The 55,799-nt window shown below is 70.6% G+C and carries 50 protein-coding genes (1 of these 50 running past the window's edge); 17 read left to right on the plus strand and 33 right to left on the minus strand.

The annotated features are described in order from the left end of the window. Positions 1 to 380 precede the first annotated feature (380 nt). The gene (locus AB0J64_RS22870; RefSeq protein ID WP_364029933.1) at positions 381 to 893 is read right to left on the minus strand and encodes a PH domain-containing protein; all 513 of its coding nucleotides are present in this window, start codon (positions 891 to 893) and stop codon (positions 381 to 383) included. 39 nt (positions 894 to 932) lie between these two features. Further along, positions 933 to 1,754, minus strand: coding sequence for a biotin--[acetyl-CoA-carboxylase] ligase (locus AB0J64_RS22875; RefSeq protein WP_364029936.1), 822 nt, complete (start codon positions 1,752 to 1,754; stop codon positions 933 to 935). 35 nt (positions 1,755 to 1,789) lie between these two features. Here AB0J64_RS22875 and AB0J64_RS22880 point away from each other — a divergent pair, with 35 nt between their 5' ends. From AB0J64_RS22880 to AB0J64_RS22890, 3 genes are all read left to right on the plus strand, one after another. Continuing rightward, positions 1,790 to 3,994, plus strand: coding sequence for an FdhF/YdeP family oxidoreductase (locus AB0J64_RS22880; protein ID WP_364029939.1), 2,205 nt, complete (start codon positions 1,790 to 1,792; stop codon positions 3,992 to 3,994). Beyond that, complete coding sequence (fdhD, locus tag AB0J64_RS22885) at positions 3,991 to 4,833, plus strand: formate dehydrogenase accessory sulfurtransferase FdhD (RefSeq protein WP_364029942.1); 843 nt, start codon at positions 3,991 to 3,993, stop codon at positions 4,831 to 4,833. The genes AB0J64_RS22880 and fdhD overlap by 4 nt, the downstream gene beginning before the upstream one ends. Before the next feature lie 66 nt (positions 4,834 to 4,899). Beyond that, on the plus strand, positions 4,900 to 5,979 hold the full coding sequence (locus tag AB0J64_RS22890) for an epoxide hydrolase family protein (protein ID WP_364029945.1): 1,080 nt from the start codon (positions 4,900 to 4,902) through the stop codon (positions 5,977 to 5,979). Positions 5,980 to 6,092: 113 nt separating this feature from the next. Here the strand turns inward: AB0J64_RS22890 and AB0J64_RS22895 are convergent, their stop codons facing one another. The 3 genes from AB0J64_RS22895 to AB0J64_RS22905 form a co-directional block, all read right to left on the minus strand. Beyond that, positions 6,093 to 8,714 carry a phosphoenolpyruvate carboxylase gene (locus tag AB0J64_RS22895; RefSeq protein WP_364029948.1) on the minus strand — a complete coding sequence of 874 codons (2,622 nt, stop codon included), beginning with the start codon at positions 8,712 to 8,714 and terminating at the stop codon, positions 6,093 to 6,095. 68 nt (positions 8,715 to 8,782) lie between these two features. Next, a complete protein-coding gene (locus tag AB0J64_RS22900) occupies positions 8,783 to 10,342 on the minus strand; it encodes a hypothetical protein (RefSeq protein ID WP_364029951.1) in 1,560 nt (519 codons plus the stop codon). Further along, entirely contained in the window at positions 10,342 to 11,115 is a 774-nt protein-coding gene (locus AB0J64_RS22905) for an ABC transporter ATP-binding protein (protein ID WP_364029954.1), read from the minus strand. Before AB0J64_RS22905 ends, AB0J64_RS22900 begins: the two co-directional genes overlap by 1 nt. A gap of 36 nt (positions 11,116 to 11,151) precedes the next feature. Here AB0J64_RS22905 and AB0J64_RS22910 point away from each other — a divergent pair, with 36 nt between their 5' ends. From AB0J64_RS22910 to AB0J64_RS22935, 6 genes are all read left to right on the plus strand, one after another. Continuing rightward, positions 11,152 to 12,741, plus strand: coding sequence for an acyl-CoA carboxylase subunit beta (locus AB0J64_RS22910; protein ID WP_364029957.1), 1,590 nt, complete (start codon positions 11,152 to 11,154; stop codon positions 12,739 to 12,741). Beyond that, a complete protein-coding gene (locus tag AB0J64_RS22915) occupies positions 12,738 to 12,947 on the plus strand; it encodes an acyl-CoA carboxylase subunit epsilon (RefSeq protein ID WP_364029960.1) in 210 nt (69 codons plus the stop codon). The genes AB0J64_RS22910 and AB0J64_RS22915 overlap by 4 nt, the downstream gene beginning before the upstream one ends. Positions 12,948 to 13,054: 107 nt before the next feature. Then, positions 13,055 to 13,996: an NYN domain-containing protein gene (locus AB0J64_RS22920; protein WP_364029963.1), complete on the plus strand. Its 942-nt coding sequence runs from the start codon at positions 13,055 to 13,057 to the stop codon at positions 13,994 to 13,996. Between the two features lie 63 nt (positions 13,997 to 14,059). Beyond that, positions 14,060 to 15,439: an Ada metal-binding domain-containing protein gene (locus tag AB0J64_RS22925; RefSeq protein ID WP_344996911.1), complete on the plus strand. Its 1,380-nt coding sequence runs from the start codon at positions 14,060 to 14,062 to the stop codon at positions 15,437 to 15,439. After that, entirely contained in the window at positions 15,436 to 15,948 is a 513-nt protein-coding gene (locus AB0J64_RS22930) for a methylated-DNA--[protein]-cysteine S-methyltransferase (protein WP_364029966.1), read from the plus strand. Before AB0J64_RS22925 ends, AB0J64_RS22930 begins: the two co-directional genes overlap by 4 nt. A 31-nt stretch (positions 15,949 to 15,979) precedes the next feature. Further along, positions 15,980 to 16,831, plus strand: coding sequence for a hypothetical protein (locus AB0J64_RS22935; RefSeq protein WP_364029969.1), 852 nt, complete (start codon positions 15,980 to 15,982; stop codon positions 16,829 to 16,831). Between the two features lie 51 nt (positions 16,832 to 16,882). Here AB0J64_RS22935 and AB0J64_RS22940 read toward each other — a convergent pair whose 3' ends face one another. Continuing rightward, entirely contained in the window at positions 16,883 to 18,034 is a 1,152-nt protein-coding gene (locus AB0J64_RS22940) for an MFS transporter (protein ID WP_364029972.1), read from the minus strand. Between the two features lie 90 nt (positions 18,035 to 18,124). Here AB0J64_RS22940 and AB0J64_RS22945 point away from each other — a divergent pair, with 90 nt between their 5' ends. Next, positions 18,125 to 18,559, plus strand: a complete 435-nt coding sequence (locus tag AB0J64_RS22945) for a MarR family transcriptional regulator (protein ID WP_364029975.1) — start codon at positions 18,125 to 18,127, stop codon at positions 18,557 to 18,559. Here the strand turns inward: AB0J64_RS22945 and AB0J64_RS22950 are convergent. From AB0J64_RS22950 to AB0J64_RS23005, 12 genes are all read right to left on the minus strand, one after another. After that, positions 18,549 to 19,472 carry a hypothetical protein gene (locus tag AB0J64_RS22950; RefSeq protein WP_364029978.1) on the minus strand — a complete coding sequence of 308 codons (924 nt, stop codon included), beginning with the start codon at positions 19,470 to 19,472 and terminating at the stop codon, positions 18,549 to 18,551. The two genes, AB0J64_RS22945 and AB0J64_RS22950, sit on opposite strands and share 11 nt — an antisense overlap. Next, positions 19,469 to 20,068 carry a hypothetical protein gene (locus AB0J64_RS22955; protein WP_364029981.1) on the minus strand — a complete coding sequence of 200 codons (600 nt, stop codon included), beginning with the start codon at positions 20,066 to 20,068 and terminating at the stop codon, positions 19,469 to 19,471. Before AB0J64_RS22955 ends, AB0J64_RS22950 begins: the two co-directional genes overlap by 4 nt. Further along, on the minus strand, positions 20,065 to 22,782 hold the full coding sequence (locus AB0J64_RS22960; protein WP_364029984.1) for a BTAD domain-containing putative transcriptional regulator: 2,718 nt from the start codon (positions 22,780 to 22,782) through the stop codon (positions 20,065 to 20,067). The genes AB0J64_RS22955 and AB0J64_RS22960 overlap by 4 nt, the downstream gene beginning before the upstream one ends. Before the next feature lie 70 nt (positions 22,783 to 22,852). Further along, on the minus strand, positions 22,853 to 23,257 hold the full coding sequence (locus AB0J64_RS22965; protein WP_364029987.1) for a flp pilus-assembly TadE/G-like family protein: 405 nt from the start codon (positions 23,255 to 23,257) through the stop codon (positions 22,853 to 22,855). Then, a complete protein-coding gene (locus tag AB0J64_RS22970; RefSeq protein WP_364029990.1) occupies positions 23,250 to 23,645 on the minus strand; it encodes a TadE/TadG family type IV pilus assembly protein in 396 nt (131 codons plus the stop codon). The genes AB0J64_RS22965 and AB0J64_RS22970 overlap by 8 nt, the downstream gene beginning before the upstream one ends. Beyond that, positions 23,642 to 24,070 (minus strand): TadE/TadG family type IV pilus assembly protein, encoded by a 429-nt coding sequence (locus AB0J64_RS22975; RefSeq protein WP_364029993.1) that lies wholly within the window; start codon positions 24,068 to 24,070, stop codon positions 23,642 to 23,644. The genes AB0J64_RS22970 and AB0J64_RS22975 overlap by 4 nt, the downstream gene beginning before the upstream one ends. After that, complete coding sequence (locus AB0J64_RS22980) at positions 24,057 to 24,287, minus strand: hypothetical protein (protein WP_364029996.1); 231 nt, start codon at positions 24,285 to 24,287, stop codon at positions 24,057 to 24,059. The genes AB0J64_RS22975 and AB0J64_RS22980 overlap by 14 nt, the downstream gene beginning before the upstream one ends. Continuing rightward, positions 24,287 to 25,207: a type II secretion system protein gene (locus AB0J64_RS22985; RefSeq protein WP_364029999.1), complete on the minus strand. Its 921-nt coding sequence runs from the start codon at positions 25,205 to 25,207 to the stop codon at positions 24,287 to 24,289. The genes AB0J64_RS22980 and AB0J64_RS22985 overlap by 1 nt, the downstream gene beginning before the upstream one ends. Continuing rightward, on the minus strand, positions 25,200 to 26,042 hold the full coding sequence (locus AB0J64_RS22990) for a type II secretion system F family protein (RefSeq protein WP_364030002.1): 843 nt from the start codon (positions 26,040 to 26,042) through the stop codon (positions 25,200 to 25,202). Before AB0J64_RS22990 ends, AB0J64_RS22985 begins: the two co-directional genes overlap by 8 nt. Before the next feature lie 3 nt (positions 26,043 to 26,045). After that, entirely contained in the window at positions 26,046 to 27,341 is a 1,296-nt protein-coding gene (locus tag AB0J64_RS22995) for an ATPase, T2SS/T4P/T4SS family (RefSeq protein WP_364030005.1), read from the minus strand. Next, the gene (locus tag AB0J64_RS23000; protein WP_364030008.1) at positions 27,338 to 28,054 is read right to left on the minus strand and encodes a hypothetical protein; all 717 of its coding nucleotides are present in this window, start codon (positions 28,052 to 28,054) and stop codon (positions 27,338 to 27,340) included. Before AB0J64_RS23000 ends, AB0J64_RS22995 begins: the two co-directional genes overlap by 4 nt. 1 nt (position 28,055) lies before the next feature. Further along, positions 28,056 to 28,727 carry a hypothetical protein gene (locus AB0J64_RS23005; protein WP_364030011.1) on the minus strand — a complete coding sequence of 224 codons (672 nt, stop codon included), beginning with the start codon at positions 28,725 to 28,727 and terminating at the stop codon, positions 28,056 to 28,058. Positions 28,728 to 29,038: 311 nt separating this feature from the next. On the opposite strand from AB0J64_RS23005, the gene AB0J64_RS23010 reads away from it, so the two are divergent. Further along, positions 29,039 to 33,661 (plus strand): FtsK/SpoIIIE domain-containing protein, encoded by a 4,623-nt coding sequence (locus tag AB0J64_RS23010; protein ID WP_364030014.1) that lies wholly within the window; start codon positions 29,039 to 29,041, stop codon positions 33,659 to 33,661. A gap of 9 nt (positions 33,662 to 33,670) precedes the next feature. On the opposite strand, the gene AB0J64_RS23015 is transcribed toward AB0J64_RS23010, so the two are convergent. Further along, positions 33,671 to 34,255 (minus strand): helix-turn-helix domain-containing protein, encoded by a 585-nt coding sequence (locus tag AB0J64_RS23015; protein ID WP_364030017.1) that lies wholly within the window; start codon positions 34,253 to 34,255, stop codon positions 33,671 to 33,673. Positions 34,256 to 34,334: 79 nt separating this feature from the next. On the opposite strand from AB0J64_RS23015, the gene AB0J64_RS23020 reads away from it, so the two are divergent. After that, positions 34,335 to 35,759 (plus strand): alpha/beta hydrolase, encoded by a 1,425-nt coding sequence (locus tag AB0J64_RS23020; protein WP_364030020.1) that lies wholly within the window; start codon positions 34,335 to 34,337, stop codon positions 35,757 to 35,759. A 44-nt stretch (positions 35,760 to 35,803) separates the two neighbouring features. Beyond that, positions 35,804 to 37,210 carry a type VII secretion protein EccB gene (gene eccB, locus AB0J64_RS23025; RefSeq protein ID WP_364030023.1) on the plus strand — a complete coding sequence of 469 codons (1,407 nt, stop codon included), beginning with the start codon at positions 35,804 to 35,806 and terminating at the stop codon, positions 37,208 to 37,210. A gap of 3 nt (positions 37,211 to 37,213) precedes the next feature. Here the strand turns inward: eccB and AB0J64_RS23030 are convergent, their stop codons facing one another. From AB0J64_RS23030 to AB0J64_RS23080, 11 genes are all read right to left on the minus strand, one after another. After that, positions 37,214 to 37,990 (minus strand): hypothetical protein, encoded by a 777-nt coding sequence (locus tag AB0J64_RS23030; protein ID WP_364030026.1) that lies wholly within the window; start codon positions 37,988 to 37,990, stop codon positions 37,214 to 37,216. After that, positions 37,987 to 39,048 (minus strand): hypothetical protein, encoded by a 1,062-nt coding sequence (locus tag AB0J64_RS23035; RefSeq protein WP_364030029.1) that lies wholly within the window; start codon positions 39,046 to 39,048, stop codon positions 37,987 to 37,989. The genes AB0J64_RS23030 and AB0J64_RS23035 overlap by 4 nt, the downstream gene beginning before the upstream one ends. 86 nt (positions 39,049 to 39,134) lie before the next feature. Continuing rightward, the gene (locus tag AB0J64_RS23040) at positions 39,135 to 40,430 is read right to left on the minus strand and encodes a hypothetical protein (RefSeq protein WP_364030032.1); all 1,296 of its coding nucleotides are present in this window, start codon (positions 40,428 to 40,430) and stop codon (positions 39,135 to 39,137) included. Between the two features lie 13 nt (positions 40,431 to 40,443). Beyond that, positions 40,444 to 40,911 (minus strand): hypothetical protein, encoded by a 468-nt coding sequence (locus AB0J64_RS23045; RefSeq protein WP_364030035.1) that lies wholly within the window; start codon positions 40,909 to 40,911, stop codon positions 40,444 to 40,446. A 10-nt stretch (positions 40,912 to 40,921) separates the two neighbouring features. Then, on the minus strand, positions 40,922 to 42,349 hold the full coding sequence (locus AB0J64_RS23050; RefSeq protein ID WP_364030038.1) for a hypothetical protein: 1,428 nt from the start codon (positions 42,347 to 42,349) through the stop codon (positions 40,922 to 40,924). Positions 42,350 to 42,376: 27 nt separating this feature from the next. After that, positions 42,377 to 42,778 (minus strand): hypothetical protein, encoded by a 402-nt coding sequence (locus AB0J64_RS23055; protein WP_364030041.1) that lies wholly within the window; start codon positions 42,776 to 42,778, stop codon positions 42,377 to 42,379. Between the two features lie 64 nt (positions 42,779 to 42,842). Next, a complete protein-coding gene (locus AB0J64_RS23060; protein ID WP_364030044.1) occupies positions 42,843 to 43,151 on the minus strand; it encodes a WXG100 family type VII secretion target in 309 nt (102 codons plus the stop codon). Positions 43,152 to 43,162: 11 nt separating this feature from the next. Continuing rightward, a complete protein-coding gene (locus AB0J64_RS23065; RefSeq protein ID WP_364030047.1) occupies positions 43,163 to 43,489 on the minus strand; it encodes a WXG100 family type VII secretion target in 327 nt (108 codons plus the stop codon). A gap of 117 nt (positions 43,490 to 43,606) precedes the next feature. Beyond that, positions 43,607 to 44,047, minus strand: coding sequence for a YbaB/EbfC family DNA-binding protein (locus tag AB0J64_RS23070; protein WP_364030050.1), 441 nt, complete (start codon positions 44,045 to 44,047; stop codon positions 43,607 to 43,609). A 28-nt stretch (positions 44,048 to 44,075) separates the two neighbouring features. Then, the gene (locus AB0J64_RS23075; protein ID WP_364030053.1) at positions 44,076 to 44,918 is read right to left on the minus strand and encodes a hypothetical protein; all 843 of its coding nucleotides are present in this window, start codon (positions 44,916 to 44,918) and stop codon (positions 44,076 to 44,078) included. Beyond that, positions 44,915 to 45,229 (minus strand): hypothetical protein, encoded by a 315-nt coding sequence (locus tag AB0J64_RS23080; RefSeq protein ID WP_364030056.1) that lies wholly within the window; start codon positions 45,227 to 45,229, stop codon positions 44,915 to 44,917. The genes AB0J64_RS23075 and AB0J64_RS23080 overlap by 4 nt, the downstream gene beginning before the upstream one ends. Before the next feature lie 124 nt (positions 45,230 to 45,353). Between AB0J64_RS23080 and AB0J64_RS23085 the strand changes: the two genes are divergently transcribed. Further along, complete coding sequence (locus tag AB0J64_RS23085; RefSeq protein ID WP_364030059.1) at positions 45,354 to 45,785, plus strand: YbaB/EbfC family nucleoid-associated protein; 432 nt, start codon at positions 45,354 to 45,356, stop codon at positions 45,783 to 45,785. Between the two features lie 4 nt (positions 45,786 to 45,789). Here AB0J64_RS23085 and eccD read toward each other — a convergent pair whose 3' ends face one another. Further along, on the minus strand, positions 45,790 to 47,175 hold the full coding sequence (gene eccD / locus AB0J64_RS23090; RefSeq protein WP_364030062.1) for a type VII secretion integral membrane protein EccD: 1,386 nt from the start codon (positions 47,173 to 47,175) through the stop codon (positions 45,790 to 45,792). A gap of 154 nt (positions 47,176 to 47,329) precedes the next feature. On the opposite strand from eccD, the gene eccCa reads away from it, so the two are divergent. The 3 genes from eccCa to AB0J64_RS23105 are packed head-to-tail and all read left to right on the plus strand — an operon-like array spanning position 47,330 to position 52,688. Further along, positions 47,330 to 51,313 carry a type VII secretion protein EccCa gene (gene eccCa / locus AB0J64_RS23095; protein ID WP_364030065.1) on the plus strand — a complete coding sequence of 1,328 codons (3,984 nt, stop codon included), beginning with the start codon at positions 47,330 to 47,332 and terminating at the stop codon, positions 51,311 to 51,313. A gap of 8 nt (positions 51,314 to 51,321) precedes the next feature. Next, positions 51,322 to 51,606: a hypothetical protein gene (locus AB0J64_RS23100; RefSeq protein WP_364030068.1), complete on the plus strand. Its 285-nt coding sequence runs from the start codon at positions 51,322 to 51,324 to the stop codon at positions 51,604 to 51,606. After that, the gene (locus AB0J64_RS23105; RefSeq protein WP_364030071.1) at positions 51,603 to 52,688 is read left to right on the plus strand and encodes a transglycosylase SLT domain-containing protein; all 1,086 of its coding nucleotides are present in this window, start codon (positions 51,603 to 51,605) and stop codon (positions 52,686 to 52,688) included. Before AB0J64_RS23100 ends, AB0J64_RS23105 begins: the two co-directional genes overlap by 4 nt. Positions 52,689 to 52,697: 9 nt before the next feature. Here the strand turns inward: AB0J64_RS23105 and AB0J64_RS23110 are convergent, their stop codons facing one another. Together AB0J64_RS23110 and AB0J64_RS23115 are read right to left on the minus strand one after the other, a co-directional pair. Further along, complete coding sequence (locus AB0J64_RS23110; protein WP_364030074.1) at positions 52,698 to 55,007, minus strand: protein kinase; 2,310 nt, start codon at positions 55,005 to 55,007, stop codon at positions 52,698 to 52,700. Positions 55,008 to 55,105: 98 nt separating this feature from the next. Further along, positions 55,106 to 55,799: the 3' portion of a S8 family serine peptidase gene (locus tag AB0J64_RS23115; RefSeq protein WP_364030077.1), read on the minus strand. 473 nt of this gene lie beyond the right edge of the window; the window shows 694 of its 1,167 coding nt (coding positions 474-1,167); its start codon lies beyond the right edge, outside the window; it ends in the stop codon at positions 55,106 to 55,108.

The following is a 55,799-nucleotide window of genomic DNA, read 5'->3' on the forward strand; positions in this document are numbered from 1 at the left end:
ACGTCCCGGCCGTGCTTGCGGCCCATCTCGATGAGGGCGCGCTTGGTGGCGCCGATGGCCGCGTCGGCAGCCTTGCGCGCCATGGTCGACTTGGCCAGGAACTTCGGTTTGAAGTCTTCCACCGCGAGCGCGTCATGATCGCGCACGACCCGTTTGGCCCACTTACGGCCGGTGTCCTCCCGTTCATCGCAAGGTTGAAGCCCGATCGCCTTGGCGGCGATCCGGCTGTCCCCGTCCTGCTTCGCAGGAGGCCCAGATTCCTCCCGGCCCTAAGGACCCGAGCTTCTGCCGGAGGTTGTGGTGAAGCGGGGCGACGCGCCGACGAGCAACCGCTCGATCTCCTCGGCGGTCGGCCTGCCGCGGCTCGGGCTGCTCACCTGTCAGCGGCCGTCGATGTCGCCGTCGGAGGCGTCCTCGACGAGCCTGAACAGGTCGGTACGGACGTCCTGGATCCTCGGGATGTCACGCAGCACGATCTCGCCCCGGTCGCCCGCGGACTCGACGGTCAGCGTGCCGCAGCCGAGCAGGCGTTCGGGGAACGTCTGGTCGGAGCTGACCGTGTTGACCTTGGCGATCGGGATCTCGTCGGTCGACTTGTTGAGCACGCCCATGCTGATCGTGAAGCGGTGGGTGGTGAGCACGTAGCCGGTGTTCACCCAGCGCAGGTACGGCACGAGCGTGTAGATCGTCAGCAGGACGAGGCCGATGACGACGGCGGCGATCCTGGCGTAGAAGGCGTACTCCCACTCGCCGGGGATGAGGAACAGCGCCGCGCCGACTGCCCCGACGACGAGGATCAGCGCGAAGAAGGGGCCGATGAGCCGCTTCCAGTGGGGGTGGAAGGATCTGACGCGCTGCTCACCCTGCGTCAGATGGTGGTCGGGAAGGGTCATGGCCCAAATCGTCCCACCATCGCCGCCCGGCGGCCACGTTCATTCCGCCGTCCTTACATGTACGACATCTCCAGCGCTCAGCGTGTAGCGCTCGCCCTCCGACTCCACCTGCAGATGCCCGGACAGGTCGATCCCCGTGGCGAGTCCGGTCAGCGCCTGCTCGTTGGGCAGCTCCACCCTGACCCGCCGCCCGATCGTGGCGCTGACCGCCAGGTACGCCGAGCGCAGCCCCGACGCCTCCGGGTCGCCATCGGCCGCCGTCCACTCCCTGTAGTGGTTCTCGATCTCCCTGAGCACGGCCCTGAGCAGCGGGTCCCGGTCGACGCACGCGGCCTTCTCGACGGCCAGTGACGTGGCCGTCTCGGTGGGCAGCTCCTCCCGCGTCAGCGACACGTTCAGCCCCATGCCGATGACGACGGCGTCGTCGGCCCGCTCGGCCAGGATGCCGGCCAGCTTGCGCTCGCCGATCAGCAGGTCGTTGGGCCATTTGAGCCGCACGTCCACCTCTGCCACGTGGCGCACCGCCGAGGCGGCGGCGACGCCGTACAGGAGGGGCAGCCAGCCCTGCGTGGCGATCGGCGGCCGCGGCCTGAGCAGGATCGAGAACGTCAGGCCCGAACGCGGCGGCGCCGACCAGCTGCGCCCGAGCCGGCCGCGGCCCGCTAGCTGCGACTCCGCCACCAGCACCGTCCCCTCCCCTGCGCCGCCGGAGGCGGACGCGGCGAGGTCGGCGTTGGTGGAGCCGGTGCTCTCCACGACGGTGACGCCCGTCCACAGGGAGCCGGGCCGCACGAGCGCGCGGTTGAGCGCGGCCTCGGAGAGCGGCGGGCGTTCGAGGTCGGAATAGCGTGAGCCGGACATCCCCCTATCTTGGCAGGCAAGAGGAGGATGGAGAGATGAGCAAGCCTTTGGATCCGCGCAACTGGGCCTCCTGGCGGCCGTTCGGCATCGGGTTGCGCAAGCCGAACAACTACCTGGAGCTCTGGAAGGCGTTCAAGTCGGTCAAGGGCAACCGGCGCTATGCCTGGCGGATACTCAACCAGGGCACCTGCGACGGGTGCGCGCTGGGCACCCAGGGCATGCGTGACTGGACGATGGACGAGATCCATCTGTGCAACATCCGGCTGCGGCTGCTGCCCCTGAACACCATGCCCGCCCTGGACACATCCCTTTTGAGCGACGTCTCGGGGCTCGCGGGCAAGAAGAGCGCCGAGCTCCGCGAGCTGGGGCGGCTGCCGTACCCGATGCTCCGCAGGCGGGGCGAGCCCGGCTTCGCCCGGATCAGCTGGGACGAGGCGCTGCGCGTCGCCGCCGACGGCCTGCGTGAGGCGCGCTTCGGCGCCTATCTGACCAGCCGCGGCATGCCGAACGAGAACTACTACGCCGCCCAGAAGGCCGTGCGCGCGCTCGGCACCAACAGCATCGACAACGCCGCCAGGATCTGCCACTCGCCCTCGACAGTGGCGCTGAAGCAGACCATCGGCGCCGCGGCCACCACCTGCTCGTACGCCGACTGGATCGGCTCCGACCTGATCGTGTTCATCGGCTCGAACCCGTCGAACAACCAGCCGGTCGCGATGAAGTACCTCTACCACGCCAAGAAGGCGGGCACGCGGATCGCGATGGTCAACGCCTACCGCGAGCCCGGCATGGACAAGTACTGGGTGCCGTCGAACGCCGAGTCGGCCCTGTTCGGCACGAAGATCACCGATGCGTTCTTCGGCGTGAACGTGGGCGGGGACATCGGCTTCCTCAACGGCGTGCTCAAGCACCTGATCGAGAACGACTGGGTGGACAAGGAGTTCGTCGACCGGCGGACGACCGGCTTCGAGGAGCTGCGCGCCGAGCTCGCGGGCCAGTCGTGGGAGGAGCTGGAGGCGCTGTCGGGGGCGTCCAGGGACGACATGTACCGCCTGGCCAGGCTGCTGGGCGAGGCGAAGTCGGCGGTGCTGGTGTGGTCGATGGGCATCACGCAGCACACGTACGGCGAGGACAACGTCCGCTCGATCGTGAACCTGGCGCTGGCCAGGGGCTTCGTGGGGCGCGACAAGTGCGGGCTGATGCCGATCAGGGGGCACAGCGGCGTGCAGGGCGGGGCGGAGATGGGCGCGTACGCGACCGGGCTGCCCGGCGGCCTGCCGATCACGCCAGAAAATGCCACGAAATTTACTGATATGTGGGGATTTGAGGTCCCGGACACGCCCGGCCTGACCGCGACCGACATGATCGACGCCGCCCACAGCGGCGACCTCGACGCGCTGGTGTCGAGCGGCGGCAACTTCCTGGAGGTCCTGCCCGACCCGGCCTACTGCCGCGAGGCCCTGTCGCGCCTCAGGCTCCGGGTGCACATCGACATCGTGCTGTCGTCGCAGATGCTGGTGCCGGGCGAGGGCGACGTGCTGCTGCTGCCCGCGCAGACCCGCTACGAGATGGTCGGCGGCGTGACCGAGACCTCCACCGAGCGGCGGGTCATCTTCTCCCCCGAGGTCGAGGGGCCGCGGATCGGCGAGGCGTGGCCGGAGTGGAAGATCTTCACGGAGCTGGCCGCCCGCACACGTCCCGAAATTTCGGCAAAAATTGGCTTTACCGGCACCCCGCAGATCCGCGCCGAGATCGAACAGGCGGTCCCCTTCTACCGGGGCATCGCCGGCCTGCGGAGGTTCGGCGACAACGTCCAGTACGGCGGGCGCCACCTCTTCGCCGACGGCCGCTTCCAGACCCCCGACGGGCTGGGCAGGTTCTCCGCTGTCGGGCTGCCCGCGCTGGAGCGCCCCGACGGCGCGTTCATGGTGGCGACCAGGCGCGGCAAGCAGTTCAACAGCATGGTCCACGAGCGCCTCGACGGCTTCAACGGCGCGCCGCGCGAGGCCGTGCTGATGAGCGAGTACGACGCCGACCGCCTCGGCCTGCCCGACGGCGCCCCCGTCGAGCTGCGCTCCGGCGAGCGTGCCTACCGGGGCAAGGTCCTGCGGGCCCCGCTGATGCCGGGCAACCTGCAGATCCACTGGCCCGAGGGCAACGTCCTGCTGGACGAGGCCCGCCGCTCGCCCGACGCGCGGATCCCCGACTACAACGCCCTCGTCACTGTGCGGCCGCTGTGAAGACGCGCCCGGGAGCCACCAGCCGCGTCAGGATCACCGAGCTCTCCGGCTCCACCGCCAGGGACCGCCGCGACGACCTGGCCACGGAGGAGCCGCTGGAGATCCGCCTCACCGCCGCCGACGGCACGCGCAAGACCGTGGCCATCACCATGCGCACCCCTGGGCACGACTTCGAGCTGGCCGCCGGGTTCCTGCACGGCGAGGGCCTGGTCGGCCCCGGCGGGATCGCGGCCATCGCGTACTGCGTCGACGAGGACGTCCCGCCCGAGGCCCGCTACAACACCGTGACGGTGCGCCTGCACGGCCCCATCCCCGACCTGCCCGCCCTCGACCGCCACTTCCTCACCTCGAGCGCCTGCGGCGTCTGCGGCTCGGCCGGCCTCGAAGTGCTGCACGACCGCTGCGAGCCGGTCCCCAGGGGCCTGCTGAAGCTCACCCCCGAGCTCCTGTACGCCCTCCCCGACCGGCTGAGGAAGGCGCAGGGCGGGTTCGGCAAGACGGGTGGGCTACACGCGGCCGGGCTGTTCTCCGCTGCCGGGGAGCTGGTGGCGCTGCGGGAGGACGTGGGGCGGCACAACGCCGTGGACAAACTGACCGGCTGGGCGGCGCTGAGCGAACGGCTGCCGCTGGCCGAGCACGTGCTCATGGTCAGCGGCAGGACCAGCTACGAGATCATGCAGAAGGCTCTGGCGGCGGGCATCCCGGTGGTGTGCGCCGTGTCGGCGCCGTCGTCACTGGCGGTCGACCTGGCCAGGGAGTTCGGCATGACGCTGGTGGGTTTCCTGCGGGGCGAGCGCTGCAACGTCTATGCGGGCGCGGAGAGGATTTTTGTGGAATGAATCGTTCCGTTCTGCTATTCTTGGAACAGAACGAACCGTTCCCCTGCTTCGAAAGAGGAGCTTGCCGTGAGCATCCGCCCCTTCCGCATCGAGATCCCGCAGACCGACCTCGATGACCTCCGGGCCCGCCTCGCCCTGACCCGCTTCACGGACGAGATCGCCGGCGCCGACCAGGGCGTCAGCGTCGAGCGGGTGAAGCGCCTGGTCGGCTACTGGCGCGACGGGTTCGACTGGCGGGCGCAGGAGGCCAGGCTCAACGCGTACCCGCAGTTCACCACGGAGATCGACGGGCAGAACATCCACTTCATCCACGTTCGCAACGAGAACCCCGACGCCCTGGCGCTGATCCTCACCCACGGCTGGCCCGGCACCGTCGTCGAGTACCTCGACGCCATCGAGCCCCTGTCGCGCCACTTCCACCTGGTCATTCCGTCGGTGCCCGGCTACGCCTTCTCCGGCCCCACGCACGAGCTGGGGTGGAACAACCAGCGCATCGCCAGGGCGTGGGCCGAGCTGATGGCCCGGCTGGGCTACGAGCGCTACGGCGCGGTAGGGAACGACGGCGGCTCGATGATCTCGCCCGAGGTCGGCAGGTTCGACCCGGACCATGTCGTGGGCGTGCACGTCACCCAGCTGTTCTCGTTCCCGTCGGGCGACCCGGCCGAGTTCGCGGACCTGAGCGAGGAGGACCAGGCGGGGCTGGCCGTGCTCGACTGGTTCTGGAAGGAGAAGGGCGCCTTCAACGTGCTGCACTCCCAGCAGCCGCAGACCCTCGCCCACGCCATCGCCGACTCCCCCGCAGGGCTGCTCGGCTGGCTCGCCCAGCTCTTCGACGAGGACCTGGACGACGACTTCGTCCTGACCAACACCTCGATCCACTGGTTCACCGGGACGGCGGGGTCGGCGATCCGGCAGTACTGGGAGAACGCCCGCATGGAGCAGCCCAAGGAGCCCACCACCGTGCCGACAGCACTGGCGATGAGCGAGGGCGACTTCAAGTCGATCCGCCGCTTCGCCGAGCGCGACCACGCCAACATCGTGTCGTGGAAGACGCTGCCGGCCCCGGTGCACGGGCACTACGCCGCGCACACCGCGCCCGAGGTCGTCGCGTCCGACATCGTCGCCTTCTTCAAGGGCCTCGGCTAGTACCCCTTCCCCCTGCTCCTTCGCGACCCACCGCACTTCGGCTGGGGTCCCTTGGGGAGGGTGGCGGCGCCGCAGGTCGGTCGCGGCGCCGCCAGGGCCGCGGCTGGGACGGGTCAGCCGGTGTTCTGGAGGCCCGCCGCGACGCCGTTGACCGACAGCAGCAGGAGCGTGGACAGGCGCTCGCGCTCCTGCTCAGACGGGTTCCCGGTGCGCAGCGCGCGCAGGGCCCGCAGCTGCAGGTGCGACAGCGCGTCCACGTACGGGTCGCGGAGCTGGACGGCGCGCGAGAGCACCTTGCGGTTCTCCAGCAGCCGCGTGTGGCCCGTGACTTGCAGCACCAGCTCGCGGGTCCTGTCGTACTCCTCCAGCACCTGCCGGCTGAAGTCCTCCCGGCCGCCGAGCGCCAGGTAGCGCTTGGCGATCGAGCGGTCGGTCTTGGCCAGCGACATCTCCGCGTTGTCGAGCATCGCGTTGAACAGCGGCCACTCCGCGTACGCCGCCCGCAGCTCGTCAAGAGAGCCGATCGAGGCCAGGCCGGTGCCGAGGCCGTACCAGCCGGGCAGGTTGACCCTCGTCTGCGCCCACGCGAACACCCACGGGATCGCCCGCAGGTCGTCGAGCGAGCGGGGCGCGCCGAGGCCGCGGCGCGCGGGGCGCGAGCCCAGGCGGAGCGTGCCGATCTCCTCCAGCGGGCTGACCAGCCCGAACCACTCGGGGAAGCCAGGAGCCTCGGTCAGCGCGCGGTACGCCTGCTCCGACGCCGTGGCCACCTGCTCGGCCAGGCCGCGGAAGCGCTCGGCGGCGGCCGCCGTACGGTCGCCGACGGTAGGCGAGGAGGCCAGCAGCACGGCGTTGGCCACCTGCTCCATGTGGCGGCGGGCGATCGCGATGTGGCCGTAGCGGGCGAAGATGACCTCGCCCTGCTCGGTGACCTTGAACCGGCCCGCGACCGAGCCGGGCGCCTGGGCCAGCACCGCGCGGTTGGCCGGGCCGCCGCCGCGCCCGAGCGCGCCGCCGCGGCCGTGGAACATGCGCAGCTTCACCTCGTGCTTGGCCGCCCAGGCGGTCAGCTCCTCCTGCGCCTCGTAGAGCCGGAGCGTGGCGGCGGCGGGACCGAGCTCCTTGGCCGAGTCGGAGTAGCCCAGCATGATCTCCATGCGCCGCCCCGTGGTCGCCAGCCGTGCCTGCACCTCCGGGATCTCGAGCATGCCGGTCAGCACGAGTGGCGAATTGGCGAGGTCCTGGCCCGACTCGAACAGCGGCACCACGTCGAGCACGGGAGCCCGGTCGCCGAGCGCGTGCCTGGCCAGCTCGTAGACGGCCGCGATGTCGTCGGCCGAGCGGGTGAACGAGACCACGTACCGGGAGCAGGCCGTGACGCCGAACCGCTCCTGGATCCAGGCGATCACCCGGATCGTGGCCAGCACCTCCTCGGTGCGCTCCGACAGCTCGCCGCCGGCCCTGACCTCCTCCAGGGCCGCCGCGTGCACCTGGGAGTGCTGGCGCACCTCCAGCTCTGCCAGGTGGAAGCCGAACGTCTCCACCTGCCAGATGAGGTGCTGCAGCTCCCCGTACGCCTGCCGCGGCGCGGAGCCGGCCAGCGACTCCTGCACCAGGCGGAGATCGGCCAGCAGCTCGGCGGGCGAGCGGTAGGCGAGGTCGAGGTCGCGGCGGCGGGTGGCGGCGATGCGCGTGGCCACGAACAGCAGCCACTGCCGGTGCGGCTCGCGCGGCGAGCGGGTGGCCAGCTCGGAGACCACGTCGGGGTAGGCGTCCACGGCCGCGGCCAGCGCCGACTTCAGCCCGGACGACGGCGGGGCGAGCTGGACGGAGGCGGTCAGCGTGCGGGCGATGCGCGCGCAGGCGGTCTCAAGGGCCGACAGCACGTGCTCGGACTGGATCTGGATGGTCTCGCGGGTCACCCTGGCCGTGACGTTGGGGTTGCCGTCGCGGTCGCCGCCGATCCAGCTGCCGTACCGGATGAAGGGCCTGGCCTGCGGCGGGCGGGTGCCGGTGTGCTCGTCGAGCGCGGCGTCCAGCGAGCGGTAGACCTGGGGCACCATGCGGAACAACGTCTCGTCGAAGGCCGCCATGGCCGTGCGTACCTCGTCGAGCGGGTCGAGCTTGGTCGAGCGGAGCTGGGCCGTGCGCCACAGGAGGTCGATCTCCTCCAGCAGGCGGCGCTTGCTCTCGGAGCGCTCGGAGGCGCCCCGGCCTGGTGCGTTGTACTCGGTGAGCTGGCCGCTGATGCGCTGGATGGCGGTCACGACCGCGCGCCTGCGTGCCTCGGTGGGGTGCGCGGTGAGCACCGGGTGCAGCTCCAGGCCCTCCAGCAGCTCGGTGACGCGCTCGTGGCCCAGCTGCTGCACGGCCTGGGCCAGCGACTCGCGCTGCACCTTGCCCTCGGCATCACGCTCGCGCAGCGTGCGGATGCGGTAGTGCTCCTCGGCGAGGTTGGCTAGGTGGAAATAGCAGGTGAACGCGCGGGCGACGGCCACCGCCCGCTCGATCTCCCATCCTTCGACCATGGCGGTGATCTCGTCGGCGGAGATCTCGCCTCTGCGTGCTGTGATGACGGCCTTGCGCAGACGTTCGACGTCTGCCAGCAGGTCCTCACCGCCCTGTTCGGCGAGCACCTGGCCGAGCAGTTTGCCCAGCAGGCGCACATCATGGCGTAGCTCGTCCGGCATCTCGGTAACGGCGGCGCTGCGACGCTCGAGCCCCTGGTCAATCATGTTTTGAAGGGTATCGACTCGTTCGGGGAAGCCGTAGACCGGTCTCGCCAATTGGACTAGACCACTACTCAAGAAGCCTTTGACACGGCTCCCACCAGCTCGGGGAGCCTGGCGTACCCGATCCTGGCGGCCAGCCGCCTGCCGAGCGCCTCGGCCAGCAGCCCGTAGAACGGCGCCACCGCGCACACCCAGAACCAGCCGAGCACCAGCGGCACCACGAACGGCAGCGACAGCAGAGCTATGCCGGTCATCGCGCCCAAGGACGAGGCGAGTGCCTGCCCGCCCTGCCCGGGCGCGGCGCCGCTGAAGGCGTTCATCCGCTCGGGCACGGTGTACGGCAGCACCACGCTGGTCACCGAGCCGACGCCGAACCCGACCCCCAGCGCGCCCCATCCGGCCAGCGCAGCCGGGACGATCATGCCGGGATGGCCGGTGAACAGGCCGACGGCCACCGCGATCACGGCGAGCAGCGGCCCGGCGATCAGCGCGTTGGCCAGGTGGCGCCCGGCCAGGTCGATGGCCAGGCCGCGCTCGGAGCCGAACGCCACGGCGTTCATCCACAGCGAGCGGCCGTCGATGCCGAACGCGTTGCCCGACTGCAACGCGATCATCAGGGCGCCGACGGAGGTGAGCACGATCGGCGCCCCCTCCCCGCTCCCGCTGTTCCTGGTGAACGAGAACGCCAGCACGGCGGTCACCACGACCGCGCTGAACCAGCCGACGCGGGCCCTGGGCTCGCGCCTGATGTACTTCAGCTCCTTGGTCACCACGGCCGCCAGCGGCCCGTCCGGCAGGAGCCGGTCGGTCAGACCGCTCTCCCTGCGTACGGACGCGCCCTGGGTGGAGACGTCGGGCGTGACCAGGGCCCTGCCCAGCGCCTTGATCCACAGCCAGCCGAGCACCACCACGACCACGGCGACGAACGCCAGCTCGGCCAGCCCGACCAGGCCGCCGTCCGCCATCGCGTGCGCGGCCATGCCCGGCGGGGTCCACCTGAACACGGCCGCCACACCGGCCATCATCGCCGCCGGGTCGCCGAGCCCCCGGTTCATCACGAGGTTGGGCAGCTGCGCGAGCAGCACCACGAGCAGCGCGGCCACGGCCAGCACGTCGCGGCCGCGCCGGCTGCGCAGCGCGCTGGAGAGCGAGGTGGTGATCAGCCGCGACGTCACCACGCAGAGCGCGAACTGCAGCAGCACGGCCGGCACCCCGAGCAGCACGCCGCCGACGCCCGTCGCCAGGCCGACCAGCGCGCCCGCCGTGACGATCAGCATGGCCGCCGGCCAGACGCCGGTCACGGACGCGGTGAACAGGCCGATCGCCAGCTCGCGCGTGCGCAGCGGGAGCAGCGACAGCTTCGCCGGGTCGAGCGTGTCGTCCAGGCCGAACGCGAGCAGCGGCACGATCATCCAGCTGATGAGGAACATCGTGAACGCGATGATCACGAGCTGCGCGGCGATGTCGTGGGACGCCAGGCGGAGCAGGCTCATGAGGAGGAAGCCGAGCGCGGCCAGGCCGACGGCGGCGATCAGGGTGAAGACGAAGCCGAGCTTGCGCTGGACGTCGCCGCGCAGGTTGCCGGCCAATAACCGGAGCTTGAGCTGAGCGAAGAGGGTGATCGTGCTCATCAGTGCTCTCCCGGCTTGGCGCCGAGCCAGGTCAGGCCGCCTTCGCCGTGGCCGCGGGGGCCGCCGACCAGCTCCAGGAACGCCTGGTTGAGGCTGCGCCCGCCGCGTACGTCCGCCAGCGGCCCCTGAGCCACGATGTGGCCCGCGCTCATCACCGACACCCAGTCGCACAGCCGCTCGACCAGGTCCATCACGTGACTGGAGAAGATCACGGTCGAGCCGGACGCGGTGAAGCGCCGCAGCACGTCGGTGAGCGTGTTGGCGCTGACGGGGTCGACGCCCTCGAACGGCTCGTCGAGGAAGAGCACCGACGGGTTGTGCAGGAGCGCGGCGGCCAGGCCGATCTTCTTGCGCATGCCGGTGGAGTAGTCGACGACCAGCTTGTCGGCCGCGCCGTCCAGGTCCATCACGGCCAGCAGCTCGCTCGCGCGCTGCTCGACGTCGGCCTTGGGGATGCCGCGCAGCCGGCCGTTGTAGAGGAGCAGCTCGCGGCCCGACAGGCGCTCGAACAACCGCAGCCCCTCCGGCAGCACGCCGATGCGGGTCTTGACCTCGACGGGGTCGCGCCAGACGTCGAACCCGTCGATCTCGGCCGAGCCGCCGTCGGGACGGAGCAACCCGGTGATCATGCTCAGCGTGGTGGTCTTGCCCGCGCCGTTGGGCCCGACGAGCCCGGTGAAACTCCCCGCGGGGACCACGAGATCGACGCCCGCCACGGCGACCTGCGGCCCGTACCGCTTGAACAGCCCCTGCGTGCGAACCGCGTCCGTCATGGAATCAACTCTAGGAGGAGGACTAATCTTGCGCGCATGAGCACAGCTGCGGAATCGATTCCGGGACAGCCGGATATTCACACCACTGCTGGGAAAATCGCCGACCTTGAGCGGCGCCTCGACGAGGCCGCGCACGCGGGCTCGGCGGCCGCGGTGGACAAGCAGCACGCCAAGGGCAAGATGACCGCCAGGGAGCGGGTGCTCGCGCTGCTGGACGAGGGCTCGTTCGTGGAGTTCGACGAGTTCGCCAGGCACCGGTCCACGATGTTCGGGCTGGAGAAGCGGCGGCCGTACGGCGACGGCGTCATCACCGGGCACGGGACGGTCGACGGCCGGCAGGTGTGCGTGTTCTCGCAGGACGTGACCGTGTTCGGCGGCTCGCTCGGCGAGGTGTACGGCGAGAAGATCGTCAAAGTGCTCGACATGGCGGTCAAGACCGGGTGCCCGATCATCGGCATCAACGAGGGCGGCGGCGCGCGCATCCAGGAGGGCGTGGTCGCGCTCGGCCTCTACGCGGAGATCTTCAAGCGCAACGTGCACGCGTCCGGCGTGATCCCGCAGATCTCGCTCATCATGGGCGCCGCGGCCGGCGGGCACGTCTACTCCCCCGCGCTGACCGACTTTGTCGTGATGGTGGACCAGACGTCCCACATGTTCATCACGGGGCCCGACGTGATCAAAACGGTGACGGGCGAGGAGGTCACGTTCGAGGAGCTCGGCGGGGCCCACGCGCACAACACGAAGTCGGGCGTGGCCCACTACCAGGCCGCCGACGAGCACGACGCGCTGGAGTACGTGAAGGCGCTGCTGTCGTACCTGCCGTCGAACAACCTGGACGAGGCCCCGATCTTCGAGGCCGCCGCCGACCTGGAGCCCGACCCTGAGCTCGACGAGCTGATCCCCGACTCGGCGAACCAGCCGTACGACATGCACCGGGTGATCGAGCACGTGGTGGACGACGGGGAGTTCCTGGAGGTCCACGCCCTGTTCGCGCCCAACGTCGTGGTGGGGTACGGCCGCGTGGACGGCCAGCCGGTCGGCGTCGTGGCCAACCAACCCATGCATTTCGCGGGATGTCTGGATATCAATGCTTCAGAGAAGGCAGCAAGATTTATTCGAACATGTGATGCCTTTAATATTCCTATACTGACATTTGTGGATGTGCCGGGATTCCTTCCTGGGACCGATCAGGAATGGAACGGAATCATCCGCCGGGGCGCCAAGCTCCTCTACGCCTACGCCGAGGCCACCGTGCCGCTCATCACGGTGATCACGCGCAAGGCGTACGGCGGCGCGTACGACGTCATGGGGTCCAAGCACCTCGGCGCGGACGTCAATCTGGCCTGGCCGACCGCCCAGATCGCGGTCATGGGAGCGCAGGGCGCGGTCAACATCCTCTACCGGCGCGAGCTGGCCGCGTCCGAGGACCCCGAGGCCGAGCGCGCGAGGCTCGTCACCGAGTACGAGGACACGCTGGCGAACCCCTATATCGCGGCGGAGCGCGGCTACGTGGACGCGGTGATCCGGCCGTCCGAAACCCGATCCCAGGTTGTGAGGGCGCTGCGGGCGCTCAGGAACAAGCGGGCGACGCTCCCGCCGAAGAAGCATGGGAACATCCCGCTATGACGGCAGATCTGCGAATTGTCCGGGGCGACGCCACGCCCGAGGAGATCGCGGCGTTGGTGGCCGTACTCGCGGCGCGACAGGGCTCCCGGACCGAACCGGAGAAGTCTCCAGTACCGCGAAGACAAACGTGGCGAAACCCAGCCAGAGGTATGCGTAAGCCTGTCGTCCCAGGGAAGTCGGCTTGGCGGGTGAGCGCACTACCCTAGATAGATCCTGGGAAACGGGTGTCAACCACTCCGGGAGTTGGGACTATCTAGAGAAAGTAGGCGTATATAGTCGGCCGATCAACTAACACCGCGGCCTGGAGGACGACATGGCCATCCCAGACCTCATGCCGCATCCTGTGGCAGCCAAGTACGCCGTCCTGGTGGATGTCGGTTATCTGTACGCGGCGGCAGGTGAAGTGCTGCTCGCCGCGAAGGAACGCAAGGAATATCGGGTGGCCGCCGATGAGCTCATCCAGAGTCTACAGAAACATGCAGAGGAACGTATTTCCGGCGAACTTCTGCGGATCTATTGGTATGACGCAGCCCGTGATCGCGTGCCCACCGTCGACCAGCGTGTCATCGCTCAGCTGCCCTGGGTCAAGGTGCGACTTGGCAACCTGAACGCCCGTGGCCAGCAGAAGGGCGTGGACGCGCAGATCAGGAGTGATCTGGAGGCACTGGCGAGGCATCATGCGGTCACCGACACGATCCTGTTGGCGGGCGATGAGGACATGGTTCCGGCGGTCGAGGCGGCGCAGGCGTACGGCGTCCGCATCCACTTGTGGGGCGTCGAGCCGCCTTACGGCACCAACCAGGCCGAGCGCCTGGTGTGGGAGTCCGACACCGTAGAAGTGATCTCCGCTGATTTCCTGAGGCCCTTTTTCAGCCGTGCTCCCCAGCCTGTCCCTGTCGCTCCACCCGTCACCGCTCCCTCGCCCGCGCAGGTCTTCGCCGGGCGCGCGCCCGTCAAGCCGCACGCCAAGCCCGGCCAGGTGGCCAAGCTCGGGCCGAGCCGCCCGCGCGTGGAGGACGTGGGCGAGCACGTGGCACAGAAGTGGATCCTCACCCGTGGCCGCGACAACATCCGCGACCTGCTGCCCGGCCCGATCCTGCCGACCGTGATCGACACCGAGCTGCTGATCGAGGCGGAGAAGGAGCTCGGCCACTCGCTGCGCCCGTACCCGGAGGCCCGGGTGTGGCTGCGTGACGGCTTCTGGGCCAGGGTCTACCGGGAGTTCGACCTAGGGGTGGGCGTCTCGTCCAAGTAGCCGTCACGTACGGGTCCGATTTCCGCCAGTCGGCCCCGTTGGCGAGCGCATACTGTCGGAGGCATGTCACCACTAGAGCTCGACTTCGACTCCTGCTACCGGGCCGTCTCAGCCAGAGACGCCCGGTTCGACGGGCGCTTCTACACGGCGGTGACGACGACGCGCATCTACTGCCGCCCGATCTGCCCGGCCCGCACACCCTCGTCCCGCAACGTGCGCTTCTACCGGCACGCGGCGTCGGCCGAGGCCGCCGGGTTCCGGCCGTGCAAGCGCTGCCGTCCCGAGCTCTCGCCCGGCGATCCCGGCTGGGACTTCCGCGGTGACCTGGTCGGCCGGGCGCTGCGGCTGATCGACGACGGGGCGGCCGACGACGACGGCGTCGCCGGGCTGGCCAAGCGGCTGCACATCACGGAGCGGCACCTGCACCGCCTGTTCGTGGCCGAGCTGGGCGTCGGACCGCTGGCGGTCGCGCGGACGAAGCGGCTGCTGCTGGCCAAGCAGCTGCTGACGGAGACGGGGCTGCCGGTCACCGAGGTGGCGTTCGCGTCGGGGTTCGGGAGCGTCCGGCAGTTCAACGCGACCATGCGGGAGACGTACGGCTTCACGCCGAGCGAGCTGCGTGCGACGGCGGGGCCCCGGGTGTCCGACGCCGCGCTCCGGGTCCGGCTGCACCGGCGGGAGCCGTACGACGTGGAGGGGGTCTTCGCGTTCCTCGCCTCCCGTGCCATCCCCGGGCTGGAGGAGGCGTCCCCCACGTCGTACGCGCGGGCCGTACCCGGTGGGACGATCACGCTCACACCGCGGCGCGACCACATAGCCCTGGACGTGGTGGTGGACGACACGCGGCAGCTCGCCCGCATCGTGGGGCGCTGCCGCCGGCTGCTCGACCTCGACGCCGACCCCGGCGCCATCGCGGAGGTCCTCGGCGAGACCTCGCTCGGCCCCCTGGTGGCGGCCCGTCCGGGGCTGCGGGTGCCGGGGGCGTTCGACGGCTTCGAGCTGGCCGTACGCGCGGTCGTGGGTCAGCAGATCTCGGTGGCCGGCGCCCGCACCATCCTCGGCCGCATCGTCGCGAAGGCCCCCGGCCCCCTCTTCCCCACTCCCGCCGAGCTCCTCGACACCGACCTCACCGGCCTGGGCCTGACGAACCGCAGGATCGCCACGCTCAAGCACCTGGCCGACCGCCTGGCGATCGGCCAGATCGACCTGGACGGCGGCCAGGACCCCGCCGAGGCGGTGGCGGCCCTGCTCGACGTCCCCGGCATCGGCCCGTGGACGGCCAGCTACATCGCGCTGCGGGCGCTCCGCGACCCGGACGCGTGGCCCGCGGGCGACCTCGTGCTCAGGAAGCGCATGGCCTGCCTGGGCATTCCCGACGACCACATCGAGCGGTGGCGGCCCTGGCGGGCCTACGCCGCCCTGCATCTTTGGAGCTCATCATGATCGCTGCCCAGCTCGTACCGACCCCCGTGGGGCCGCTGTCCCTGCTGTCCCGCGAGGGGGTGCTGGTGGCGGCCGGCTTCACGGCCGACCCCAAGGAGATGTTCGTCCGCCTCACGCCCGCCCTGCAGGCGGAGGGCCTGGAGGTCGTGGACGATCTCGGGCCCGCAGTCTCGGCGGTCCAGGCGTACCTGGGCGGAGACCTGGACGCCCTGGACGCGATCCCGGTCTCCCAGCCGGGCACGCCCACCCGCAAGCGCCTCCACCAGGCGCTGCGCGAGGTCAAGGCCGGGACCACCGTCTCGTACGCCGAGCTCGCCGAACGGGCCGGCCTGCCCCGGACGGCCGCACGGGCGGCCGGGTCCGCCTGCGCGCAGAACCTGATCGCGCCCTTCGTGCCGTGCCACCGGATCCTGCCCAGCAGTGGGGGATATGGCGGGTACTACTACGGCGTACCGGTGAAGGAATGGCTGATTGCCCATGAAACCGGAGGAATCACCAACACAGAGTAATCGATCTACAACATTCGGTAATGTGTTCGCCATGCCGACGCAGGAACACGAGTTCCTCATAGAACTCGTACGCCAGCGCCCGTCTCTCGTCACTACCCTGCTGGCCGAGATGGGCGTCTCCATACCCCCCTTCCAAGAGGCCCAGCTGGGTAATTGCGACTTCACCAGCTTCAGGCCGACCGAATACCGGGCCGATTCGGTCGTCCTGCTGACGAAGGACAGCAAGCCAGTGTCAGCGGTCGTGCTGGAGGTCCAACGCGAATACGACAAGCGGAAACGCTGGTCCTGGCCCGTCTATCTCGCGACTCTCCGCGCCCGCCAGAAGTGCCCAGCGTTACTCCTGGTCTTCTGCGACAACCCGGAGACAGCCCGCAAGCACACGGAACCCATCGATATGGGGCATCCGGGTTGGGTGCTACACCCGATCGTCATCGGCCCAGGCGAGGTACCCGTGATCACCGACCTGGCCTGGGCCATCGAGGAGCCCGCACTCGCCACGCTTTCGGCCATCGTGCACAGCCAGTCCGAGTCAGGCCTCAAGGTAGTTCAAACACTCCTCTACGCAGTCGAGCGTAAGCCCAGCGAGATGAAAGACTACGCTGAGATTGCGTTCCCGCTTCTACCCGAGTCAATGCTGCCCAAGGTTAGGGAGTTCGTGATGACCATGGCACCTGCGTCCAGAAGCGAACTGCTTCTCGAATGGGTCGCCGAAGGCGAGGCCAAGGGCGAGGCCAAGTCGATCCTCCTCGTCCTGGAGGCGCGCGGCATCCACGTCCCCGACGAGGCACGGACACGCATCACCGAGTGCACCGACCTTGACACCCTCGAGGCCTGGATCCGCAAGGCCGTCACAGCCACCAGAGTCGACGAATTGTTCGACTGAGCCGAGCCGATCAGGGCCGGCGCGGCACTCCGCGCCAGCCCTGGCCCCTGGTCAGGCGGGCACCAGGCGGCGGGCCTGGATGCCCGCCGCTCCCGCCACCGCCAGCCCCACCAGGCCCAGCAGGGCGGCGGCCCAGGCGGGAGCCGTGTAGCCGAGGCCGGCGTCGATGGTGAGGCCCGCCGCGAAGGAGCCGATCGCGTTGCCCAGGTTGAAGGCGCCGATGTTGGCCGCCGAGGCGAGGGTCGGTGCCCCGGCGGCGGCGTCCAGGACGCGGGTCTGCAGGGGCGGGACCGTGGCGAAGGCGGCCACGCCGAAGAGCGTGATGGTGATCACGAAGGCCGCCTGGCTCCCCGACACCAGGGCGACCGCCACGGCCAGGAGGGTGAGAAGGGCGACCGAGCCATAGATGCTGGGCATGATCGCCCGGTCCGCCAGCTTGCCGCCGACCAGGTTGCCCACCACCAGGCCGACCCCGAACAGGGCCATGACCACGGGCACCGCTCCGGGCGAGAAGCCGCCCACACCGGTCATGATGGGCGCGATGAACGTGATGACGGCGAAGACCGGCGCGAAGCCGAAGACGGTCATCGCCAGGGCCAGCCAGACGCCGGGCTTGCGGAACGTCGACAGCTCCCGCAAGACGCCGCCGGACGGGCGCGGCTGTCGAGGCACGAGGGCCAGGACGCCGGCGAACCCGGCCACGCCGATGGCGACCACGACCCAGAACGTGGCCCGCCAGCCGAACGCCTGACCGATCCAGGTCCCCAGGGGCACGCCCAGGACGTTCGCGAGTGTCAGGCCGGTGAACATCAGGGCGATGGCGCTGGCCCGCTTCTGCGGCGCCACCAGGTCGGCGGCGACCACCGAGCCGATTCCGAAGTACGCGCCGTGCGCGAAAGCGGACAGGAAGCGCCCGATCATCAGCACCGCGTACGAGGGCGCCAGGGCCGACAGCAGGTTCCCCACGATGAACAGCACCATCAGCGACAACAGCATGGTCTTGCGCGACAACCGCCCGCCGAGCATGGTCAGCGGCGGCCCGCCGACCGCCACGCCCAGGGCGTATCCGGACACGAGCAGCCCGGCGGCCGGGATCGTCACGCCGAAGTCGGCCGCCACCTCCGGCAGCAGCCCGTTGATGATGAACTCCGTGGTCCCGATGCCGAAGGCGCTGATCGCGAGGGCGAACAGGGCGAGAGGCATAGACTACTCCTCAGACGACGTTAGTAAGCGTGGACATTATTTGCACACGCCGACTAACTGACCATACAAGGATGCCGGGGAGGCTGTCACATGCCCCTAGCCGATGACGCCGTGGAGGCGCGCGCCCAGGGCTGGCGCACGCTCGCGGCGTTGCACGCGAAAATCGAGGACAGGCTGGAGAAAGCGCTCCAGAAGGAGCACGAGCTGAGTGTGAGCGAATACACAGTGCTGGACGCGCTCGCCAGGCAGGACGGCTGGCACATGCGCATGCAGCAGTTGTCCAGGGCCGTCGTGCTCAGCCAGAGCGCCACGACACGGCTGGTCACCAGGCTGGAGAACCGCGGCCTGCTCAGGCGTTACCTGTGCGAGGACGACAGGCGCGGCATCTACTCGGAGGTCACGCAGGCCGGGTTCGAGCTGCTCGGCCGGGCAGGTCCCACGCACGACGCCGTGCTGAAGGAGGTCCTGGACGAGGCGGCCGAGCAGCCCGAACTGGCCCCGCTGGTCGCGGTGGTCAGGGCTTGACGTTGCTCTGGATCTCGCCGACCGGCACGTCCCGGGTGCCACCGACCTGCACGGGCGCGAACTGGAACGGCACCACGTTGCCGGCCGCCTGGACCGGCCAGACGGTGGTGACGGTGAGCGTGTACTTCTCGCGCGGCTGGTCGATCGACGAGCGCAGGTAACGCACACCGCACGTGAACTCCGCGCCCTTGACGTACGGCTTGCCTGACGGCCCGCAGCCGTCCTCGCGCACCTCGGCCCGGTCCTTGCCGGTACCAGGGTCGATCTTGATGTCCTGCAGCGTCGCCACCAGGGTCACGCTCATGACGCCGGGGATCGACGCGGTGACCGTGCGGCGCGGCCGGCCGACGTTCTCCAGCCAGACATAGGTCGGCAGGTTGACGAAGCTCTTGGCGTCCGGGTTCAGCTTGACGGTGGGCTCCGGGACGGTCAGCGCGGCCCTGGCGATCTGCGCCAGCTGCTCGATCGTGATCCCGGACGGGGGCGTGACGTTCGGCGGCACGAAGATGAACAGCTCGAGGCCGCCCCAGCAGGCGGCGCCGTTCGGGTCGGCCTTGTTGTACGCGGGCACCCACCACCGGCCCGGCTTCCCCAGCTTGTCCTTGAACTGCTGCTCGAAGGCCAGGCGGCTCCCCTCCTCGATGCCCAGCCGGTTGGCCCGGTCGCGGCCCGTGCTGTGCAGCCGGTACATCTCCTCGGCGTTCAGGCTGGGTTCGTACCAGCACGGACGCGGAATGCGATAGCCGTCCCCCTTGCCGCCACCGGCGCCGTCACCAGAGATCTTGATGGTGTCGGTCGAAAGGTCCACGAACCTGGTGTTGCCGGCCCCACCTGCGTCGACGTCAACCTTGGGGGGATCTGTCGGAAAGAGCATCAGCGGCACCGCGAGCAGTATCGCGATCAAAGGTTTCATCGGGTGCATCTCTCTGTGGAGGTGATGTAGGACCTGATGCGCCACACCCCGTCGTCACCACGGTGAGTGACCACGCTCTGGCTGTAGGGGGTGCGCAGCCAATCGGGTTGAGGGGCGACGGCCTTGCCGGTGCGAGAAGAGATCATCCGCACCCCCGACTCATCCACACATGCGTTGACCTGGGCGCCCTTTCCCATCTGCGCGCTGACGCGCAGCTTGTAGAGCCGGCTCGTCCCCCGCAGCGAGCGTTCCTGATCGACGAGCTGGTTCACCCACTCCGACGCCTGCTCCTCGGCGTTGATCTCGAGATCGCGCCTGTAGCCGCGGGTGCCCTCCACGACGGCCTTGCGGGTGCCCACGTACTGGTCGACCATGACCTTCAGCAGCGGGTCGGGATCCGCGGGCCACTCCACCCGCACGCGCAGGCCCTCGCCGATGGCGATGGTCTGGGGGCCGGACGGCAGCGCCTTCTCCGCCGGTCCGGGACTCTCCGAGCCATTCGCTGAGGGCCTCTGCACCGGGGCGGGCGTGTACGCGCGCTCGGCCTGCCCGCAGCCGGCCAGGAGGACCGCCAAGAGCACCAGGACTCGTCTCATGCCGATGACTCCCTCACCACATGGATGCGCCACGTGGGCAGCAGTTCCTCGATCAAGGCCTCGGTCTCCGGGGCCATCCCGCCGCCGTACGGGTGCGAGGCCGCCCTGCGGGTCAGCCCCTCCACGACGGCGCGCAGCCGTACGACGTCCTCGGTCGCGTGCGTGGCCCGCAGCAGGTCGCGCCAGAGGCCCTCGTCGTCGGCAGCCAGCAGCAGCGCCGCGCGTACGGCCGCCACGGCGGCGTCCGGCTGGCCGTGCGCGAGCCTGAGCTCGCAGAGCCGGTGCGCCGCGTCGGCCACCTCGGCGGCCACGTCGTACTCCAGGTCCTCGGCCGCCAGCCAGGCGTACCTGCCCGGCTGGCGGCCGGTCAGCAGCGGGCCCCTGACCAGGCCGAGCGCCTTCTCCAGCAGGACGGCCCTGGCCGTCTGGTCGCCGTGCGAGCGGCGTACGAGCTCGCGGAACAGCGCCCAGTCCGTACGCACCTCGGGCCCCAGGCTCAGCCGGCCGGCCTCGTCGGTCAGCAGGTGGTCGGGCCCCAGCCATTCGGCGACCCTGGCGATCGTGGCGTCCCTCACCATGGCCTGCACGCCGCGCGGCCACAGCACCCCGCCGAGCACCGAGGGATGCACGCCGGCGGGATGGGTGGCCAGGTAGACCAGCAGCTCGGTGGCCAGCGCCATCCGGCCTTCCTCCAGCGGCCGCAGGCCCGTGACCTGGATGGGGCCGAGGATCCTGATCTCGACGGCGGGCTGGTGCAGCCCTTCCAGCGGCTCGGGCTCGGGGACGGGCTCGCCGTCGACCCGGTCGGCCGTGCGGAAGAGGTCGATCAGGGCCTGGTAGTGGCGGCGCGGCAGGAGCTGGGCCTGCACGTCGAAGCCCAGCTCGGCGATCCTGGCCCGGCCGTCGTCGCCGATCTCCAGCGTCCAGGTGGCGTGCGGCACCTCGCCCGCCAGGACGTACCCGGCGGTGTCCCTGCGGGCCAGCAGCGCGAGCCGCCTGGCCTCCTCATGCGTGGGCGCCACCGCCGACAGCAGGTAGTGGGCGTCGCGCGGACTGCCGGAGATGCGCCCGGTCAGCACCTCCCTGCGCGGCGCCGCGCTCGCCTCCAGCTCGGGCAGCACCTCGGCCAGGCCGCCCACGGCCCTGATCCGGTCGGGCGCGATGGCGGTCAGCTCCGCGCCGAACCCGACGAGAGTGATGCGCATGCGGTCGGACCAGCGGTTCGTGGCCAGCTCGACGGCGAGCGCGGCCAGCGCGGCAGTGGTCTGCGGGCCGCGCACGTTGATCAGGCCCTGCGCGGCCTCCAGGTCGATCAGCACGCGCCCGCTCGCGTCCGTGCCGATGGAGACCAGCCCCGGGTACGGCGCACCGCCCGGCTGGTCCTCCAAGAGACGGCCTTCGTGGGCGGGCAGCCGCCAGACCTGGCCGCCGTCCTGGGTCGTCCAGGGCGCGGGCGGGTTCTCGTCCGGCGGGTGGATCCACAGGTCGAGCGTGCGTGCCGACAGGTGTGCCCCGTACACGGTGGGCGGGGTGCGGTTCTGTGCGGCCAGCTCGGCGCCGAGCAGCCGCAGGCCGATGTCGAGGATGCGGGCGCCCGGTGCGTCGCCGCCCAGCCGGAGCGCGATCTCGGCCTGGGCGGCGTCGTCGCGCGGGCGTACGATCCTGCGGCCGAACATCCTGCGCCAGAGCTGCTCGCGCCGCCGCCTGGCCAGCACGAGGAGCAGGCCGGCGGCGGCCAGCGAGGCCGAGGCGAGGTAGTCGGTGAGGTCGGCCTGGCTCTCCTGGACGATGGGCCGCTGCTCGGCCCGCTGCTCCGGTGGCCGGTGCCTGGCCCCCGTCTTCTCCTCGGTCTTCTTCTCCGTCTTCTTCTCGACCCTCTTCTCGGCATGGTCGGTCTTCGAGCCGTGCTCGAGGTTGCGGTCCACGTGCGCTCTGCCGGGATACTCGCGCAGCGTCTCCTCGCGGGGCTGGTCGGCGGGGACGATGTGGACGTGCCTGGCGTCGTCCGGCATGTCGAGCACCCAGCCGGGCCTGATCAGGTCGGCCATGCGCAGGCGGCTGCCGTCCGGCTGCTCCTTCGCCTGGTTGAGCCGGTAGATCTCGGGATATCGGCGGCCGTCCCCGAGGCACTTCTCGGCGATCTCCCACAGGCTCTCGTGGTGCCGGCCGTGCGGGGGCTGCACCACGTACACCTTCTTGGTCTTGTTCGTCTCGAGCGTCTTCTCGACGATCGGCGCCGAGTACGCGACCGCCGTCACGGGCGGCGCGGCCGGGGTCGGCGCCAGCTTGACCAGCGGCGCGATCATCGCCCCTGTCGTGAACAGCAGCAGCACGGCGCCGACGAGCTTGTTGGCCAGCGCCTGCGTCCCGCCCGAGAGCGGCACGCGGGCGGGCATGCCGACCCTGCGGACCCCGGCGTACACCTCGACCAGGACGCACACGAAGAGCTGGAACCAGGCCAGCCACACCAGCAGCACCAGCACGGCCGTGATCGTGCTCGGGCCGACGCGGCTGGTGAGCAGGTCGAGGTCGAGCAGCTCGGGCGCGATCGGCGGGCCGACGAAGGTGAGCAGCGCGTACGGCACGCCGCCCACGAGCGCGACCAGCACGATCAGCGACGCGATCCCGGCGAGCACGTCACCCGCGCTGCGCCTGGCCTTGACGCGCACGGGCTTGTGACGTCCGTGCGGACGCGCTGGCTCTCGCGTCGCCATCGTCTCTCCCCTCCGCCGTCCAGCGTCGTGCCTGGTACGTGCGCCGATCCATTGAGTGGTGCGATTCGGTCTATCTCGCTTCGGGCGCGGCGACCGCCTGGCCGGTCATCTTGAAGTCCGGGAACCCGATCGCGCTCAGGAAGAACGCCTCCCCCCGCACCGACACGGTGACCGTCACCTGCGCCTGGTCCACGGTGCACTGGCCACGGGTCACGTCGTCGCCGCCCTGCGCCGCGACGATCTCGTCGGCCCTGGCGCACACCTGGTCCTCCCCGAGCAGCCGGGTCTGCCCGGTGGCACGGAGGTGGTCGACGTCGATCTGGTCGGCGCCGGCCCGCGCGGCCTGCTCGGCCACGTCGGCGGCGCGCAGCCGGGCGTTGATCGCCGCGCCGCCGTCCACGAGCAGCCCGGCCAGCAGGAACACGGCGACGGAGAAGAGCACGGTGAAGACCGACATCGACCCCCGCTCATTCATCGACCCTCCTGAACTGCTCGATCGGCACCACCGCCGTGCCGGTCATCTGCTTGGCGCCGCCGAACCCCAGGAAAGCGAGGTCCAGCTCACAGCTCACCTCGGCCTGGACCTGGCCGCCCTGCTCCCATGCGGAGCCGTCCAGCGACACGGACGGGGACCCGCAGGGGCCGGTCAGCGCGCTGTCGGCGACGGCCTTGGCGGCGGCCTCGGCTTCGTCGAACGAGCGCTGCACCGACGCGGCGCGGGCCGCGTCCCTGGCCGCCCCGTTGACCCGGCCCTGCGTCTCCACCAGCACCCCGGCTCCGGCCAGGAACATGAGGAACAGCAGGAAGACCGGGGCCAGCATCACGGTCTCCACGGCCATGGAGCCGCGCTCTCCCCCGCTCATGAGCAGTCCTCGCCGCCGTTGTCGGGGCGGAAGCACTCGACGGGCCCGCCCGCGGTGGCGGTGATCGTGAACGTCAGCTCGGGCAGGAGCGGGATCACCTGTACGGCGCTGCCGGTCACCGTGACGAAGCGCTCGTCAGGCTCCTTCTCGGACGTCGTGGCCGTGGCGCCCTGGAGGAGCTTCGGGCCGATGGCCTGGATGATGTCGGTGGCCTTCGCGGTGGCCTGGCCCGGCCAGTCACCCGAGTCGAAGGGCGCCGCCCTGGCCACACGCGCGCCCTCCTGGGCGGCCGCCTCCGCGACCTGGCGGGCGTGGAACCAGAGCGCGACCTGCACGATGAGCAGCGCGACCGTCAGGATGACCGGCATGAGGATGGCCAGCTCGATCACCGTCGCGCCCCGCTCGCCCCTTTTACGGGTTGTCACCGGCGCCGCCGCCACCGCCGAAGCTGCCTTGGATGTCGCTCTGCTTCTGCTCGACCAGCGTCTTGATCAACGTGGCCAGACCCAGCGCGACACCGGCGATGATGGCGGTGATGATCACCCACTCGACGGCGGAGGCGCCGCGGGTGGGAGCCGTGCGGGCGCGGTGGATGCGCACGCTCAGGTACGCGGTGAGATACACGATCCAGGGATGGTTCATCAGGACCCCAACATCTTCATTGCGGCGGGAAAACTGAGAAAAATCACGAAACCGGCGCAGAGCAGGAGCTGAGCGACGAGCATCGACTGCGACCGCTCGCCGGCCCTGCCCTCGATCTCCGCCAGCTCGCGGCGGCGCAGTGTGGCGGCCCTGGCCGTCAGCGACGCGCGTACCTTGGCGCCGTCGTCGGCCACCAGCCCCAGCGCGGCGGACAGGTCGCGCAGCTCGTCGACGTTGATCTCCTCGCCGAGCTGGCCGAGCGCCTGCCATGGAGTGATGCCGACGATCCTGGCGCCGCTGAGCGCGTCGCGGATGCGGCCCATCGCCCAGTTGGGCTGCTCGCCGCTGACCGAGACGGCCATCATGAGGGCCTCGGGGACGCCGCGGCCGCCGGCCAGGTTCATGGAGACGAGGTCGAGGAACGCCCCGACCACATGGCGGAAGTCGCGCCGCCTGGCCGCCGCGTCCTTGCGTACCTGAAGGTCGGGCAGGAAGAAGAAGACGAGCGCGACGAGCACGGCGGCCCAGAACGGGATGGCGAGCGAGGTGCCCCACTCCATGAGCACCAGCCAGCCGAGCAGCAGCGGGAAGGCCAGCAGGCCGCCGGCCGCCAGCAGCACCTTGCCGGCCAGGAACGCCTCGAACGAGCGGCCGAGCAGCGCCAGGTCGGCCCTGATCGACTTTGCTTCCCAGCCGCGGGCCCCGTACAGGCGGGCCAGCCGCTCGCCCAGGCTGCGGCGGAACGCGCTGACCTCCTCCTCGGGCAGCACGAGCTGGATGCGCGGGCCGCCCGCGTCCTCGCGCACGGCGTCGAGTGCCAGCAGCCGCGCCACCAGCCCTGGGCGGGCCGGGAAGAGCGCCCTCAGCAGCACGAACAGGCCGAGCCCGAGTACGGCTCCGCCCAGCGCGCCCTCAACCATCGCCGCCTCCTCCCATGAGCAGCCGCGTCGGCTTGTCGAACCTGGCCAGCCGCCTCATCCAGGCGAACCCGGCCCCGAACAGGCCGGCGACGACCACCAGGACGGCCTGGCCGAGGAAGCCCTCGTACTCGGCCACGTACGAGGGGTTGAACAGGATGAGCAGCCCGGCGAAGACCAGCGCGGTGATCACCACGATCTGGACGCTGCGCCTGGTCGCGCGGCGTTCGGCCTCGACGCGGCGGCGCATGTCGAGCTCCTCGCGGGCCGAGACGGCCAGCGCGCCCAGCACGTCGCGCAGGCCCGGGCCGCGCAGGCGGGAGTTGAGGATGAGCGCGGCCACCACGAGGTCGGCCGAGGGGTCGTCGAGCTCGTCCGCGAACAGCGCCAGGGCCTCGGGCAGCGCCATCCTGGTGTGCAGCCGGTCGATCATGGCGCGCAGGTGGGGCCTGAGCGTGGGCGCGGCGGCCCTGATGGACGACGGGATGGCCTGCTCGAGCCCGGCCGCGCCGGCGATCGTGTCGCGCAGGGACTCCGTCCAGGCGGCCAGTCCTTCGAGGCGGCGCATGGCGGCGCGCTCCTCGGCGGCCCCGCCCGACAGGCCGCGCCAGGCGAACACGAGCAGCACCGTGCCCGCCGCCATGACCGGCCAGCCCGTGATGATCAGGACGAGCCCGGCGGCCACGGCCGCCACCGCCGTGCGGGTGGTCAGCATCTTGATCAGGTGGCGCTTGGGCTGGGGCGGGCGGGGGCGCATGCCGTACAGGGACATGAAGAACAGGAAGAGGCCACCGCCGCCGAGAGCTCCCGCCAGCATCGCCAAGGGGTCGAGCAGCATGGCTCACCACCCCCCTGGCGTGTAGCCGTGGGCGGCGAGCTCTTCCAGGCAGGAGACCGGGGCGTGCGGGAGGGCGGTGCCGTCGGGGCCCGGCGCGAACACCTCGCTCGACAGGACGCGGCCGTCGCAGCCGTTGACCTCGCGGATGCTGGAGACGTAGCGGCGCAGGGTGCCGCCGACGTTGTAGTCGTTGCGCTTCGTGATGAAGACGACGAAGTCGATGGCGCCCGCGATGAGCATGTGGGTGGCGTCGATGGGGAGGCGTTCGCTGGCCTGCAGGGCGTAGGTGGAGATGCGGTTGAAGACCTCCATGCTGGAGTTGGCGTGGATGGTCGACAGGGAGCCGTCGTTGCCCTGGGTCATCGCGTTGAGCATGGTGACGATCTCGTCGCCGAGGACCTCGCCGACGATGACGCGGCTGGGGTTCATGCGGAGGGACCGCCTGACCAGCTCGGCCATGGAGATCTCGCCCTGGCCCTCGGAGTTGGGCAGGCGCTGCTCGAAGGCGACGACGTTGGGGTGGAGCTCGGGGAACTGGTCGAGGCCCAGCTCCAGGGCGCGCTCGACGGTGATGAGGCGCTCGCCGGGCGGGATCTCGTTGGCCAGGGCCCGCAGCAGGGTGGTCTTGCCGGCGTTGGTGGATCCGGCGATCATGATGTTCTTGCGGGCGGCGACGGCGGCCGTCAAGAACCTCGCGATATCCCGACTTATTGTGCCGTTGCCTGCTAAGTCGGACAGGAAGACCTTGCCGAGGCGGGCGCGGCGGATCGAGACCGCCGGCCTGACGGTGACGTCCATGACGGCGCTCAGCCGGGAGCCGTCGGGAAGGCGCAGGTCGAGCTGCGGGTTCGCGGTGTCGAACGGCCTGCTCGACAGGCCCGAGTACGCCGCCAGGATCTGGATGAGCTCGATCAGCTCGTCATCGGACTCGGCGACCGGGTCGTGCATGACCTCCTGGCCGTCGGCGTAGCTGACGAACACCTTGTCGCAGCCGTTGATGTCGATGTTCTCGACCTCGGGGTCGTCGAGCAGCGGCTGCAGCCTGCCCACCCCGAACAGCGCGGCGTGGATGCCGGCGGCGAGCGCCTCTTCCTCCTCGACCGTGGGCGGCGTGCGGCCGAGGCCGATCTCGTTGCGGGCGTGCTCCTCGAGCACCTGGGAGATCAGCGCCCTGGCGAACTGGCGCTCGTCCTCCCCCGTCATCGGAGGCAGGCCGTTGGCCTGGTCGAGCCGGCGCTGGTGGGCCAGGCGGTCGCCGACCTCCTGGCGGAAGCGCTTGACGAGCGAGTGGTCGATCATCGCTGGCTCACCAGCCTCGCCGCCAGGTCGCGTGCCGTACGGATGAGCAGCGAGCGGTCGAGGCGGCCGCCCCACTGGCCGCGCAGCAGCTCGGCGCCCTTGGGGTCGTACGCCAGGCCGTACACGTACGGGACGACCGGGCCGACGATCCTGCGCACGTCCTCGATGGAGGCGCGGTAGTTACGCGGGTCGGCGATCACGGCGACGCCGTGCGCCTTGGTGATCTGGAGGCGTTCGCGCAGGTGGGCGACGTGGTCGAGGGTGGCCCTGGTGAGCAGCACGACCTGCTCGGCCTCGGCGATCAGGTCGCCGAGCTGCGGGCTCGCGCCGAGTCGGCCGCAGTCGGCGATCACGTCGGCGTCCGGGATGGCGGCGAGCGACCTGCCCAAAGGCCCCCACAGCCAGGTGAGCCCGGCGGCCTGCTCGCTGTGCGTCAGCCCGAGCAGCACGTCGAGCCCTCCGACGATCTTCTGGGTGTGCTGGTGGATCTGGGCGGGCTCCAGCCCGCGCCGCGCCGTGGCGCCGAGCGTGAGCAGCCCCTTGCCGGGATTGAGCACGCCGCCGTCCACGGCCGGGAGCCGGTAGGCGAGGTCGCCGCCCGCGGGGTCGCATTCGGCCAGCAGCACGGGACGCGGCCACACCGCCGCCAGGGCCGTCGCCGCAGTGGTCACACCCGGCGCGCCCTTGTCGGCGGCCAGTACGATCAGCGCCACGTCAGCGTGCCCCCGGTAGCTCGGCCACGGCGATCTCCCCGCTAGAGGCGAACCCCACCAATTCCGGCGACGACGCCGCATCCACGACCACGGTGATCTGACCGGAATTTCCTGTCCGGGACTTGTCGCCGACCGAGAAGACGAGCGCGCTTTCCGCGAGTACGCGGGTTTGTCCCTGGCCGGAACGACTCGGCACGTATATCACCTGGACGCGGTCGCCCGGCTGCACTCCTGACGGCATTTGCCCCGGCTTGAGGGACAATCCGACGGTCGCCTTTCCCTCGCCCAGCTCGGTGCTCGCCCTGACGCCCATCTTGTTCGTCAGCAAGGTGCCGGGGAGGACCGTGACGGCCGCGAAGCTCTTCGTCACGAGGTCGCGCTGCGACCAGCTCACGTAGTCGACGCCGCTGTCCGCCGCGATCTTGACTTCTTCGAGTGCCTGCTCAGGGAACTTCTGGCCTGCGCCGACCTGCTGGGTGACGCGGATGGCGGAGACGCGGTCGCCGCTGCGCAGCACGAGCAGGGTCGTGGCCAGCGCGCCGCCGAGTATGAGGAGAACGGCCAGGGCCGCCAGGGCCGGCTTGCGTTCTCGAGGGGGCACGGGGAGCTTGCGCGAGGCCGGGCCGGACAACCCCGCCGCCGCGTTGACGGCAGGCTTTTCACTGGTCCTCATGGGTGGGGGGCTCCCAATTGAATGGTGGAATTCCCCGCCATTATGTGGGGCCGGGCGCGCGCTCGTGGGCGGAATGCGAGGACCCATGCTTGTTTCGCAGGTGACGGTATGCCGACGCGGAACAATCGATGCCGGCTCTTTCTATCGAGTTGACGGATGGTGATATTTCCGGCTAGCCGTCTCTCGAACAACAATTGTCACAATATTCACAGCGATTGGCGCCTGCCATGCCATTGCCGTCAACCAGCGGGCCCGGACCCCTTCCGGACGCTACCTTTGGGCGCCCGAGGTCCGAGCGAGGAGACGACACCATGCGGATCATGCTCACCGTGCTCGGCGGGCAGGGCGACCGTGACGTCGTGATCGACGGTGACGACGGCGCCACAGTGGCGGCGGTGAGCGGGGCGCTCAGCGACCAGGGACCGCTGGCGCAGGTCGTCCGCCTGACCGGAGCGCGGGCGCCCTATGGGATGTCGGCCCCCGGCGACCTGGGCGCCCGCGTGCCGCGCCCCCGCCGGCCGGAGCGTGCCTCCGTGGCAGCGGCGGGTCCTCCCGGGACGGCGCCGGTGCTGTGGCGTGACGGCCGCCCGCTCGACCCCCGCGCCCCCGCCGTCGCCGTGCTGCGCGACGGCGACAAGGTCACCCTGGAGCCGGAGCTGGCCCGCGCCACCGTCATCGAGGAGCCGGGCGGGGTGGCCGAGGTACGCGTGGTGGGCGGTCCGGCGGCCGGCACCGTGCACAGGCTGGGGCTGGGCGTCCACGTCATCGGCTCCGACCCGATGTGCGCCATGTCCACGGCCGACCCGGCGCTCGCCCCGGAGGCGGTGACCGTACGCGTGACACCGGAGGCGATCACGGTCGAGCGCGCGTGGCTCCCGCCGGACGAGGCGCCGAAGCTCAAGCTCAAGGGCAGGTGGGCCGAGGAGGTCGCCGAGTACACGGCCCGGGTCGCGGAGCGGGAGGCGGCCGAGCTGGCCGCCGACTACGGCGAGGTGCCCGAGCTCGACGGCCGGCCGCTCACCGAACGCGCGGAGTGGCCCGATCAGGCGGTGCTGACCTGCGGTTCGTCGGTGTTCGTGCTGACGTCGATCGAGCCAAGGGACGCGCACCTGGCGCCCAGGAGCGAGGGCGGCGTCTCCTACAACCGCCCGCCCAGGCTCCGGCGCCCCGAGCCGGAGCGCACGTTCGTCAGGCCGAAGGAGCCGTCCAGGAACGAGGGGCTGCGCCTTCAGCTGCTCGCCGCCCTGCTGCCCGCCGTGCTCGGCCTGACGCTGGCGTTCGCCCTGAAGCAGTGGTACTACCTGCTCGTCGCCCTCATGACCCCCGTGATCATGATCGGCCAATGGTGGAGCGATCGCCGCCACGGGAAGAAGCAGCACAAGAAGGCGATCAAGGAGTACGCGGAGCAGCTCCAGGCGTACGACGAGGCCGTCGAACGGGCGCGGGCGGCGGACGAGGCGGCGCGCAGATCGGACGCGCCCGACCCCGCGCAGGTGCTGCTCACGGCCACGGGGCCGCGCCGGCGGCTGTGGGAGCGCAGGATCCACGACACCGACTCGCTCAGGCTCCGGGTGGGGCTCGCCGACCTGCCCGCCGACCTGGAGCTGTCGGAGGAGCAGGGCGGCCCCATCGACCCGCCGGTCTGCCGCTCCGTGCCCGTGGCGCTGCCCATGCGCAGGCTGGGCGTGGCCGGTGTCACGGGCCCGCGTACGGAGGCGGCCGGCCTCGCGAGCTGGCTGATCGCCCAGGCGGCGACCCTGCACAGCCCGCGCGACCTGGCCATCGTGGTCGTGTCCGCGCACGCCGACGGCGAGCGCCGCTGGGGCTGGACGCGCTGGCTGCCGCACTGCGCGCCGCGCGCCGGCGAGGAGTGCGTGGCGCTGGTCGGCACCGATCCCGAGTCGGCCGCCCGCCGCGTCTCCGAGCTCGCCGCCCTCATCGACGAACGCCAGAACACCACGATCCCCGAGCTCGGCAAGATCCCCACCGGCTGGGACGATCTGGGCGGCCCGGAGCAGCCCACGTTCTCCTCGTACGACGTGCGCCCGTACGACGTGCTCGTGATCCTCGACGGCGCCCAGGTTTTGCGCGGCCTGCCCAACATGCCGCAGGTGCTGCGCCAGGGCCCGCGTTCCGGGGTGTTCACGCTCGCCATCGACGACGACCAGCGCCTGCTGCCCGAGGAGTGCCAGACCGTGGCCGCGTGCGGCGGCGACGGCCTCGTCCGCCTGCGCGGCGGCGGCCTCGACGTCATCGGGCCCGTCCTGGCCGACCTCGTCTCCCCCACCTGGTGCGACCGCCTCGCCAGAGCACTCTCCCCGATCCGCGACGTGAGCAGGGACGACCTGTCGGGCAGCCTCCCTGACGCCGTCCGCCTGCTCGACCTGATGGGCATGCCCAACCCGACCGGCCGCGAGCTGGCCGCCCAGTGGCGCGAGCACGGCTCCACGCGGGCGCTGATCGGCGTCGGCCCGGACGGCCCGTTCTCGGTGGACCTCAAGCTCGACGGCCCCCACGGACTGATCGCGGGCACCACGGGCGCGGGCAAGTCGGAGCTGCTGCAGACGCTGATCTGCGCGCTGGCGGTGGCCAACCGGCCGGACCAGCTCACGTTCGTGCTGATCGACTACAAGGGCGGCGCCGCCTTCAAGGAGTGCGTACGCCTGCCGCACACGGTCGGCATGGTCAGCGACCTCGACGGCCATCTGACGCAGCGCGCGCTCGACTCGCTGGCCGCCGAGATCCGCCGGAGGGAGCGCCTGCTGCTGGCGGCCGGGGCCAAGGACATCGACGACTACACGGGGCCGGGGATGCCGCGCCTGGTGCTGATCATCGACGAGTTCGCCGCCCTCGTGGCCGAGCTGCCCGACTTCGTCACGGGTCTGGTCGACATCGCCCGCCGGGGCCGTTCGCTGGGCATCCACCTCATCCTGGCCACCCAGCGGCCCGCGGGCGTGGTCACGGCCGACATCCAGGCCAACACGTCGTTGCGCGTCGCGCTGCGGGTGACCGAGCCCGCCGAGTCGGCCGACGTCATCGATCTGCCCGATGCCGCCCACATCTCCAAGTCGACGCCCGGCCGCTGCTACGTGCGTTCCGGTGTGGGGGCGGCCACCGCCGTACAGACGGCCAGGGTAGGGGGCCGCAGCCCCGCGCCACCGGCCTCTGCGGGCGGCCCGTTCGCGGGGCCGGGCGCCCATGTCCGGGTGCTCGAGGTGACCTGGCGCTCTTTGGGCAGGCCCCTGCCGCCGCCCCCGGAGCCGGAAGAGGACTCGACGGCGACCGACCTCACGCTGGTCGCCGACGCCCTCATCGAAGCCACGCAGCTGGCCGGCGTCCCCGTGCAGCCCAGCCCCTGGCTGGATCCACTCCCCACGCAGTTCGTCCAGGACCGCCAGGCCCCGGCAGGCCCGGGATCGGGAGAGGTGACGCCGCTGCCGTTCGGCCTGACCGACCGGCCGTGGGCGCAGGACCGGCGCCCCCTGGCGCTCGACCTCGTTCACGGAGGTCACCTGCTCATAGCGGGCGCCGCCCGGTCCGGCAGATCGACGGCGCTACGCACGATCGCGGGCTCCATCGCGGCCCATGCGTCCCCTGAGGACGTGCACGTCCACGCGGTCGACTGCGGCTCGGGCGCGCTCCTGCCGCTGGTGGCGATGCCGCACTGCGGCGCCGTCGTGACCCGTGACCAGCTCGACCGGGTGGAGCGCCTGCTCACCCGTCTCCGCGCCGAGGTGGGCCGCCGCCAGCAGCTCCTGGCCGAAGCCGGGCACGCCTCCCTGGCCGAATACCGCCAGGCCGGGCACCGCCTGCCCTGGCTGGTGTTCATGCTGGACCGCTGGGAGGGCTTCGTCGCCGCCTTCGAGGGCTACGACTACGGCCGGCTGATCGAGGCGCTGCTCCAGCTCCTGCGCGAAGGCCCCGCGGTCGGGCTGCGGGCCGTGGTCACCAGCGACCGTTCCGGCCTGCTCGGCCAGGTCTCGACGGTCTTCGACGACCGCCTGCTCCTCCGCCTCTCGGACCCCGCCGACTACGGCCTGGCGGGCTTCCCCCTCAAGGGTCTGCCCTCCTCGATGCCGCCCGGCCGGGCCCTGTCGATGGGCGAGCACGGCATCGTCGAGCACCACATCGCCCTGCTCTCCCCCGATCCGTCCGGCCCGGCACAGGTGGCGGCCCTCCAGTCCCTGTCCCGCGCCGCCGGCGCGCCGGGCGTCGGCAGGGAGGGCCGGCGTGGGGAAGGGGAAGCGCCGCTGCGGGTGGACGCGCTTCCGATGCGGATCACGGCGTCCCAGGCGCTCGCCCTCGACCCGGCGTTCACGCCTCCGTCCCCCCTGTGGGCGCTGGTCGGCGCCGGAGGGGACGCCCTCGCCCCGCTCGGGCTCGACCTGCTGGCCCACGGGCCCGGCGCCGTGATCGCCGGTCCGTCCCGCTCCGGCCGCTCGTCGGTCCTGCTGACGGCCGCTCATTCGCTGATCGCCCAGGGAACGCCCGTCATCGCCGTCGCGCCCCGGCGCAGCCCGCTGCGTGACCTGGACGGGGCCGTGGCCGTGCTGGACGGCACCGCCACGAACCTGGCCGAGCTGGTCGCCGATCTACGGCACTACGTCGTGCTGGTGGACGACGCCGAGCTCGTCAACGCGGACGGCCCGCTGGGGACGGCGCTGGAGGAGGTGCTCAGGTCGGGCAGGGACGGCGATCATGGGCTGCTGATCGCCGGGGCGACAGGGGATCTGGCGGTCGCGTACCGGGGCTTCGTGGCCGAGACGCGCAAGTCGCGCACCGGCCTGCTCCTGGCGGTCCAGAGCCAGGCCGACGGCGACATCTTCTCCATCCGCCTGCCGCGCGGGACCGTCGGCGGTCCCTCCGGGCGGGGCTTCCTGGTGAGGACGGGGAACATCACCCCCATCCAGGCGGCTCTCCCCGGCGACGGCTGACCGCGCGGCTCAGGGCTCGTCGGCGGGGAGGGTGAAGAAGCGGACGTACACGGGGCGGGCGTCCGGTGGGGCGTCCTCTGCCGTATGGCTGTACTTGAGCAGCAGGGCGATGTACTCGTCGTAGAACTCGGTCAGCTCCTCCTTCGTCAGCCGGGCCAGACCCCTGGAGCCCTTGGCCCAGTCGGGATCGGCGCGGTAGGCGGCGGGGAAGCGTTCCATCAGGGCGCGGTCCTCCTCGAAGCCGATCCGGTGGAACTCGGCCAGGACCGCGCGGTCTTCCGGCGCCAGCTGATCGGGCGTGGGGGCGCGCATGTCCCTGGGGGTGGGGGCGCGGCGCCACCAGCGTTCGCGGCCTGACGAGCGCTCGGGGATCTCCTCGATGAAGCCGTACTTCTCGAGCTGCCGCAGGTGGTAGCTCGTCGTGCCGGTCTTGGCGCCGAGCAGCTCGCCGAGGGTGGTCGAGGTGGCGGGGCCGTGGATGTTGAGGTGGGTCAGCATGCGGCGGCGCATCGGATGGGCCAGGGCCTTGAGCCGGCCCGGATCGTTGAGGATGAACGGCTCGTCGGCTTCCGGTCTCGGCTCCTCGTCCTTCATGAGGAGGAGGGTAGTCCTCCAGAACGATATCTGCAGACTTCTGTTTGCCGAGAACTCTCTGCAGAGTAAGTTCGGCGATATGCGAACGATTCTGGCGGTCCTCACCGCCCTCCTCCTGGCGCTCGCCCCCACTGCCGCCCTGGCCGTCGTCGGTCCCGCTCGGGAGGCGCCGATGGCCTTGCCCGACGATCTGAAGGCGAGCGAGGTGAGCTTCCGCGGCGGCGGCGGGCTGCTGCTGCACGGAAGCGTGATCAGTCCGGTACGTGCCCGGAGCGGACGGGCCGGCGTCGTGCTGGTGCACGGCGCAGGCACCGGGACGAAACGGGAGAAGCTCCTGGCCGAGGCGGTGGCGTTCGCCCGGCAGGGGATGTCGGTGCTGGTCTACGACAAGCGCTCCGAGGGGTACTCGCTGTTCAAGCGGTCCTACTCGCAGCTGGCCGACGACGCGCTGGGAGCCGTGGGGACGCTCCGGCGGCAGGCCGGGGTCGATCCGTCGAAAGTCGGCATCTGGGGGCTCAGCGAGGGCGGATGGGTGGCGCCGCTCGCGGCGTCGCGCTCCGCTGACATCTCCTTCGTGATCGTCGTCGGCGCCAACGCGCTGCACCCGCTGCGGCAGCAGACCTGGGCGGTCGCGGCCGGGCTGCGGAAGGCGGGGGTGCGGGGGTCGTTCGTCGACCGGGCCGAGCCCACCCTGTACCGGGTGATCGCGGACGGTGGGATGTTCCCCGAGGCCTACTACGATCCGGAGCCGGTCATCGCGAGCCTACGGCAGCCCGTGCTGGGGATCTGGGGCGTGCACGACCTGCTGACGCCTCCCCGGGAGACGCCTCCCGTTTTCGCCAGGGCCCTTGAGAGGGGCGGGAACCGGCACTACACGTTCCGGTTCTTCGCGGATGCCGATCACGCTGCCCACCGGACGCCCGACGGCGGGGTCACGCGGCTGCCCGAGCTCGCTCCCGGCTATGCGGAGCTGGTCGGCGACTGGGTGGGACAGGCGACGTCGGGACGGGTGCCGGTCGCGCAGGTGTCGGGGCCCGCGCCGGTCCAGGCGGACGACTCGGTGGCGGTGCCGCCGGTCGCGTGGTGGGAGTCGGCCGGCGTTCAGGCCGCGGCGCTGGTGCTGTTCCTGGTCGCGTTCGCGGGGTATCCCGTGGTCGCCCTGGTACGACGGGTCAGGCGCCGGGCCGGTGTGCCGCCTGTCAAGGCGGCGCGGTGGGTCAGCGCGGGCGGGATCGTGACGATGGCAGGCGGGTTCTCCTACCTGTTCTACGCGATCATGACGGGAGGCAAGCTGGCTGCTCCGGGACCGCTGGTGGCGGGCAGGCCGCTGGTCTGGGTGGCGTTGCAGGCGATCTCGGTCGTGACGCTCGTGGCCGCCGTCATGACGGCGCTGAGGCTGCGGCGGGTGGCCGGATGCGGCGAGAGGACACGCCTGGGGGTCCTCCTCGCGGGGGCAGCGGTGTTCCTTCCGTGGGCCCTGTATTGGGGACTGCTGATTCCGTAGAGGCGGGCGCTCTATGCTGATCCTTGCGATACGGGAGGGGTGAGATGCAGACCCGGAAGGACCTCTACCAGGCGCACCGGCTCATGCAGCAGCGTCTGGGAATGGCGTTGCTGCAGGCGGAGCCCGATGTGCCGGAGACGCCGATGCGGCGGCACAACGTGGCCATGTTCTGCGGGGTCCTCGTCGGCGTGCTCATCGTGGCCGCGTTCGGGATCTGGGGGCTGGTCAAGCCCGGCGGCGCGACGAACCTCGAAGATCCCGGCCAGCTCCTCGTCGAGGAGGAGACGGGCGCGAAGTACGTCTACAGCCAGGAGCAGCGGCGGCTGCTGCCCGTCGCCAACTACGTCTCCGCGCTGCTCCTGCTCGACGCCTCCAACTTCAAGGTCCGGAGCGTCTCGGCCGCCTCACTCGCCAAGCTCCCGCGCGGCCCCCTGGTGGGCATCGCGGGCGCCCCCGACTCGCTGCCCGACAGGGAGAAGCTGGTCAAGGGCCCGTGGTCGGCGTGCGTGACCGAGGCGCCCGACGCCACGGGGACGCGGGTGCCGTACGTCACCCTTGTGGGCGGCAGCGACGTCGGCGGCACGCCGGTCGGCGGCGGCGCGCTGGTCGTCACGGACGGCCAGCAGCCCTGGGTCGTCTGGAACGACATCCGCATGAAGGCCAACGACAGTGGCGTGCGGGCGCTCAACACCCGGCCTCGTAAGGTGCCGCCCACGTGGATCAACGCGATTCCCGCCGGACCCGACTTCATGGCACCCAAGATCCCGAACCTGGGCAAGAAGGTGCGCGGGCCGAACGGCGGCACGACGGCCATCGGCCGGGTCTACACCGTGAAGGGGGTCGGCGGGGCCGCGACGCGGTGGTATGTGCTGGTCGCCGACGGGCTCGCGCCCATCAGCCTCACGCAGGCCACGCTGATGCTCGAGGATCCCAACACCAAGCGGGCGTACGGCAACAAGGCCGCCTGGCCGGTGGCGATCGACGCGGCCACGGCCAACTCCAAGCCCAGCCGGAGCCTCACCGTCGGCGGGCTCCCGACCAGCCTCCCGAAGGTCGTGGGGACGTCCTCGTCGCCGCTCTGCGCGGTGTACGCCGACACGCAGAACGGGTCGGCCCGGGCGAAGGTGACCGTCGGCGGCACGATGGCCATTCCGCCGCCCAGCTCGCGCGGGGATCAGGAGCACTTCGACCAGGTGCTGCTGCCCGCCGGGGCGGCGGCGCTGGGCGGGCTGCTGCCCGGGGACGGCCAGAAGGGGTTCGTCCAGACATACTTCCTGCTCAGCGACCAAGGCCGGAAATATCCGCTGCAGTCAGCCGACCAGATCAACAAGCTGGGGTACGGGGCCGAGGACGTGGCGCCGGTGCCGGACAATCTCGTGCATCTGATCCCGCAAGGACCGACGCTCGACCCGGCGGCGGCACGGTCGCCGCTGCAGATCACCGCCCAGTAGCCGTCAGAAGAAGCCCATGCTCGGCATCGAGGTGTTCAGGTTCGGCATGCCGTTGTTCTTCGCCTGCAAGGTGCCCACGCCCGACTTGTCCTTGGGTGACACGTACTCCAGATCCGCGGGAGAGTAGTCGGCCTTCGGCCGGTTCTTGTCGAAGAGCTGGCTCAGCGAGGCGCACAGGCCGTTCACCGTGAGCATGATGCCGGTCAGCACGGCCACCGACTTGACCTGCTTGCCCACCAGCCCTCTGAGCACCTGGCCCAGCGACACCAGGATGCCGTTGATCGCGCCCCGGACCGTCATCGCGACCGCGACGTTCAACAGGAACATCGACAGCTTCACGAGCGCCACGCCCATCATGGCGGCGGCGACCAGCATGGCCACCTGCGAGGCCCAGTGGTACAGGGTGGCTATCCCGTGCATGCCGCCGCCGACGCCCTCGTGGTACTTCTTGGCCGCGCCCAGCTGCTCGATGAACGTGTCCGCCGCCTGGCTGAACACCTCCCAGGCGGGCCCCTTCCAGAAGCCCTTGTCCTCGATCTGCTCCTTGAGCTTGACCATCTCCTGCTTGATGGTCTCGAAGTTCAGCCCGTCCGCGCCTTCGGTGGGGGCCTTCCAGGCCGCGGCGGCCTCCGCCATGCCATCGGGGTTGGCGACCATGGTGCCGATCATCAGGGCGATGTTCCTGGCCAGCGGGTACTCGAAGAGGATCACGGCCGCCGCGGAGGCCATCGCGGCCGCCTGCAGGAACCGCTCCCGGTCGCCGCTGTATTCAGCACTCATGCTTCCTCACCGATGACCTGGGGCGCGATGTCGACATCGTCCATCCAGTCCTCCTCGTTGCCCCGCACGTAGTCGGGCTTGTCCCGCTCTTTGTTCTGCTCGCCGCCGGCGCCTCCGCCCATCATGGGCCCGTACGGCATGCCGCCCATGCCGGTCATGCCGCCGCGGGCGCCGGCCGCCGCGGGCGCCGCGGTGCCCGGCCCGGCGACCGTCGGGCCGCTACCCGTCCCCGTGGACATGCCGGGGCCAGGGCCGATGGTCGTGGTCGCGGTGTTCGGGTTGATGGGAATGGTGCCCAGCTTGGAGGGGTCGAACGAGGACAGGTTGGTCTTCGTGGGGTCCACCTGAAGGGTCTTCGGGTCGACCGTCGGCACGTTGTGGTTGAGCTGGTCCTCGATGGACGGGGTCTTGGGGAGGTTCGCGTTGGGGTCCGGCAGGTTGGTGTCGGGAATGTTCGGGTTCGGGACGTTGGCCTGCGGGAGATTGCTGCCCGGGAGGTTCGGGTCGGGCAGGTTCGAGTTGGGCAGGTCGGTCTTGGGCAGGTCGGTCTTGGGCAGGTCGGTCTTGGGCAGGTCCGTCTTCGGGAGGTCCGTCTTCGGCAGGTCGCCGGTGCCGGGCATGTTCGTCTTCGGCAGGTCGCCCGCGCCGGGCATTTTCGGCGTCTTCATGCTGGCGGGTTTGATGCCGCCTCCGCCCAGTCCGGGCCCGGTGCCAGGCCCGGTGCCGCCGGTGTTGATCTTGCCGTCGCTGTCCTCGTCGGCCTTCTGGTAGTTCTTGTCCAGCTTGCTCAGGGCGTCCTTGTAGTCCTGGAGCACGGTCTTGGCCGTGTCGAGGGCGCTCGCGGCGCCGTCCTTCACCCTGTCGTGTGCGTAGTTGAGGCCGACCCCTATCAGGCCGAAGGCGGGAGGGTCGACGCGGATCCCCCCGGTGTTACGGGCGATATTGCCCACGGCCGGGGCCTGCTCGGAGAGGTCCTGTCCGAGATTTTCGATCTTTCCCTTTTTGAACTGGATCTCGACTCCGCCGAGGGAGCCGCCGTACTGGTACCCGGACCCCATGTCGCCCTCCCTGGCCCTGAACCGCGTCAATTTCGATCAAGGGGCAGGCGCGGTGTGCCACGCCTGCCCCGCACGTCCGGTCGGGATCAGGCGATCGTCGAAGGGGTGGTGCCTTCCGGACCGCCCCATACGTCGTCGTCCTCGAAGATCCCTGTAGTGCTCTCCTGCTGGTTCTGCTCCTCCTTGGCGCCCCCATGGGGGAGGCCTGCCAGGTGCGGCGCGAAACCCCCCATGCCGTTCGCCCCGGCACCACGGCTCGCCACCGCCTGGGTCACTCCGCCGGTGGTGGCGCCGCCGCCCCCGGCACTGTGCCCCATGCCAGGGCCCATGCCAGGGCCCATGCCAGGGCCGCCGTTCGTCGTCGTGGTGTTCGGGTGAGAGAAAGTCCCGCTCAGCGTGGGGTCGTAGCCCGCCAGGGTCGTGGTCCCCGGGTCCGGGACGTTCGCCAAGGGCGAGGACGGAGCGGACGGCAGGTTGGGGTTGGCTCCGAGCGTGGTGTCGGTCACCCCGGCCGGACCGGCGCCGCCGTAGGGGTTGTCGCCCCCGTTGACGCCCACGGCGGCACCACCGCCGTATCCACCGGCGGCACCGCCGTCGATGCCGCCGTTGACCCCGCCGCCCACGGAGGCTCCGGGGTACTGCCCGGACGGATAGCCGTTGGCCGGCCCCTGCGGGTCCGGCATGCCGGGCACCGAGCCGGGATCGAAGGAGGCCGCCTGAATCCCGCCCGGCCCCGACCCACCGCCGAGGTTCGGCATGGTGGGCACCTTGCCGCCGCCGTTGTTGAAGTCAGGCATCTGCACCTGCGCCGGGTCCGGGACCGCCTGCTGCATCTCGGCGGGCAGGGCCGCGAAGTGCTGGGCGATGCGCTCGTTGACCTCTTTGAGGTGGTTGACCGCCCGCTCGTTGCCACGCTTGAGCCGGTAGAACGGGATCTGCCCGGCCCAGTCGATGTCGTGGTCGGAGCGGGAGTCACGGCCGGGTGACTCGACGACGTTCGCCTGGGCCCACCTGAGGGTCTCGCCGTAGTCCTGCAGCACCTTGCCGATCTGGCCGAGCTTCTGGGCGAGCTCGCGCGTGCTGGCGTGCAGGCTCTGCAGCTGCTTCTGCGTCTCGACGGCGACCGGGCCCTTGTAGTGTTCGGCCAGGTCGGTCGCCTTGGTCTTCAGATCGTCGGCGTAGCCGTTGAGCAGGGACTCCGCGGCCGAGTAGTACATGCCGGCGATCCGCACCTTGCCCGGGTTCGTCGCGTCGATCCAGTCCTTCACCTGGTCGACCGAGTCGACGACCATGCTCTCCCAGAAGCCGGGCGTGTGCACCGACGTGTCGATGTGCATGGACTTGTCGACGAGAGGGGTGTTCACAATGCGGGGCTTGGCCATGGTGGTCTCCCTCTCAGGTTTCCTGCCGCGCCGCGGCCTCTTCCGATGCCTGCTCGGCTCGCTGCGAGGCGTTCTTGATGTCCACCAGCGCGTCGAACGTCTTGTCGGCCTGTTCCAGCAGGACCGCGTACTTGCCGGACTTGCTGCCCTGCTCGCCGACCAGCTGCTGGTACGCCCAGTTCGCGGCGAACGAGAACTGCACGGCGGCGGGCCACTTGCCCATCTGGTTCTCGCTCAGCGCGCAGTGCTGCTGCAGGTCCGGCAGCGTGCCGGCGCCCGCGGGCAGCTGGACCTCGGGCGGCGTATCCCCCGGCGCGGTCACGAACGTGTCCTGCAGGATCCCCGAGGAGGCGGTGAGCTTGTCCAGCAGCCCGCTCATCTCCCCGGCGATGCGCTTGACCTCCGTACGGTTGATGTAGGGGTCCTCCGACTCGTCCTTGTCCGAGATGCCGGGCCAGTTCGGGTCGAGCTCGAGTGCCATGTCGCCTCCCTCAGGCGCCGATCACCGGTGAAATGTGGCTCTCCGGCGGCTTCCACATCTCGTGGTCCTCGGGCACGTGCGTCGTGCGCTCGTATTCCTGTCCCTCTTCACCGGCCGCACCGCTCATCATCGGCGCGAACGGCGTGGTCATGCCGTTCACGCCCACCCGGCCCGCGGCCGCCGCGGCGGCGCCGGGCTGGCTGTACGACCCGCCCCCGCCGATCACCGCCGGCGAGCCCGTGGCCGGCGTGCCGTAGGCGGTCGGGGTCTGCGCCGTCGGGGTCCAGCCGGTCGTCGTGGGGGTCGTGGTGAAGGGATGGGTGGGCGTGCTCGCCGACTCCGTGGCACGCGGGTCCTGCGTGGTACCCGGCGTGTGCGTGGTCCTGTCGCCGTCGGTGGCGTTGTTGTCGATGACGGGAGGCGTGGTGCCGTCCCCGCTGTTCTGACCCGCGGACGACGATCCGCTCTGATCGCCGGTGGAGCCGCTGTCGCCGGGCGTGTCCGCGCCGGGGGTGTCGGTGCCCGGAGAGTCGGAGCCGGGCGTGTCCGTGCCCGGGCCGTCGTGCGAGCCGGGGCCGTCGTGCGAGCCGGGGCCCGTGTCCGAGCCGGAGCCCGAACCGGAGCCGGAACCAGAGCCCGAGCCGCCGCCGGAGGAGGACCCGCCGGAGTGGCCGCCTGTGGACGAGCCGCCTGACGAGCCGCCGTCCGAGGAGCCGCCGCCGTTCCAGTAATCCCCCTGCCGGTACGGGCTGCGCTCGGTGACCGGCAGGTCGGTGTCGTTCTTGGAGAGCTTGGCCGGCCCGACCTCAGGCAGGTCGATGGTCACGCTCTGAGGGATCGTGAAGTCGTACAGGTCGACGATGTGGCGGTTGAGCTTGCGCATCGCCTCCCTGGCCACCTGGTCGTCCGCCTCGGACGCCGCCGGGCTGGCCGAGGCCGAGGGCTCGGGGTTCGGCTGCCCGTGCGTGGTCTGCCGGGTGATCGTCGGCGGCGTGGTCGGCTCGGCGGAGGCCGAAGGCGTGGGCGCGGCACCGGGCGAGGGCTCCGGCGTCTGCGCCTTCCCCTCCCCGGACGCGGCCCGAACCGCCTCGATGGCCTCGGGCAGGTAGTCGCGCCCGTAGCTGGTGAGGGCGGTGGACATGTCCTCCATCGCCCTGGCCAGCTCGAGGCCGCTGGCGTTGAGCATCTGCAACGCCCGCTGGGTCTTCGCCGCGTTGCCCGACTTCCACGCTCCGTTGAGCGTCGAACCGATCTCGGGGAGGGCCTCGGCCACCGACTTGATCGCGGCCGCGACCCGCGCGTAGGTCATGCCCCTGTCGTGTACCTCCAGAGGCGACGTGGCCTCAAGCCACGCCTTGATCTGCTCCCGCGACGCCGTGACCGGCTCGTCCTTCGGCGCGTAGGAGTTGTCGCGGATTTGCACTGTCCGCTCTGCCACGGCAGCCTCTCACTTTCAAGCGTTGCGCTACACCTGGTTCGTGCCGTCGTAGGTGTCGGCGCTGTCCCTGATCGCCTTGATGACCTTCTGACAGTGCTCGACGAACTCCTGGTAGAGCTGGCCGAGCTGGCCCCCGGCCCCAGGGAAGTACGGGCCGTACGTGCTCGTGTCGATCTCCTTGGAGGCCACGCTGCGCGCGAGCGCCATCGCGGCCTGCCACTTGCCGATGTGCTCCTCGTTCAGGTCGAAGTACCTGGTGAGGGCCTCCACCGAACCCCTGCCACCCTGCGGAGTCCCGCCCGGGCCCGACGTGGGCGACAGGGCAAGCTCCAAGGCGTCGGCAACGGCCCGCATCTTGCCGACGTTGTAGTAGAGGTCATCGTCGGTGTCGTCGAGCCCCGGCCATGACTGCGGGTTGAGCTCGCCCATGATTCACCCTTCCGTCAACGCCTACGGCCACCGCGTGCGGTGGCCGGAACAGAGAACTATGGGATCAGCCGTCGTACCACATGGACTTGTTGCGGTTCTCCGCGGCCCGGTAGTTCTCGTTGGCGATCTGCACGGCCTTCTGCAGCTCGTCCAGCTGCGAGCGCATCTGCGCCGCGGCCTGGTTCCACTTGACCTCGTGCTGGCGGAAGAACTCCTCTGCGCCACCTTCCCAGTGCGAGCCGAGGTCCGTCTTCAACCTGGCCACCAGATCGTCGGTGGCCTTCTCGAAGGAGCCGAGGATCTTCACGAAGTCGCCCTGGGCGAGCTCCATGTGTCCGAAGTTGACCTTTGTGAAATCCAGCTCAGCGGACATGAGGTTCCCTCCTACTTCACGTCGACGTTGATCAGAGACTCGACGCGGCCCACACCGGCCTGCACGTCCTGGTCGGCGGCGTCGTAGACGACCGCGTTGACGCCCATCTTGTCGGCGATGCCTTCCAGGTCCGTCCGCACGGTCCGCATGGAGTTGTCCCAGTTGGTCATGGCGGACTTGAACTTGGCCGCTGCCGGACCGAGCCAGCCGGTGTTGAGCAGACCGTTCGCGGTGGTCTCGACGGCCACCCGCAGACCCTCGATGTACTGGGCCGTGTCGACGACATGGCCGGACGCCGTCTTGAGTTGGCTCGGGCTCGCCCCGAAGAAGTCAACCACTGGTTACCTCCGCTATTTCGGCTTTCTTAGCCATATAAGCACCTTTTGTCTCGCCAGTAACATACATCCCAGAAAGCAGCGTGTGACAGCTTCCGGACGGCTCTGCAAAGCCCCTGGTCAGAGATCGAGATCGCGGCGGATCCGGTCCAGCTCGCCCATGACGTCCTCGAAGGCGCGGTCATAGCTGGCCTCGGCCCGCTTGACCTGCTTGAGCATGGCTGCGGAATCCTCGACCATGCGCATCGGGCTCGCCGCGCCGAACATCTCGGCCATCAGCTCGCTGGACAGGCGATGGAGGTCGGCGACGGCGTCCTGCACGGTCGCCTTGATCTTCTCCGACAGCTCCGCGGCGCCCAGCCGCATGCCCTTCGGGCGGATCTCGAGCGTACGCAGGCCCTCCTGCGCGTACTCGACGAGGACCAGATGATCCTCGTCCTCCGCGCGGCCGACCAGCTTCGCCATGGCCTTCTCCAGCTCCTCAGCCTTGGCGATCTGCTGATCGACGCTGTGGAGGAGCCGGTCCATGTCGATGTTGCCGAAATCCCCGAAATCCGTCACAGGTCACATCTTGCACCAAGAGCCACTATCACGGCGTGATGTACTCCACATTGGGGGCGACCCAGTCAAAGTTCTGGGCGCCCGCAGGGAGCCGACCGGGCGCGGGCGGCTCCTGGAAGGACGGGTGGTTCTTGACGTCGAGCGTGGCGTAACTGAAGTCGATCTTGGCGGCCCCCGTCGGCGCGACGTAGCCGAACTGCCGCTCCTTCTTCGCCATGGTCGTGAGGGTGTCAGCGCCCTTGCCGAGCAGCGCCGCGACCGCGCCCGTGGCGATCGTCGTCACACTGACCAGTTTGGCGCTGGTCATCTTCTCGAGAAGCATCCCGGTCGCCGACGTCACCGGCGACGGGCACAGCTTCAGCCACAGAGCCCTGATGAGCGCCACGAGCGCCGCTCCGGCCAGCGTCAGCATGGCGATCCAGTACGCGCGGAAGGTGGCCGCGATCTCGTCGAGCACCTTGCCGATGTCGTTGAAGACCATGCGGAGCGAGCCGATCTCACGGTGGAAGAGCGCGTGCACACGCGCGTACTCCTGCTGGTCCGCCGCGATCCACCCGCTCTCCGACGTCTTGAGGATCTGCGGCATGAGGTTCTTCACGCCGTCGTCGAGCCTGGCGGCCATGCCGGCGCTCCAGGTGGCTCCCGCGGTCGCGATCTCCCCCTCGTCGGCGTTGACCGTGGCGGCGACGAGGATGGCGGGGATGACCCACGGAGAGAGCCGTCCCGCGGCCCGCAGCAGGCCCAGTGCCCTCGGAGCGGCGCTCTCGGCGGACGCGCCCAGCGATCCGATCTTGCCGGTGGCCTGGTTGAAGGGGATCAGCGGTGACTGCGACGGGGAGACGGGCCGCAGGGACCGTACGGGGTCGCTCATGCGCGGTACCGGATCATGCTGGCGTTCTCGGCGGCGGTCCAGTTGCGCTCGCAGTTGGTCAGGGCCGTCTCCCAGCTGTCCAGCGTGTCGATGGCCTGGCCCATCAGCGCGTCGAAGCGATGCTGGACCGACTTGTACGTGTCCCCGATGATGTGGTTGCCCAGCGTCCCGAAGCCCGCGCCCCCGACATCGGCAGCCGGGATCAGGCTGCGGACGAAGCCGATCATGTCGGTCTTCAGTTCCCGGTCGATCCGGGTGCGGGTATGGCGGATGGTGCTCGAGGTGATGTGGATTTCCCGTTGAGTTGCCACGGGGATGGATTCTTTCGGTGATTTAGACCGGTTTCATCACTCATAGCGGTTTTTTCGTGATCACTTCAGCGTCTGGTAATCCGGCGCTCCCCAACCGTTAACCCGTACCCGGTGGCGTGCTCGCATGAATCCCAACGACTTCAACCCCGACGACCTCGACCGCGTCCTGCGTGAGAGCGAGCGCTCGCTGCGCGAGCTGACCGGTGCGATGGAGCAGCTCGGCAGCGTCTTCGGCGAGGGGGAGAGCCGCAGCGGCACGGTCACGGCGCGAGTGGACGCCAACGGTCGCCTCGACCACCTCAAGCTCGGCGCCAGGGCGAGTCGCATGGAGCTGGACGAGCTCACGGAGGAGATCCTCCAGGCGGTCCGCGCCGCCCAGGACGACCAGGCACGCAAGACCATGGCGCTCATCCCCGTGGAGCCCTCGCTGGGGATCTCTCTGGAGCAGATCCATCAGCAGTTCGACCAACTGCAGGACTCGTTCTCGCGGGACATGCACGACCACATGGACAACCTGGAGGCCATCCGCCGCCGCGCCCTGTCCGACGACGACTGAGCCCTCAGCCCGCCAGCCCGCGCACCCAGGAGTAGACGTCCAGGACGCCCAGCGCCACCGGCACCAGGGCCACGATGAGCAGCCACTCCACGATGTCGGCCGCCCGCCCCCAGAAGGGCGACAGCTTCCCGTTGGGCAGCCAGACGCCCATGCCGACGACCACCATCGCGGTCCACAGCAGCCCGAGCACCACGGCCACCGAGGCCAGGCCGCCGACGGCGATCCCGATCTCGACCGCCACGGCGGCCAGCCCGGCGAACCCCGCGAGCAGCAGCCAGAGCCGCTGCCCGACCCCCTGGAACACCCGGGCCCGCATGAGCTGCGTCAGCGACAGCACCACGGACATGGCCACCGAGATCCACGTGCCCTGCTCCACCAGCAGCGCCTGAGCCCCGAGCCCGACCAGCGAGACGCCGGCGATCATGCCGGTCGCGTAACGCTGCGCGGCCCCCGTGCGCTGCAGCACGGAGGCGCTGTCGAGCTGCTGGTTGTCGCTGCGCAGCTCTTCGGCGTTGGTGGGCATCGACGGCAGCGGCACCCTGGCGAGCCGGAACGACAGCAGGGGGATCAGCGGGCTGAAAGCCATCACGACGGCCGCGCAGACCGCCGCGACTCCCGCCGCGGACGCCCCGGTCACCATGACCACGGCCGCGCCCACGGCCCCCACCATGGACGCGATGGCGGTGCCGAGGAAGCCGGGCACACCGTCGGCGATGGCGGTGCCGCCGATCGTGGCGATCAGCGCGGCGCAGGCCAGCGCTCCCAGGAGCTGTGGCGACCCGATGCCCGCCAGCCCGCCTCCCGCCGCCGGGGCGAACAGTCCGGCGAGGAACGCGTACGGCAGCGCGGCGTAGCCCACCAGCGCCCCAGCGCCGGAGTCGCCGACGGCCCTGGAGATGGCCACCCCCACCCCGACCAGGAGCAGCGCGAGGGCCCCTGCCACGATCGCGGTGACGAGCGGGGTCAGCCCGCCGAACGGCAGCGCCACGGCCCCGGCCACGAGCAGCCCGGCGGCCGCCCCACTGCCCAGCCCGCGGGTGTGCCTCGCCTCCCACTTGCCCCTGCCCTCGCGCACGCCGGTGGCCACCACGTCGGCCACGTCGTCGAATCTCGCGGGCGGCAGGGCCAGCTCGCGCGGCCTCAGGTAGAGGATCTCTCCGTCGAGCACGCCCAGCGATCCCAGGCTCTGCGCGAGGTCGAAGGGCGCCCCGCCGAGCCGCTGCAGCGTCCAGCCGGGCGCGGACGCCGTCTCGCCGCCCAGCTCCCCCATGGCCCGCAGCAGGCCCGGGAGAACGTGCGGGAGCGGGATGTCCGCAGGTAGCGCCAGGTCGGCTTTTCTGCGCGGCCCGACCACCGTGACATGGCACAGCGGCGGAAGCGGAGCAGGCATCTGGTGCAACGTGCTCTGATGCGAGGGCGGAATCTCGGCCAGCGATGTCACACGCCAAACATAGCGAGGAGAAGTTAACTCAGACCCCAACTCGGGCGTAAGGCACATCTGGTAAGAAGGGTCTTCCATAGCATCAGAAGGGGCATGTCCAAGGGTGAGCATCGTCGTCGTGCGGCGCCCAGAGCGCCGTCCCAGCCCGAAGCCGCCACGCGGCGAGATCCTCCTGGAGTCTCCACCGGAGATTCCCGAGGTGCAGTCACAGGGCATGATGGCAGTGCTCACGTACCTGCCGATGGTGGCGGGTGCGGCGGCGATGGGCCTGATGTTCACGGCCGGCGGCACGAACTCCAACCCCATCATGTACGTCGCGAGCGGCCTGTTCGCGTTCTCCATGGTCGGCATGACGGTCGGCCAGATGGGCCGGCAGGCGGGTGAGCGCAGGCACCGGCTCAACGGCGCCCGCCGCGACTACTTCCGCTATCTCGCCCAGATCCGCAAGCGGGTGCGCAAGGCCGCGATCCAGCAGCGCGAGGCGCTCGAATGGAGCGGCCCGGCCCCCGACACGCTCTGGTGGACCGCCATGGGCCCCCGCCTGTGGGAGCGCCGCCCGCGGGACGAGGACTTCAGCACCGTACGCCTGGGCACCGGCATCCAGAAGCTGGCCATCCAGCTCATCCCGCCGGACTCCAAGCCGGTCGAGGACCTGGACGCGCTCTCCGCCGGAGCGCTGCGCCGGTTCATCCGCACGCATTCGACGGTCTCGCAGCTCCCCGTGGCCGTGGCGCTGCACTCGTTCGCCCGGATCAAGCTGGACGGCGACCCGGCCATGGTCCGGGCCCTGGTCAGAGCGATGATCGCGCAGATGGTGGTGTTCCACTCGCCTGACGACATGCGGATCATGGTGTGCGCCGGCAAGGAGTGGATGACCCACTGGGAGTGGGTCAAGTGGCTGCCGCACGCGCTGCATCCCGAGGAGACCGACGGCGCGGGGCAGGTCAGGCTCCTGGCCGAGAATCTGGCCCAGCTCGACCGGCTCGTCGGCGGCGAGCTCAAGGAGCGGGCCCGGTTCAGGCCGGGCGCGTCACCGGACGCGCTGCCGTACCACGTGCTCATCCTGGACGGCGGACACGTGCCGCAGGACTCTCAGCTCGGCGCGGACGCCATCGACGGCGTGACCGTCATCGACCTGTCGAACTCGGCCGGCGTGGTCGAGGAGCGCAGCACGCTGCGGCTGCGGATCAACTCCGCCGGCTTCCACATGGTCAAGCTGGACCACGCGGGCAAGGAGAGCACGAACCGGCTGGGCGACCCCGACTCGCTCGACTACCTCAGGGCCGAAGGGCTGGCCCGGCAGCTCGCGCCGCTGCGGGCCTCGACCGCCAGGGGCGGGGAGGCCCAGGACGTCCTGGCGACGAACACGACGCTGACCGAGCTGCTCGGCGTCGGCGAGCCGACCCGGCTGGACACCGCGCAGACCTGGCGTCCCCGCGCGGGCAGGAACCGGCTGCGCGTCCCGATCGGCCTCGGCGCGGACGGCCGCGTCGTCGAGCTGGACATCAAGGAGTCCGCGCAGGGCGGCATGGGGCCGCACGGGCTGGTGATCGGCGCGACCGGCTCGGGCAAGTCGGAGCTGCTGCGCACGCTCGTGCTGGGCCTGGCGGTGACGCACTCCTCGGAGATCCTCAACTTCGTGCTCGTCGACTTCAAGGGCGGCGCGACCTTCCTCGGTCTGGAGAGCCTCTCCCACGTCTCCGCGGTCATCACGAACCTGGAGGACGAGCTGCCGCTCGTCGACCGCATGCACGACGCGCTGCACGGCGAGATGGTGCGCCGGCAGGAGCTGCTGCGGGCGGCCGGCAACTACGCCTCGCTGCGCGACTACGAGCGCGCCCGCGAGCAGGGGGTCAACCTGCACCCGATGCCGACGCTGTTCGTGGTCCTCGACGAGTTCAGCGAGTTGCTGACGGCCAAGCCGGAGTTCGTCGACCTGTTCGTGATGATCGGGCGGCTCGGCCGCTCGCTCGGCGTCCACCTGCTGCTGGCCTCGCAGCGGCTGGAGGAGGGACGGCTGCGCGGCCTCGACACGCACCTGTCGTACCGGATCGGCCTGCGGACGTTCTCGGCCATGGAGAGCCGGGTCGTGCTGGGCGTGGCCGACGCGTACGAGCTGCCGTCCGCGCCGGGCAACGGCTATCTCAAGTTCGACACGACGGGCATGACCAGGTTCAAGGCCGCGTACGTGTCCGGCGCGTACCAGGGCGACCCCCGGCACGTCGCCACGACCGACGGCGTCGTGCCGATCAGGGAGGTCGTGGAGTACGGGACCGAGTTCGTCCCCGTCCCGCTCGTCGACGAGCCGGTGGAGCCGGCCTCGCAGGAGGAGAGCAAGTCGCAGCAGACCCTGCTCGACATCGTCGTCTCCCGGCTGGCCGGCAAGGGACCCGCCGCCCACAGCATCTGGCTGCCCCCGCTGGCCGAGCCGCCCACGCTCGCGCACCTGCTGCCGCCGCTGTCGATCACGCCCGAGCACGGCCTGACGACGCCCGGCTGGCCGGGGCGCGGGCGGCTGCAGGCCGTGGTGGGCGTCATCGACCGGCCGTTCGAGCAGCGGCGTGACCCGTACTGGCTGGATCTGTCGGGCGCGGCGGGCCACGTGGGCGTGGCGGGCGGCCCGCAGAGCGGCAAGAGCACGGTGCTGCGCACGCTGATCGCCAGCATGGCGCTCACGCACACCCCGCGCGAGGTGCAGTTCTACTGCCTGGACTTCGGCGGCGGCTCGCTCGCGTCGCTGGAGGGCCTGCCGCACGTCGGCGGCGTGGCCAGCAGGCTCGACGGCGACCGGGTACGCCGTACGGTGTCCGAGATCGCCACCATCCTGCAGCAGCGCGAGCGGGAGTTCACCGAGAACGGCGTGGACTCCATGGTGACCTACCGCAAGCGGCTGGCCGACGGCTCGCTCCAGGGCGACGGCTGGGGTGACATCTTCCTCGTGGTCGACGGCTGGCTGACGATCAGGCAGGACTTCGAGGCGCTGGAGCCGGTCATCACCGACCTGGCGGCGCGCGGCCTGGGGTACGGCATCCACGTGGTGACGGCGACCAACAAGTGGTCGGAGTTCCGTCCGGGCATCCGCGACCTGTTCGGCACGAGGATCGAGCTCAAGCTCGGCGACGCGTACGAGTCGGAGATCAACAGGAAGAAGTCGCTGGCCGTCCCCGAAGGCGTGCCCGGGCGCGGCCTGACCAGGGACGGGCTGCACTTCCTGTCCGCGCTGCCCAGGATCGACGGCGTGCAGGACGCCGAGGACCTGGCGGCCGGCGTGCAGGGCCTGGTCCGCGCGGTCAGGGACTCCTGGCAGGGCGAGCCCGCCAAGCGCGTCAGGCTGCTGCCCTCGGTACTGCCCGCCGCGTCGCTGCCCACGGCGGAGGAGATCGGCAAGAGCCGCATCGCGATCGGCGTGGACGAGGCCTCGCTCTCGCCCGTGCTCATCGACTTCGAGGCCGACCCGCACTTCGTCGTCGTGGGCGACACCGAGAGCGGCAAGTCGAACATGCTGAAGGTCATCGCCGAGAACGTCGTGGCCAGGTACACGCCGCGCGAGGCGATGCTGATCGTGATCGACTACCGCCGCTCGCTGCTGGACACGGCCGTCAGCGAGAACCGCATCGGCTACGCCGCCTCCAGCGCGGCGGCTCTGGAGCTGGTCAGCGACGCGCGCAACGCGCTGCTCAAGCGCCTGCCGCCGGCCGACCTCACGCCGGAGCAGCTGCGTGCGCGCGACTGGTGGAAGGGCTCCGACCTGTACATCGTGGTCGACGACTACGACCTGGTGGCCACGTCGAACAACCCGCTGCAGCCGCTGGTCGAGCTGCTGCCGCAGGCCCGCGACATCGGCCTGCACCTGATCCTGTCGAGGGCGATGGGCGGTCTGGGCCGGGCCATGTTCGACCCGGTGATCCAGCGGATCAAGGACATGGCCAGCCCGGCGGTGATCCTGTCCGGCAGCAAGGACGAGGGCTTCCTGTTCGGCAACGTACGTGCCCAGCCGCAGCCGCCAGGACGCGGATTCATCGTGGACAGGAAGTTCGGCGCACGGCTAGCCCAGACGGCGTTCTGGCCGCCGGCGGATGGGGACTGAGAGGACTCATGGCAGGACTGGACATCCATTTCGACGCGCTCGACGACTGCCGATCGTCCGCCAAGACGTTGATCGGCAAGTTCGGTGACCTGGCCGACGGCTACCCGGCCGGCCGGCCAGACTCGACGATCTTCGGCAAGCTGGGCGACTCCTCCGCCCTGGCGGACGCCGTGAGCACCGTCGAGACCACGGCGGACAGCGAGTTCGGCAAGGCCAAGAGCTTGGTCGAGAGCGTCGAACGGGCGCTCGACCAGGTGCAGGAGAACGTACGGAGAGCGAACGACCCGTCATGAGCGCACCTGAAGGCATTCGCGAGCTGCCCAACGGCCCCGAGTTGGCGGCCATGGCCGACAACGTCACCGGCAGCCCCTCCTCGATCCGCGGCATCGCCAAGCGCTGGCGCTCGGCCGCGGGCAACGTGCTCACTCACACCGGCACGCTCGGCTCCGCCGTGACCACCGTGGACCTCGCCTGGGAAGGCGCGTCGGCGGACGCGTTCGTGACCTACATGGCCGACTACGGCAAGGCCGGGCAGGATCTCCACGACGCGCTGCTCAACTGCGCCACCTCGCTGGACAACGCCGCCGACGCCCTGGAGACCGCCCAGGGGCAGGTGGACGGCATCTGCGACCGCCTGCTCACGCGGGTGAGCACGTACAAGAGCAACAACCCCGACGCCAAGCAGGACGAACTCGACAGCGCGATCGGCCGCATGGTGAACGAGGAGATCGAGAACGCGCGTAAGCCGGTGCGGGAGGCCAAGCAGGCCGTCACCGACGCCAAGGACGCGATCGCCAAGTTCATGAAAGAGCGGAAGACCACGTTCGCGCAGATCAAGAGGGCCGGCGAGCAGGAGTTCGTGCCCGGCCCCGGGCACCGGCTCGACTGGCGGCGGACGGTGAGCTACACCTCGCAGTCCGCCGAGACCGGCGTCGGCGGCAGCCCGATCGCCGGGGGCGTCGGCGGGTACGGGCCCAGCGGCCTGCCTCCGGCGGGCGGCGGCGGCGCCGCTCCTTCCGGCAAGGTCAAGGAGTGGATCGAGCAGGCCATCGCCATCCTGCGCGAGCAGGGCTACCCCGTCGACAAGATGAACGTCAACGACATCGGGACGATCATCCAGTTCGAGTCGGGCGGCAACCCCCACGCCATCAACCTGTGGGACTCCAACGCCGCCGCGGGGCACCCGTCGAAGGGCCTGATGCAGACCATCGACCCGACCTTCAACGCCTACTCGATCGACGGCCACAAGAACATCTACAACCCTGTGGACAACATCATCGCGGGCGTGCGCTACGCCATCGAGCGCTACGGCTCAGTGTCCGCGGTGCCGGGGATCATCGGGATGAGGACCGGAACCGGCTACCGCGGTTACTGAAACCGGGCTCTAGCCGCAGTTGCCCCAGGGTGCGCTGGTGCTGCCCGAGCCGGCGCTGCCGGAGTAACGCACGCACTTGCCCTTGGCGGTCAGCTTGACGGGGCCCGCGTAGTACTCGTAGCTGCCCGAGTCGGTGTTGCTCCCGCCGCCCTGCACCTCAAGCGTGGCGCTGACCGGGGTGGCCTTGCCGACGTCCGGGCCCGACTTGATGGTGACCACGCAGTTCTGGCTCGTGCTGTTGTTCCAGAGCTGGTACGTGGTACCGCCGCTGAACGAGCTCGACCGCTGGACGACGAACCCGCCGCCGCACACCTGGGTCGCGGTGTAGGGGTTCGTCTTCGGCGGCGGAGGGGTCGTCTTCGTCGGGGTGGGCTTCGCCGTCGTCTTGGTGGGGGTCGGCTTCGCCGTCGTCTTCGTCGGAGTCGGCTTCGCCGTCGTCCTGGTGGGAGTGGGCTTCGCCGTCGTCCTCGTCGGCGTGGGGGTCGGCTCCGGCTCCTTCGTGGGCTCCTTGGTGGGCTCCTTCGTGGGCTCCTGAGTCGGCGTCGGCGTGGGGCTGGGCGGCACGGTCTTGGTGACCGTGGCCGTCGGCTTGGCGTGCTTGGTCGCCTTGGCCTTGGTCGGCTTGCCGCTCGCCACCGGCTGCGTCTGGGTCGGCTGCACCGTCGCCGTGACCGTGGGGATCGGGACCGGCTGGGTCACGATCTGCGTCGGCGTCGGCACGGTCGTCAGGACCGGCACCTCCGGGCCGCCCGTGGCGCCGTCGGTCGGGAGCGTCATGGGACCGACCCCGTTGTCGTCAGGGGTGGGGGTGGCCGCCCACGGCGCCGTCACCTCCGTCTGCGGCTGCGTGGGCGCGCCGCTCACGGATCCCTGGGCGGCGAAGGCGTCGACCTGCCCCTGCTGCTGCTTCGTCGGCTCGCCACTGGCCGCGGCGGCCGGGGCGAAGGTGACCTTGTTGGAGTACTCGCTCGCACCCCACAGGCCGAGCCCGGACAGGAGCACGACCGCGGTCACACCGGCCACGAGGCCGACCGGGAACGGCTTGCGCGGCTGGCTGTCAGCCTGCCCGCCGGGCACGACGGTGGGCGTCCAGCCGGGGGGCTGGTTCGGCGGGCCAGGCGGGGGTCCCCAGATCTGCGTCGGCTCCACCGGGCCGGGCTCCATGTGGCCGTGCTCCATGGGGCCGTGCTGCATGGGGCCGGGCTGCATCGGCCCCTGCTCCATGGGCCCGTGCGGCATCGGGCCCTGCTGCATGGGAACCGGGCCCATCGGCCCGTGGTCCGCGGGGCCCGGCTGCATGGGGCCGGCCGCCATGGGTCCGGGCTGCATGGGGCCGGGCGGCATCGGCCCGTGCTCCATGGGGCCGTGCGGCATCGGCCCCTGCGGCATCGGACCCTGGCCCATCGGGCCTTGGGGCGGCATGACGGGCGTCTGCGCGCCTTCGATCGACAGCTGGATGGGCAGGATCGCGGGTGGCGCCTCGCCCCCGGGGTGCGCCTCGAGCAGGGTGGTCGCGCCGTCGGCCTGCGCGGGCGGCGGCACCGGCACGCCCTCGATCGCCGGGGCGGGCATCGCCACGTTGCTGTCGCCGAGCAGTCGCAGCAGCGCCGTGTACGTCGTCGGCCGGCCCGACACGTCCTTGGACAGCGCGGCCAGCACGACCTGCCGCAGCGGCTCGGGCAGCTCGCCCACCTCGGGCTCGCCGTTCAGCACGGACTCGGCGTCCTGCCCGAACGGGGCTGACCCGGTCGCGGCGAACACGACGGTCGCGGCCCACGCGAACAGGTCCGCGTACGGGCCGTACCTCAGCCCGTTGATCTGCTCGGGTGCGCGGTAGCCGATCTCGCCCGCGGGGTCGCCGATCTCGATGTCGGTGACGCGGAGTCCCTCGTCGGTGAGGATCACGTTCGACGGGGTGAGCCCGCGGTGCGCGAACCCGGCCAGGTGGACCGCGGTCAGCGCGGTCAGCATCCCCACGGCCACGCGCTCCAGCGAGTCCCCGCTCAGGGGCCCGTCGGCGGAGACGGTCTCGGCCAGCGAGCGGCCCTCGACGTGCTCCCTGACGACGTACACCAGGCCGTTGTCCGTGCCGGCGTCGATGGTGCGGGCCACGTACGAGCTCGACACCTTCGCGACGCTCTTGAGCCTGCCCACGAAGCCGGGGTCGGCGGGGTCTTCCTGCAACGTCTTGATGGCGACGCGTGCCGCGCCCTCGGACTCCTGTCCCAGGTATACGACGCCCCGAGGTCCTTCGCCGAGCCGGTCCACGATCTCGTGGCCGCCGATGTGCTCAGGCAAAGAGGAGTCCTTCTCGGCCATGACCGTCCTTCCGAGCTTCCCACGTGATCACGGGACATTTAATCAAATAAGCCACATACGCATCAGTAGTTTCGGTCGGGCGATCTGACTGTTTACCGTCAATTCGCACCTGAGCCGCGGGTCGCCCCCGTTTGAGCGGGGCGCGAGCCGGGACGCCAGCCTCGCTTGCGGCCCATCGGAACGATCATCCAGAACGCCATCACCACCGCGGTCAACGACAGCCCGCCGGCCGCCACGGCCGTCGCCACCTCCATCGAGCGGCTGTCAGGGGGCACGGCCTTGCGTATCGCCGAGGCCGGGAGCGGCGGCGGCACCGGCGCGGCCACCGCCACCTGCTCCGACGGCAGGAGCATGGTGACCGCCAGGAACGGGTTGACCATGCCGGCGCCGGTGCCCTTGCCCGAGGCGCCGTCCGCGGTCAGCATGATGCGGCGGCGTACGCGTACCTGGTCGAGGTTGGGGAAGCGGGCCCGCACCAGGGCGGCGACGCCCGCCACGTACGGCGCCGCGTAGCTCGTGCCCTCCAGCTTGCTCTGGTAGCCCTTGCCCGTCCACGTCGAGCTGATGTCCTGCCCGGGGCCGAGCACGGCGACCGCGTTCGGGTTGGAGAACGTCGAGCGCCCGCCGTCCGGCGTGGCCGAGCCCACGGCCAGCACGCCGTCGTAGGCGGCCGGGTAGGAGGGAGAGGACGACCCGTCGTCCTTCTGCTGGTTGCCCGCGGCGGCGACGATCACGATGTCCCTGCCGAGCGCGTAGTTGACGGCCGCCTTGAGGTCGGGCTGGTCCTGCGCC

Origin of the sequence: Nonomuraea sp. NPDC049695 (genome assembly GCF_040674955.1) — a bacterium.
Lineage (GTDB): Bacteria > Actinomycetota > Actinomycetes > Streptosporangiales > Streptosporangiaceae > Nonomuraea > Nonomuraea helvata.

Excerpts from the sequence above, each read along its gene's own strand:
- AB0J64_RS22955 (WP_364029981.1), bottom strand. The coding sequence starts at position 20,068 with ATGAGACGAGTCCTGGTGCTCTTGGCGGTCCTCCTGGCCGGCTGCGGG.
- AB0J64_RS22980 (WP_364029996.1), bottom strand. The coding sequence starts at position 24,287 with ATGAACCATCCCTGGATCGTGTATCTCACCGCGTACCTGAGCGTGCGC.
- AB0J64_RS22870 (WP_364029933.1), bottom strand. The coding sequence starts at position 893 with ATGACCCTTCCCGACCACCATCTGACGCAGGGTGAGCAGCGCGTCAGA.
- AB0J64_RS23035 (WP_364030029.1), bottom strand. The coding sequence starts at position 39,048 with ATGGGGTCCGGGTACCAGTACGGCGGCTCCCTCGGCGGAGTCGAGATC.
- AB0J64_RS23100 (WP_364030068.1), top strand. The coding sequence starts at position 51,322 with ATGGCAGGACTGGACATCCATTTCGACGCGCTCGACGACTGCCGATCG.
- AB0J64_RS22940 (WP_364029972.1), bottom strand. The coding sequence starts at position 18,034 with ATGCCTCTCGCCCTGTTCGCCCTCGCGATCAGCGCCTTCGGCATCGGG.
- AB0J64_RS23040 (WP_364030032.1), bottom strand. The coding sequence starts at position 40,430 with ATGGCCAAGCCCCGCATTGTGAACACCCCTCTCGTCGACAAGTCCATG.
- eccD (WP_364030062.1), bottom strand. The coding sequence starts at position 47,175 with ATGCCTGCTCCGCTTCCGCCGCTGTGCCATGTCACGGTGGTCGGGCCG.
- AB0J64_RS23010 (WP_364030014.1), top strand. The coding sequence starts at position 29,039 with ATGCGGATCATGCTCACCGTGCTCGGCGGGCAGGGCGACCGTGACGTC.
- AB0J64_RS22910 (WP_364029957.1), top strand. The coding sequence starts at position 11,152 with ATGAGCACAGCTGCGGAATCGATTCCGGGACAGCCGGATATTCACACC.
- AB0J64_RS22880 (WP_364029939.1), top strand. The coding sequence starts at position 1,790 with ATGAGCAAGCCTTTGGATCCGCGCAACTGGGCCTCCTGGCGGCCGTTC.
- AB0J64_RS23030 (WP_364030026.1), bottom strand. The coding sequence starts at position 37,990 with ATGAGTGCTGAATACAGCGGCGACCGGGAGCGGTTCCTGCAGGCGGCC.
- AB0J64_RS23015 (WP_364030017.1), bottom strand. The coding sequence starts at position 34,255 with ATGAAGGACGAGGAGCCGAGACCGGAAGCCGACGAGCCGTTCATCCTC.
- AB0J64_RS22965 (WP_364029987.1), bottom strand. The coding sequence starts at position 23,257 with ATGAATGAGCGGGGGTCGATGTCGGTCTTCACCGTGCTCTTCTCCGTC.
- eccB (WP_364030023.1), top strand. The coding sequence starts at position 35,804 with ATGCAGACCCGGAAGGACCTCTACCAGGCGCACCGGCTCATGCAGCAG.
- AB0J64_RS22900 (WP_364029951.1), bottom strand. The coding sequence starts at position 10,342 with ATGAGCACGATCACCCTCTTCGCTCAGCTCAAGCTCCGGTTATTGGCC.
- AB0J64_RS22950 (WP_364029978.1), bottom strand. The coding sequence starts at position 19,472 with ATGAAACCTTTGATCGCGATACTGCTCGCGGTGCCGCTGATGCTCTTT.
- AB0J64_RS22985 (WP_364029999.1), bottom strand. The coding sequence starts at position 25,207 with ATGGTTGAGGGCGCGCTGGGCGGAGCCGTACTCGGGCTCGGCCTGTTC.
- AB0J64_RS23060 (WP_364030044.1), bottom strand. The coding sequence starts at position 43,151 with ATGTCCGCTGAGCTGGATTTCACAAAGGTCAACTTCGGACACATGGAG.
- AB0J64_RS22995 (WP_364030005.1), bottom strand. The coding sequence starts at position 27,341 with ATGATCGACCACTCGCTCGTCAAGCGCTTCCGCCAGGAGGTCGGCGAC.
- AB0J64_RS23110 (WP_364030074.1), bottom strand. The coding sequence starts at position 55,007 with ATGGCCGAGAAGGACTCCTCTTTGCCTGAGCACATCGGCGGCCACGAG.
- AB0J64_RS22960 (WP_364029984.1), bottom strand. The coding sequence starts at position 22,782 with ATGGCGACGCGAGAGCCAGCGCGTCCGCACGGACGTCACAAGCCCGTG.
- AB0J64_RS22990 (WP_364030002.1), bottom strand. The coding sequence starts at position 26,042 with ATGCTGCTCGACCCCTTGGCGATGCTGGCGGGAGCTCTCGGCGGCGGT.
- AB0J64_RS23105 (WP_364030071.1), top strand. The coding sequence starts at position 51,603 with ATGAGCGCACCTGAAGGCATTCGCGAGCTGCCCAACGGCCCCGAGTTG.
- AB0J64_RS22895 (WP_364029948.1), bottom strand. The coding sequence starts at position 8,714 with ATGATTGACCAGGGGCTCGAGCGTCGCAGCGCCGCCGTTACCGAGATG.
- AB0J64_RS23045 (WP_364030035.1), bottom strand. The coding sequence starts at position 40,911 with ATGGCACTCGAGCTCGACCCGAACTGGCCCGGCATCTCGGACAAGGAC.
- AB0J64_RS23055 (WP_364030041.1), bottom strand. The coding sequence starts at position 42,778 with ATGGGCGAGCTCAACCCGCAGTCATGGCCGGGGCTCGACGACACCGAC.
- AB0J64_RS22935 (WP_364029969.1), top strand. The coding sequence starts at position 15,980 with ATGCCGACGCAGGAACACGAGTTCCTCATAGAACTCGTACGCCAGCGC.
- AB0J64_RS22970 (WP_364029990.1), bottom strand. The coding sequence starts at position 23,645 with ATGAGCGGGGGAGAGCGCGGCTCCATGGCCGTGGAGACCGTGATGCTG.
- AB0J64_RS23005 (WP_364030011.1), bottom strand. The coding sequence starts at position 28,727 with ATGAGGACCAGTGAAAAGCCTGCCGTCAACGCGGCGGCGGGGTTGTCC.
- AB0J64_RS22905 (WP_364029954.1), bottom strand. The coding sequence starts at position 11,115 with ATGACGGACGCGGTTCGCACGCAGGGGCTGTTCAAGCGGTACGGGCCG.
- AB0J64_RS22920 (WP_364029963.1), top strand. The coding sequence starts at position 13,055 with ATGGCCATCCCAGACCTCATGCCGCATCCTGTGGCAGCCAAGTACGCC.
- AB0J64_RS22945 (WP_364029975.1), top strand. The coding sequence starts at position 18,125 with ATGCCCCTAGCCGATGACGCCGTGGAGGCGCGCGCCCAGGGCTGGCGC.
- AB0J64_RS23020 (WP_364030020.1), top strand. The coding sequence starts at position 34,335 with ATGCGAACGATTCTGGCGGTCCTCACCGCCCTCCTCCTGGCGCTCGCC.
- AB0J64_RS22915 (WP_364029960.1), top strand. The coding sequence starts at position 12,738 with ATGACGGCAGATCTGCGAATTGTCCGGGGCGACGCCACGCCCGAGGAG.
- AB0J64_RS22930 (WP_364029966.1), top strand. The coding sequence starts at position 15,436 with ATGATCGCTGCCCAGCTCGTACCGACCCCCGTGGGGCCGCTGTCCCTG.
- AB0J64_RS22875 (WP_364029936.1), bottom strand. The coding sequence starts at position 1,754 with ATGTCCGGCTCACGCTATTCCGACCTCGAACGCCCGCCGCTCTCCGAG.
- AB0J64_RS23075 (WP_364030053.1), bottom strand. The coding sequence starts at position 44,918 with ATGAGCGACCCCGTACGGTCCCTGCGGCCCGTCTCCCCGTCGCAGTCA.
- AB0J64_RS23085 (WP_364030059.1), top strand. The coding sequence starts at position 45,354 with ATGAATCCCAACGACTTCAACCCCGACGACCTCGACCGCGTCCTGCGT.
- AB0J64_RS22925 (WP_344996911.1), top strand. The coding sequence starts at position 14,060 with ATGTCACCACTAGAGCTCGACTTCGACTCCTGCTACCGGGCCGTCTCA.